General features: G+C 50.6%; 30 protein-coding genes and 1 pseudogene. 4 read left to right on the forward strand and 27 right to left on the reverse strand.

What is annotated here, in order from left to right:
* Positions 1-100: 100 nt before the first annotated feature.
* The 7 genes from FS806_RS17345 to FS806_RS17370 form a co-directional block, all read right to left on the reverse strand.
* The gene (locus FS806_RS17345; protein ID WP_144939155.1) at positions 101-568 is read right to left on the reverse strand and encodes a GNAT family N-acetyltransferase; all 468 of its coding nucleotides are present in this window, start codon (positions 566-568) and stop codon (positions 101-103) included.
* Between the two features lie 53 nt (positions 569-621).
* Positions 622-1,197, reverse strand: coding sequence for a histidine phosphatase family protein (locus FS806_RS17350; protein WP_144939157.1), 576 nt, complete (start codon positions 1,195-1,197; stop codon positions 622-624).
* Positions 1,198-1,481: 284 nt separating this feature from the next.
* Positions 1,482-3,095, reverse strand: coding sequence for a DUF4127 family protein (locus tag FS806_RS17355; protein WP_186328408.1), 1,614 nt, complete (start codon positions 3,093-3,095; stop codon positions 1,482-1,484).
* 86 nt (positions 3,096-3,181) lie between these two features.
* The gene (locus FS806_RS17360; protein ID WP_144939161.1) at positions 3,182-3,874 is read right to left on the reverse strand and encodes a hypothetical protein; all 693 of its coding nucleotides are present in this window, start codon (positions 3,872-3,874) and stop codon (positions 3,182-3,184) included.
* 144 nt (positions 3,875-4,018) lie between these two features.
* Positions 4,019-5,560: an ATP-binding protein gene (locus tag FS806_RS27015; protein ID WP_483874191.1), complete on the reverse strand. Its 1,542-nt coding sequence runs from the start codon at positions 5,558-5,560 to the stop codon at positions 4,019-4,021.
* 8 nt (positions 5,561-5,568) lie between these two features.
* Complete coding sequence (locus tag FS806_RS27020) at positions 5,569-6,591, reverse strand: 7TM diverse intracellular signaling domain-containing protein (RefSeq protein ID WP_313960599.1); 1,023 nt, start codon at positions 6,589-6,591, stop codon at positions 5,569-5,571.
* A gap of 194 nt (positions 6,592-6,785) precedes the next feature.
* Positions 6,786-7,610 (reverse strand): M55 family metallopeptidase, encoded by an 825-nt coding sequence (locus FS806_RS17370; protein ID WP_144939163.1) that lies wholly within the window; start codon positions 7,608-7,610, stop codon positions 6,786-6,788.
* 264 nt (positions 7,611-7,874) lie between these two features.
* On the opposite strand from FS806_RS17370, the gene FS806_RS17375 reads away from it, so the two are divergent.
* Positions 7,875-8,990: an ATP-binding protein gene (locus FS806_RS17375; RefSeq protein WP_260982144.1), complete on the forward strand. Its 1,116-nt coding sequence runs from the start codon at positions 7,875-7,877 to the stop codon at positions 8,988-8,990.
* 256 nt (positions 8,991-9,246) lie between these two features.
* Here FS806_RS17375 and FS806_RS17380 read toward each other — a convergent pair whose 3' ends face one another.
* The 10 genes and pseudogenes from FS806_RS17380 to FS806_RS17425 form a co-directional block, all read right to left on the reverse strand.
* Positions 9,247-10,743: a DHA2 family efflux MFS transporter permease subunit gene (locus FS806_RS17380; protein WP_144939165.1), complete on the reverse strand. Its 1,497-nt coding sequence runs from the start codon at positions 10,741-10,743 to the stop codon at positions 9,247-9,249.
* Between the two features lie 215 nt (positions 10,744-10,958).
* Positions 10,959-12,320: an extracellular solute-binding protein gene (locus tag FS806_RS17385; RefSeq protein WP_144939167.1), complete on the reverse strand. Its 1,362-nt coding sequence runs from the start codon at positions 12,318-12,320 to the stop codon at positions 10,959-10,961.
* A 249-nt stretch (positions 12,321-12,569) separates the two neighbouring features.
* Entirely contained in the window at positions 12,570-13,307 is a 738-nt protein-coding gene (gene pdaA, locus FS806_RS17390) for a delta-lactam-biosynthetic de-N-acetylase (RefSeq protein ID WP_260982145.1), read from the reverse strand.
* A gap of 664 nt (positions 13,308-13,971) precedes the next feature.
* Positions 13,972-17,145 (reverse strand): bifunctional cytochrome P450/NADPH--P450 reductase, encoded by a 3,174-nt coding sequence (locus FS806_RS17395; RefSeq protein ID WP_144939171.1) that lies wholly within the window; start codon positions 17,143-17,145, stop codon positions 13,972-13,974.
* A 132-nt stretch (positions 17,146-17,277) separates the two neighbouring features.
* Entirely contained in the window at positions 17,278-17,847 is a 570-nt protein-coding gene (locus FS806_RS17400) for a TetR/AcrR family transcriptional regulator (RefSeq protein WP_144939173.1), read from the reverse strand.
* A 153-nt stretch (positions 17,848-18,000) separates the two neighbouring features.
* A pseudogene (locus tag FS806_RS17405) lies at positions 18,001-18,177 on the reverse strand (flavin reductase family protein); the annotation flags it as partial.
* Positions 18,174-18,782, reverse strand: coding sequence for an alpha/beta hydrolase (locus FS806_RS17410; protein WP_144939175.1), 609 nt, complete (start codon positions 18,780-18,782; stop codon positions 18,174-18,176). The pseudogene FS806_RS17405 and the gene FS806_RS17410, both read right to left, overlap by 4 nt.
* Positions 18,779-19,729, reverse strand: a complete 951-nt coding sequence (locus FS806_RS17415; RefSeq protein WP_144939177.1) for a ring-cleaving dioxygenase — start codon at positions 19,727-19,729, stop codon at positions 18,779-18,781. The genes FS806_RS17410 and FS806_RS17415 overlap by 4 nt, the downstream gene beginning before the upstream one ends.
* Before the next feature lie 132 nt (positions 19,730-19,861).
* A complete protein-coding gene (locus FS806_RS17420) occupies positions 19,862-20,260 on the reverse strand; it encodes a DoxX family protein (protein ID WP_144939179.1) in 399 nt (132 codons plus the stop codon).
* Between the two features lie 122 nt (positions 20,261-20,382).
* A complete protein-coding gene (locus tag FS806_RS17425) occupies positions 20,383-20,832 on the reverse strand; it encodes a MarR family winged helix-turn-helix transcriptional regulator (protein ID WP_144939203.1) in 450 nt (149 codons plus the stop codon).
* 314 nt (positions 20,833-21,146) lie between these two features.
* Between FS806_RS17425 and FS806_RS17430 the strand changes: the two genes are divergently transcribed.
* Positions 21,147-22,028 (forward strand): polysaccharide deacetylase family protein, encoded by an 882-nt coding sequence (locus FS806_RS17430; protein WP_260982146.1) that lies wholly within the window; start codon positions 21,147-21,149, stop codon positions 22,026-22,028.
* A gap of 463 nt (positions 22,029-22,491) precedes the next feature.
* Here FS806_RS17430 and FS806_RS17435 read toward each other — a convergent pair whose 3' ends face one another.
* The 9 genes from FS806_RS17435 to FS806_RS17475 form a co-directional block, all read right to left on the reverse strand.
* Positions 22,492-24,075: a response regulator gene (locus tag FS806_RS17435; RefSeq protein ID WP_144939181.1), complete on the reverse strand. Its 1,584-nt coding sequence runs from the start codon at positions 24,073-24,075 to the stop codon at positions 22,492-22,494.
* Complete coding sequence (locus FS806_RS17440) at positions 24,053-25,900, reverse strand: cache domain-containing sensor histidine kinase (RefSeq protein WP_144939183.1); 1,848 nt, start codon at positions 25,898-25,900, stop codon at positions 24,053-24,055. Before FS806_RS17440 ends, FS806_RS17435 begins: the two co-directional genes overlap by 23 nt.
* Before the next feature lie 106 nt (positions 25,901-26,006).
* Positions 26,007-27,338 (reverse strand): ABC transporter substrate-binding protein, encoded by a 1,332-nt coding sequence (locus FS806_RS17445; RefSeq protein ID WP_144939185.1) that lies wholly within the window; start codon positions 27,336-27,338, stop codon positions 26,007-26,009.
* The gene (locus FS806_RS17450; protein ID WP_144939207.1) at positions 27,335-28,165 is read right to left on the reverse strand and encodes a carbohydrate ABC transporter permease; all 831 of its coding nucleotides are present in this window, start codon (positions 28,163-28,165) and stop codon (positions 27,335-27,337) included. Before FS806_RS17450 ends, FS806_RS17445 begins: the two co-directional genes overlap by 4 nt.
* On the reverse strand, positions 28,165-29,049 hold the full coding sequence (locus tag FS806_RS17455) for a carbohydrate ABC transporter permease (protein WP_144939186.1): 885 nt from the start codon (positions 29,047-29,049) through the stop codon (positions 28,165-28,167). Before FS806_RS17455 ends, FS806_RS17450 begins: the two co-directional genes overlap by 1 nt.
* Before the next feature lie 706 nt (positions 29,050-29,755).
* Positions 29,756-34,894 carry an FIMAH domain-containing protein gene (locus FS806_RS17460; protein ID WP_144939188.1) on the reverse strand — a complete coding sequence of 1,713 codons (5,139 nt, stop codon included), beginning with the start codon at positions 34,892-34,894 and terminating at the stop codon, positions 29,756-29,758.
* A gap of 303 nt (positions 34,895-35,197) precedes the next feature.
* Entirely contained in the window at positions 35,198-36,964 is a 1,767-nt protein-coding gene (locus tag FS806_RS17465; RefSeq protein ID WP_144939190.1) for a glycoside hydrolase family 2 protein, read from the reverse strand.
* Between the two features lie 283 nt (positions 36,965-37,247).
* Positions 37,248-37,805, reverse strand: coding sequence for an NADPH-dependent FMN reductase (locus FS806_RS17470; RefSeq protein ID WP_144939192.1), 558 nt, complete (start codon positions 37,803-37,805; stop codon positions 37,248-37,250).
* A 197-nt stretch (positions 37,806-38,002) separates the two neighbouring features.
* Entirely contained in the window at positions 38,003-38,572 is a 570-nt protein-coding gene (locus tag FS806_RS17475; RefSeq protein WP_260982147.1) for a superoxide dismutase family protein, read from the reverse strand.
* A gap of 354 nt (positions 38,573-38,926) precedes the next feature.
* Here FS806_RS17475 and FS806_RS17480 point away from each other — a divergent pair, with 354 nt between their 5' ends.
* Positions 38,927-39,412: an RNA polymerase sigma factor gene (locus tag FS806_RS17480; protein WP_144939194.1), complete on the forward strand. Its 486-nt coding sequence runs from the start codon at positions 38,927-38,929 to the stop codon at positions 39,410-39,412.
* Entirely contained in the window at positions 39,399-40,664 is a 1,266-nt protein-coding gene (locus FS806_RS17485; protein ID WP_144939196.1) for a zf-HC2 domain-containing protein, read from the forward strand. Before FS806_RS17480 ends, FS806_RS17485 begins: the two co-directional genes overlap by 14 nt.
* 482 nt (positions 40,665-41,146) lie before the next feature.
* Here FS806_RS17485 and hflX read toward each other — a convergent pair whose 3' ends face one another.
* Complete coding sequence (hflX, locus tag FS806_RS17490) at positions 41,147-42,415, reverse strand: GTPase HflX (RefSeq protein WP_260982148.1); 1,269 nt, start codon at positions 42,413-42,415, stop codon at positions 41,147-41,149.
* Between the last annotated feature and the right edge of the window lie 693 nt (positions 42,416-43,108).

Below are 43,108 nucleotides of genomic sequence, written 5' to 3' on the forward strand. Positions count from 1 at the left end.
CCTCCACTTTTTTACAGTCCGCGAGGCAGATCCACTATATTCAGTGTTTGATATTACGGGCTTTCGAAATTTAGGTTTAATAGTTTAGTGTAAAGGATGGTCACATGATCGGGGAAATGTCCTTTTCATAAAATATGATTTCCAGATCATTCCACAATTTTCGTCCTGTCACCTGATAACCGTTTCTTTCAAACAATTTTTGGGCCGGCTGCTGGCTGCTTGTCGTGTCCAATCTAAGCTTCCGATAGCCCTTTTCCTCGGCCGATTTTTCCAGTGCAGATAAAATCTGCTGCCCAAGCCCTTTTTTCTGAAATGGCTGATCGACCCGAATCCTCTTGATTTCTGCGACCGTTTCCGTCATTTTGCGAAAAGCCGCCATGCTTACCACTCGGTCATCTATCAGTCCCACAATAAAGTCCCCGTTGTTGTTTATGTAGATCTGCTCGATGTTTTCCAAATCTTGATCTATATCGGGCCCGTCCATCCTTGCATTGAATTGATCAAGTCCTGCCCAATGCAGCTTTTGGACAGCTTCCTGATCCTTGGGTTGATATGGTCTAATTTTCACCTAAATCCTCCTTGCCTCTTGCGATTAAAGCATCACGACTGGTTAATCCGATTTCATATCACTTCCCATACTCTCTCGACGCTTTCCAACCGGTTACCGGTGAAGGTCAGCTTATAGATGTCCGGCATCGAAATGCTTCTCCAAAAATCAAAGCCAAACTCTTTATTATAATAGTTCATTATGATTGTCATGATGTTTCCATGAGTACCGACCACAATATTTTGGCCGCGGTGATCATTAAGGAGCTCCTCGATGACCGGAATGGCTCGTTGTTGAGCTTCCCTCGTCGATTCTCCGCCTTCCAGGGCAAAATCCGGATCAGCGAATGATTTTTCAATCGCCTTCAACAAATCTTCCCACTCCGCCTCATATTCCAGCCCAATAATGGCTCTTTCTCTTAATTGGTCAAATTCGATAACGGGAAGCCCTTTTCTCTCGGCCAAATTTTGAACCGTCTGCACGGCTCTCCTATAATTGCTTGAAATAATATAATCAACTTCCACTTCTGCTAAAATGTCGGCTACTTTGCGTGCGGCGGCCAGACCTTCCTCAGACAACCCTCTCGTTTGCTCCTGTCCGAAAATATACGGGGCTTTCGCATGTCTTACCATATAGATTGTGGTTTTCATATAAACCCTCCCTGAAGGAAATTTCACGGATAAATGGCTTGCCAAAATGAAAAAAGCGCCTCAGAAGGACAAGGGATGACGCGGATACCCTACTAAAAATGCCCATCTAAGAGGTCGCTTTCTATGAAGTTTAAACGACGCCGCAAGCAAAATCAACGGAAAGATGGGATAATTTCGCTCTTTGCAGCAGCAGACTCTCCGCTATGCAAAAAAACCGCCAATAGGCGGTTAAGTGTTCAATAAATTCAAATGTATTAAACGAAATTCAATCGGGGAGTTGCTTCTCACTTTACTAGCTCTACGTCTACACGGACATCCAGCTCGAACGTTCGGTTCCAGGGCAATTGCACAAGGACGAGTTCAGCGTCCCGGATAGCTGCCGGGATTTCCCCCACTTCACGATCTCCGGCACAAATCAGCGGCTTCGTAGCCTCAAACAGCTCCTTTATCCGTTGAATGATCCTGGCGTTTACCTGATCGTACTCTGTTTCCAGATCCCAGGGACTGACTGTCAGATTCGCTTCGATCCATCGGTTTGTTTCCCCGCGTATTTGTGCCTGATAGCCCCATTCATCCATAAGCCGGGATACCAGGAACGAGTAATGCGCCTTCTCAGGCCTGCTCGCATTATCCCCCGTCTCATTCGCCGGTAGAGTCGGCGCTCCTCCTGGTCTCTGCAGCTCATACATCGTGCGGGCAATAGCGTGGGAAATACACGTACCAAGGCTGTTGCCCGCCGTATTCCAGCCGGCATAGCCGGACAGCCGGGTGAAGAGGCGCTCATCGAGCAAGTAACGGACCAGCTCAATGTCAGAAGCGTTGGGCAGAGCCACATCCGCAATCGCCACTCGCCGCCCTTGCTCTAAGTGGTATCGGGCATTCTCCGCCAGATCGGTGATCAGATGTCGCGGATTGAATAAAGCATTCACCGGCTCCGTCTCGCTCCCACCATTGTGAATATTATTCAATGGGGAGTTCACCGCTAATATCAAATCCGCCTCCAGCGGCGAATCTACGATTACCGCGCCCGCTGCCAGCAGATGCGCCTTGACCGTCTCTTCCAGAGGACGATCTTCGAATTCCGGAATGACCTGCTTGCCCGCCTCGGATGTAAATCTCGGAAACACTTTCGCCTTGCGTCTGTTTAACCTCTGCACCATACGGGCGAGCAAGGTTTGGGTTCCTTCGTCCGCGCCGGGATATATCATCGTCTTGGCCTGAACATGTCGGTCGTAGATGTAACGCTGCAGTTCCCACTGCTCCTTAATGTGAACGCCTACAGGGCTGGCATCCTCCTGTGTGATGCTTAAATAATCGATGATGCCTTCTGCCGTCCAATCAATCAGCAGCTTGTGGATGCACATATTTCGTTCTCGCGCCTGGAAGAAATCCAGCAAAATTTCATTCGGAATCTGAGCCTTGACATGCAATATCTCTTGCTCAAGACCCGGCTCCTTTAACCGCAAATGCCGGTCGGACAGCTCCGAATACCGCTGCACAAGGTGTTTATATTTTACGTATTCGGCATTCCTTCCTGTTATTGTAATACGCATGAGTACACTCGAGACAAATAGAGGCTTGCTTGGGTACTTTGCCTTAACGGCACGTAATGCCTCCAGCGTTTCCCGGGCCTGCTCCAAAGCCCGTTCGTTAGTGCGCGAAGCAATCAGGCCGCCGAAGGCGAGCTGGTCGGCAGCTACAACCAAACCATCGACCGAATCTGCCGCCTCGAGCAGCCAACCATGAATGCTCTCACAGTGTCCGGGGGTCATGAACTTTCCAAGCATTTCGATTGGTGGCATATGCAGATCCACGTCGGCGATCTCTGCAATTTTTCGCGGGAACCACTGACAGCACGGCCGGCTATCCAGCGGAACAAGCGCAATACGATGTCTCATAACTCCACGCTCCGATCCTGCGTTCATTACTTGGCTTGCGATGCCATTTATTCGGAACCTCCGTCTCTCTTATACCAACCGTCCAATTATTCAGTCAAGCGGTCCAATTCGCTCCGGAATCTTCTCGTCGCTTCATAGATCGAACTCGCATCGGTTCCGGTCACAATCGCTCCAATCATGATTCCCCTCACCCCGGTAAGTTGAAGGGCCTCCAGCTCCTCGACCTGAAGGTTCCGTTGACTTGGAACGATAACCGGCTTCCCTGAATTTTCCACAAGCCAGCGGTAATTCAGCAAATCGTCGATGGATAAAGGATCGCCATATTCCTGAGGTGGAATAATAGAGGCCTCCAGCATCTCGATCGGCAGGGACCGTAATGCGGTGACAGTGCTTTCTCTATAATCGGCGCCTACTGCCAGCATCTTGTCAATCCTCTTGTCGCTAAGCATCCAACCAGGCGCATGCCGGGAATACAAGGAAATAAAATCGACTCCGAAGGAAACCAGCCGGTCCACTTCTTCCTTCGTTACTTTCTGAGGCGAGTCCCCTGCCACAGCCCCGATCGATCCGGCGAACATCCCGCGCATGTTCGATAACAAATCCGTATATTCCGTTGTCGGACCAAACGACGTTCCGCTGGCACGATGCTCAATGTTGAAGTGAATCTTGATAGCATCCGCTCCACCTTCCGCTGCCGCTTGGAACAATTCCAAGGAATTTGCGGGGAGACTGACGATCAACGCTGTCTTTTGTTGCAGCAACTGAACAAGCTGATTCATTGAAACCTCCGATATATTATCGACTGAGAGCGCTCCCAGCCGGGATTGACCACATTGTATCAGCACACTGCGAATAACGTCAATCCTTTTTTGCTAAAAGGACACAATCCCCCACCGGACCACGGGAATTGCCATCCTACCAGCTTATTTCTTCTTATGAACAATAAAGAATACCTTAGTTCCAACGCCTGGGATGCTTTCGAATTGAAGTCCCTTGCCAAAGTATCGTTTTAGTCTTCGATCCGTATTAATCAAACCGACTCCCGACTTGCTGTCCGGTTTTCTGTCCAGTATTTGCTGCAATCGGGCTTCATCCATCCCGACACCATCGTCCTCCACCGATATTTCTGCATAAGTATCGAAGTGAGAAATCCGAATAACAATATTTCCTCCACGGGAACGCTTCATAATGCCATGTTTTATTGCGTTTTCGACCAGGGGCTGGATAGTTAGCAGCGGGATTTTCAAATCCTTGCATTCTCCGATCTCCCAAGCGACGCGCAGCCTGTCATCATATCTCACCTGTTCAATATAGAGATAGGATCGGACGATATTCAGCTCATCCTCTACCGGGGCAAGCTCATCCTTGTATTGAAACTGAAATTTATTTCGCAAAAAATTGCCCAGCTCATCAATCAGATCGCGCATTTTCCCCAGATCGATTTCACTTAGAGCCGTTACGGCATTCAATGTATTGAATAAGAAATGGGGCTGAATTTGCGCCTGAAGCCATGCTGCCTCCATTCGCAGCCGGTCCCGCACCGACTTTCTTACCTCGGTTAACGCATGTACCCTGGACCTTAATTCCAACGCATCCGCCGGCTTCGTCACGTAGTCGTTGGCACCGGACAGAAAGCCGTTTGCGATATCTTCTGGCCGGTTACGGGCCGTAAGGAGCAGAATGGGAAGCTCCGTGATCGGATAACGCTTGCGGATGCTGCGCGCCAGCTCATACCCGGACATATTGGGCATCATGACATCGGAAATGACTAAATCCCACTCCTTGGTATCCAGCATACTGAGCGCTTCCGAACCGCTCGATACCGCCGTAATATCGAATCCTTCCGATGAAAGAATATTATAGATCACCTTCAGGTTAACCGGATCGTCATCTACGACTAATATTCGGGATGGATCAGACTGATTTTCCTGCCTTGGTTGCTGCCCGGAGATCGAGCCGGCCTCGGAAGCAACGGCCAATACCGATCCAGCGTCAGCAATCGATTTAAGGACTCCCGTCTTCGATTCTTCTTGTGCTGCGGCGGAGTCGGAAATCTGCAAGCTGAAGACGAATTTCGAGCCTTGTCCGGGTACAGAACTAACCTTTAGCGTTCCTCCGTGCAACTCTACCAGCTGTTTGCTAATGCTAAGCCCGAGGCCAAAGCCTCCCTCAACCATCGTTTTTCCGGGGTCGCCCTGTTCATAAGGCTCAAAGATATATCGCAGCGTGTCCTCATCCATCCCGATACCCGTATCCGTAATCGCAATATGCGCCCTTCCGTCTTTTACTACTCCCCGAATCGCAATTTCACCTTCGTTAGTAAATTTGACCGCATTGTGAAGCAGATTGTATACGATTTGGATGACCCGGTTTTCATCCGCATACACATCCGGAAATTGTTCCGGAATACGATTGACCAGGCGCACCCGCTTCCCTTCTGTCATGAAATGAAGCATGTCCAACACTCCCGTTGCTATCGTTCGCATGGAAAAGCTTCGGAGCTGCAGCCGGGCATAAGAACGACCAGCAATGCGGCAATCGCGCACAGGACCGTATATCCAGGTACGATGATTCGCATAATGACAGGAAGCTGCGGCTTCACATATAACATCAAAGCAACGGTAAGACCGATTAGGGCCAGCGCGACAAATTTAAAGCTCCAATCGTAACTCATCGGGAACCAGTACTGCAATAATTTGTCTTCGCTTCCCGATAAAATTGTCAGTACCGCGCAAATAAGGTTCAGGGAAAAATATAGCGGTTGCTTGTCCTTGGAACTCAGAATGTACAATATAATCCCGAAAGCAGCCTGTACAAGAAATACGACGGCAAAGATTAGCTGCATGTTGATCGATAGCTGCGTCTCGCGTGCCATTGCCGCTTCCGTACCGAACTTGATCGAGCGGATGATCCCGCTGCCACGGGAATCCTTATAATTTGCCGCTTGTATAACAATGTCGATCACTTCACTGCCATTCGTGGAGAAGGAGGCGGAATAAGGAACATTCCTCGCCACATACTCCTTCTCCTCCGCGGAGGGCACCCCGGATTGGGCCAGCAGCCGCCCATTGACATACAAGGCCGACGAGCTTCTAACGCTTGGAATACGGATGGTATAGGTGTATTCATCTTCAGGATTTACGAGAATTTGCAGACGATACGAGCCATAGCCATAGGGAGTGCTCTCTTCCGGCTGCATGGAATCATTCCATTTTCCCGGTACCGAAAGTATATGGGGTTCGACTCCAGGGGGTACCCCCGGTTGATCCGCCAACATTGCATGAGGATAAAATTCCCACTCTCCGTCCAGCTTAATCGTCTGGCCTTCCTCGGCATCCCAGCCGCGCAAGTCGAGCCGGCCGTTCACGGCATGCGGCTGATCCGCATAATAAAACATCGCTATCCAGAATAAACGCGCACCAATAAGGATAGCCAGAAATAGGATTACGATGACAATGGTTTTCCATGCTTGGACTCTGTTTCGGCTAATAGGCAAATGACTCGATCTCCTAAGCTCAACCTTTAAACCGGAATGGGAATAACCCAATAACTGGATGCTCTCCGTGTTTAAAAATTTTCCTAATATTTAACTATAAAAAGCAATGCCTCCCTCCAAACTACAGCAGCCTTCATTGGCAAAAATAGCGACCGACACATGATATGACGTTTCATTCAAAACGTGCCGGACCTTTAACAAAATTGTGTTTTCATCGCCAGCTCCGTCATGACGATCATCGCCTTGTAGGCTTCCAAAATATCCTTGGCGCGATAAGAGACGATCGTTGTCCCTTCCTCGATGTGAGTTCCCGGGAGCAGATTTGCCCATTCCGCCTGGCCGTAGTTAGCAAATTCGATCCGGAGCAGCGGACTGTCGGGTGGGGTGAGCGGCTTCACCTTCTCCAGATTTTGCAGGGCCTGCGCCGTTTTCTCGCGAAGAAGCCGGCCGCTTTTGTGAGGGGTAAGACAGACCGCTGACGTGCGCGAAACCTGCTCCTTAACGATGGCCGTTGTGATTCCCGGAATAAGAGCCTCCGCTTCTTTGGCTATTTCATCATCCCCTGCAACCATGACGACAGGCACTCCATAATAACCGGCCAAATAGGCGTTAAATCCGAATTCTCCGATCACCATATCATTTATGTACATATGACGAACGCCGAAAATCATCGTATGGCTTAAAACCCCTTTCATGGACGCACGTGCATGATAGCCAAGGAACACCGCAGCATCGAAGCTGGCATCCAGCCCTTGCATCATCGAAAATGGTTTGACATTTCCGGAAATCAGTTTGGCCTCCGGGTGAAGCTTCTCGATCAGCAGGTTATTCATCTTGGAATGACTGTCGTTAACTATGACTTCCCGGCATCCGGCTTGAAATGCCGCATCGATTACGTGATTCGCTTCATCGGTCATCAGTTGCTGGCCTCGGGTATAATGCTGCATGCTGGAATTGACGAACGTCGGATCCACCAGCCCCGTAATGCCTTCCATATCTACGGTCATAAACAATTTCATTGCTATCCTCCTCCGATTTTTCAAAATTCTTCCCCATATTTGAAGGTTCCCCTTCCAAATGATTTCTAGGTTTTTCCGGAATCCCCTTCTTTCTCAAAAAAATAATCCGGGCCATCCCCTGGAGTGACTTTTACACCGTTCAACGCAAATATCCATTTACAACCATGTCAATTTAAGTTAAAATATACGTAAACACGTAATTACGTAATTTTAAATCAGCGAATCGATAGCGTGTTTAAATCAGCTCTCAAGGAGTGGGGATGCATGGATCGAAATTATGGCGCTGAGTTGGATGATTTGAAAGCAAGGATGGCAGAGATCGAGAGGCTGGTTCGGCGAATGGCCGGGCTGGAAGAACAGCCTGTTTTCGAGGGAGGGAATGACCGTGCGGAGAAGCCAGAGCTTCTGCAGGAAGACGGCATCGAATCCTGCTCAATTTACTTCTCGGGTTCTTACCGCAGCGGTGACCGAACGATACGGTGTGAACCGCAGCAAAGGCAGGCGGACGAACTGCTCGGGGTTAACAGGGCGAAGGCGGCCAAGGTGCTTTCCGCCCTTGGGCACAAGCAGCGGCTGGAGCTGCTCCTGGAGGTATGGAACGAGCCTCTAACCGGGGCGGAACTGGTGGAACGGCTGAACATGGGGACGACCGGGCAGCTTTACCACCATTTGAAGGCATTGACCGGGGCTGATTTACTGATGCAGGAAGAACGGGGCGGGCGCTATACGATTCCGGTCCACCGGCGCTTTCCTGTTCTGTTCCTGTTATCGGCCGTCGCGGATTTAATCGATACCAGCGATTATATCGCCATGACGGAAGCTCGCAATGAAGCCCACAGCTATTTAGGCGCTCCCGCGAAGGAAGGCTATGATCCCCACCAGCTTCTGTGGGCGGTTGTCAGCAATACGATTCAGGAGCATCAAGCCGGCTTCTGCAGCGAGATGGGAATCTACCTGCATGACGATGGCAGTGTCACCGTGGCGGATAACGGCCGGGGCATCTCGACCAAGCTGCTGCCGCAAACCGGCCAGCCTGCCGTGCAATCCGTCATGACGAATCTCGACCTGTTCAGCGATCCCAAGCTGTCGTTCTTCGCTCCCGGCGCGGAGAAAGGGATCAGCATCGCGGTGGTCAATGCTTTGTCCCGCTGGCTGAGTGTGGAAATCCGCCGAGACGGAGGAATTTATCGGCAGGATTACCGGCACGGCATTCCGCAATCCGGGCTAATGACCGTTGGCGAGACGAACGAGACCGGAACGAGCGTTACATTCAGCCCCGAGAGGGAGCTGTTTGCAGGCCGCTTTGACAGAGCGGAGATCGAAGCGCGAGTTCACGAACTGCATGAAGCCTACCCCGGGCTTCGAATCCGTGTGGAATAAGCAAGAAGGGCGACCGGCCCGATAGTCGCTCTCGGATGGGTGCAATGAATACTGGGCATAGCGATCCTCGACGAAACGGGGCTGTCCCAAAAGCTTTCGCATAAAACGGGAAACATCCCAAAAATGAAGCAAAAAGGACCTCAAATCCCACTATAAGTGGAAACGGGGTCCTTTTTTAGCAGCCAAATTTAAACCCTGGCGGGGCTGATAAATCATAGATCGACTGATGAGACAACCCCGTGCTATCGTTTGTCTCTTAATGGGCGTTGATTCGCTGCCCTTCCGCTTCCCCCTGCGGGGAAGATGAGCGTCTAAGGAATAAGACCGCCAGAAGAAGAGCGACTATGACAAGCCCCAATGCGAAGAGAAAGGCCTGTTTCATTCCTGCTGCCGTGGCCAATGCTTCCCATTGCTCCTTGGACACGGTGCGCTCTGCCCCCGCCTTGAAACGGTCCGAGCCGTTCGACATGACGGTGACAAGCAGCGCCATTCCCATAGCACCCCCTACTTGCTGAATCGTTCCGGAAATCGCGGTTCCATGGGGGTACAGCGATGGAGACAAAGCGTTCAGCCCATTGGTCATGAGCGGCATCATCAGCATCGATATCCCCAGCATCATCAAGGTATTCATCCCTGTAATGACGAGATAGGAAGTCGACAATGTCATGGAGACGAGCCCGACCAGAGCGACAACCATCAGAATCAGGCCGGTCAACGCCAATCCCCTCGCTCCGAACCGATCGAACATTCTGCCGGTAACCGGAGACATGATTCCCATGACTACCCCGCCCGGCAGCATGACCAAACCGGCTTCAAGCGGGGAGTAACCCATCGCGGTCTGAAGAAAGATCGGCACCAGCATCATCGTGGCGAACATCGCCATCATAACAATAAGCATGATAATTGCGGAAAGTGAGAACATGCCGGATTGAAAAGCCCGGAGATCGAGCATCGGCTGCCTCATCCTCAGCTGACGGCGGATAAACGCTATAAGCGCTATTCCGCCGATTGCCACGGGAAGGAGCACATCCGCATCAGACCAGCCCCCGTGTCCTTCCCCGGCGCGGCTGAACCCATATACGATGCCGCCGAATCCGACGGCAGACAGCAGCATCGAAACAAGATCCGCCTTCTGACGGCTGGAATCCAGCACATTCGTCAAGCGCATATATGCGAACAGGATCACGAATGCCGCAATGGGCAAGACTCCATAGAATAGTAACCTCCAGCTATAATGGGCGACAATCAGGCCGGATAGTGTCGGACCGATCGCAGGGGCGAAGGTGATGACGATCCCGATCGTCCCCATAGCGGCTCCCCGGCGATCCATAGGAACCATGGCCAGTACGACGTTAGTCAATAGCGGAAATAATAGTGCCGTTCCACTGGCTTGAACGAGCCTTCCGACCAGCAGCCATGCAAAACCCGGAGCCAAAGCGGCAACAAGCGTACCGGCGGCAAACAGGACCATAGCGGTCAAAAACAGCTTTCTTGTCGTAAATCTCTGAATTAAGAAGGCGGTGGCCGGGATCATGACGGCAATGACTAACAAATAACCGGTCGACAGCCACTGCGCCGTATTGGGCAATATCCCCAGGTCATTCATAATGGGGGTCAGGGCTACATTGAGCAAGGTTTCATTCAGAATCGCGACGAACACTCCCAGCACCATGACCCATATAATCAGACGGTTGCTTTTAGTTCCGAAGGCAGACTTTCGTTGGTCATTCATTTCGGACATAGCTGAATTCATTTCTCCTCTCCTAACCGGAGGATATCCCTCCGGCTTCTTAAGAACTTCCCTATTTTAGCATGCGGCCGTAGTTCAGATTTCTTATCGATTGCTATTTGACGCTCCCCTTTTCGGGCCCTTGAAAGGATTGCAAAAAAAAGAAAAAACTGACATTCGGCATGTCAGTTTTTTAAGCTCCTATTCTTTTATCCGATCAAGTTCGGCCGGGAACCGATTTATTTGCGCCCCTTCACCTCATCCACGATGACGGAGTACTCCTCCGCTATTTTCCTGATAAATTGTACCGCATCTTGATCCGATGTCAGAAATTCCGCGGACTTCGTCGCGATAAAATCGCTGAAGCTTTCATCGTACGGCGAATACGGCGCCAGTTCGGCCAAAGTTTGAGAGAATGGTGCCGTCACATTATATTCTTCCTTAACATGCATGGATGTAAATTCACGGATCGCTTCCTCGCTTTTGATAACCGGCGGGCTTCCTGCCTGCGATAACGCGATTTGCCCCTGCTCTGAAGCCAGGTAGGAGATTACAGACCATGCCGCATCCTTGTTCTTGCTGTGCTTGGTAATGTTAAACGGCAGGGCTCCCCAAGTCGGTGCGATGTTCGGCATATCGGCCCAGGTAGGAACGGCGGCCATGTCGAAATTAAAGCCTTCCACACGAGTTAACAGCTCCAGCCAGGGCGAGTTATTGACCCACATGGCAATATTCTGCTTACCGTCGCTAAAGCCGTCCGGATTATTCTTGGTATCAGGGTTCACTATACCGGGAATACTCCTGTAGCGGTCCAGCAGTTCAAAAAATTTCTTCGTTCTGGGATCATCCGCAAAAACAATTTCACCGGTTTGAGGGTCGGTGCCCGGTACGCCAAGCTGCATAAAAGGCGTGCTGTTCGGAGCGAGAACGAGCCCCCTGTATTGAACCCCTTCACGGTTGACCGTTAAACGCGATGCGATTTCCAGCACTTCGTCCCAGGTCATGTCATCCTCGGGATAAGGCTCTCCGAACAAATCGAAAATATCTTTATTGTAAAACAGCGCCCTTACGCTGTTTTCGACCGGCAGACCATACAGATGTCCTTGTCCGAGAGGATCCAGCGAGCGCAGATTGTCAACGATTCCTTCTTGAAAAATACTTAAGTCGAAATTGGTCTTTTCGATATATTCATCGATCGGCATCAGGAAATCCAGATTTTCAACCAGCTCTTTGCTTGGATTGCCGACGTTAATATCCGGCATTTCTCCTTTGGCTATTAATTCCTGTATAAACTCGGAGCCAACCGGGTTCCCGCTGATCAGCTCCAATTTAATGTTGGGGAATTGCGCCTCGATCTGCTCTTTATACCGGGAATTAAACGTTATTTCGTCTATCCATATTAACATCTTCAGCGTGACGGGATCTCCATGATAAGCCCAGGGCTCTTCAGCAGATTCTCCATTGGATTCTGCGCCCCCTTCTTCACTTGTCTGGTCGGGTTCCCCCGGCTCAGCCACATCTGTGGAACAGGCTGTCATCCATGAAGCAATAAGTATGAGTAGAGCAAATAAGAACAGTGACTTTTTTAAATGCATCTGCATTTATATTAAACCTCCCTTATGAGCTTATTAATTTATGCGCTTACAAATTAATCTGCGCTTGAAACAACCCTATCCCCCCCTTTATTAAAACTGATCGGTCATGATGCTTGAGACGTAGTTTTTCCTAAATATACTAAAAACGGCGTGAATATGGTGTGAAAAATAGCGGGATCATACGTTCCCAATTTTCAAAAAAGAAAACTGCGCAGACAAACCTGCGCAGCTATCCTTTCTATGCATACTCCCGGCCTAATAATTTTTGACGGTCAGCTGATGAAGACTCTTGAATTCATAGCCCTGCTGCCGGGCCTCATCTATGATCCGGCCCAATGCGGCTGCATTGTCGCTGGAGATGGAATGCAGCAGGATGACCGCTCCGGGGTGAAGCTGGGACATCACTTTCTCGTAAGCATAGCCTCCGCCCCGCTGGTCGTTAACATCCCAATCTTTGTACGCGACTGACCAGAACACATTGGTATATCCCAATTCTTTACTGACCCCAAGCATCCGGTCGCTAAAGATTCCCCGGGGCGGACGTAGAAAGCTCATTTCTTTCTGCTCTGTCAGCTCGGCTACTTTCTCCTTCACCTTATCCAATTCGGTCTGGATCTGCTCCTTGGAAATCCGGGTCATATCGGGATGGCTCCAGGAATGGTTGCCAACGACGTGGCCTTCGCTAACCATTCTCTTAACCAAATCCGGCTGATCCTTGACGAAATGACCGGTGACAAAAAAGGCGGCGGGAACCTGCTTCTCCTTTAATATGTCCAAAATCTTGGGCGTAAAGCCATTCTCATATCCATTATCGAAGGTGAGATAAAGCTCTTTCTGTGTCGTATCCCCCAAGAAGATGGCGCCGTGCTTCTGAACAATGTCCTTAAACCCTTCCTGATCGATGGAGGGCAGCTGCCCGTTCTTGCTTTTTTTGAAGCCAAAGTGATGGGCTCCTCCGGGTGACGCCGCCTCTGTCTGCAAGGGAAAGATCATCAGCGTTATTAGAAAGAAAAGTACCGCAATTCGTTTCATTCGTTAAATCACTCCAGTAAAGGTTATTTGAACGTTGGTTTCAGCCCTTATTTTTGTCCGCTTTACCAATATTCATGTACTGGATAGATGTTTAAATGAAAGAGGTGCGTGAGAACCCTATAAAGTACGTATGCCTTCGAAGTTTTCCGTACGAGGCTAGCGGTCAATTTTCCACTTACAATCACTCTTCTCTTTCATTGTTGTCCATTGGAGCAATTGGCGTTGGAGAAAGCCACACGTCGCATCCGGGTTGGTACCGACTTCGTCAAAGACTTGGTCGCTCCAAAAGTGCACTAAAATCCCGCCTTTTTCCATAAAGAAGGCAAAAGACGCTCAAATGTGCAGGTCTTTTGGACAATATAGGCCCATTTCGTTATATATCGCTCCAAAGACCTGCATTTTCGCTTTAGAATAAGGCACCTCGAGGCTTTTTTCCAAAAAGACCTGTAGTTTCGCTTTAGAACAAGGCACCGCGCGGCTTTTTCCCAAAAGACCTACATTATCACTTTAGAATAAGCCACCGCGCGGCTTTTTCCCAAAAAGACCTGCAGTATCGCTTTAGAATAAGCCACCGCGCGGCCTTTTTCCCAAAAGACCTGCAGTTTTACACTATCCTGCGGACTATTTAGATTCCAGCCCATACATCCTTGGCAAGACGACCTTCTTTCTCCAAGCCCTCCAGCCACTTACGGGCCTCCTCCTCACTGACTTGATGAACATCCCGGTAGGCTTCCTGTATAGCGAGCTCGACCTCCGGAGCCATTCGGCTCCCGTCTCCGCATATATAGAGCCTTCCACCTTGGTCAAGCAAACGGATGATTTCCCGCGAATTCTTCAACATCAGATGCTGGACATAAGTCTTTTCGGCTCCTTCTATTCGAGAAAATGCCGTATGCACGCGCACGATTCCTTCCTGCTCGAACCGTTCCATTTCCTCCCGGTAGATCTGGTCTTTTTCGTTGCGGCAGCCGAAATATAAATGAGCTTCACCCAGCTTGGCGCCTTCCTGCTTCAAAGCGCTGCGGGCTTGCAGGAAACCTCTGAATGGTGCAATCCCGGTTCCCGGACCGACCATAATGACAGGCGTTTCCGGATTTTCCGGCAGTTGAAAACCGGAATCCGGCGAGCTGACGAACAGAACGATGGGCTCCCCGGGCTGACGTGCGGCCAAATAATTCGAGGCCACCCCGCGATATTCGCCGCGCCCGCTCTTGGCCGGTCCGCGTACAACGCCGACGGTAATGCTTGCCTTGTCCGGCTGCATCTTGGGAGAGCTGGAGATGGAATAATACCGCGGTTTAAGCGAGGGCAGCAGCTCGACAAACCGCTCGAACGGCAGCTCGCAGGCCGGATACTGCTCCAACAAATCAAGCATCGTTAAACGTTTGTCCAACACTTCTTCTTTATAGGCTTCCTCCTGCAGGAGGGCCTCCAGCTCCTTCTTATGAGGCGGGCAGACGGTAAATGCCGCAAGCTCACGAAGCTGGGCACGCGTTGCCGCTTCCTGCAGCTCTACACTGTGGCTGAGCAAATCATACACTCGAATCGGACGGTCGAGCGGAAGATGAACGACGCTGCGTCCGCTCGCGCTAATAATAAGATGGTCGCTGGCATTCAGCCCGAACCGCCGAAGCACACGCTCTACCAGCTCAGGCGCGTTCTCAGGGATAACCCCGAGGTGATCCCCTTCCTGGTAAGAGACGCCTTCCGGCAGGGAAATCTCGATATGGCGCGTGCTCCGTTCGCTGCCTTCACTTTGCAGCTCGCGATTTTCCGTTATCGAAGCAAGGAGCGCATCGTAGCTGTCGGCGATCGGGGTTCCGACAAGACCGCTGACGAACCGCATGGTCAGCGTGCTTCGTTCCTGCTGCGGAACGTTGATGTTTTCCAGTCCGAGAGCACTGAGCACTTCCGGCCAGATCTTCCCGCTCCATTCCTCGACCTGCTTCTCGAAATCGCCGCTCGCATCCGCTTCCCCGCGGACAGCCAACCGTGTCGCTCCCTTGGCCGCGAGCTGCTCGTCAATAATCCGGGGAACCTGCTGGTACGTGCTGGCCCAGTTATGGTCTCCGCAGCCGAACACCGCATAGCGTACACCCTCCAGCTCGCCGGGCCCCACTCCTTCAATCCATTGCACAAATTCACGGGCATTGCTTGGCGGCTTCCCATTATAAGATGCCGAGACGATAAAGACCGCCCCCTCTTTGGGCAGCTTGCCTACGCGATCACTCAATGGAGCCACCTCGCTGCGGAAGCCCCAATAACGGGCCGTATCCGCGAGCTCTCGTGCAATGCCCTCCGCCGTGCCCATATTCGATCCGTAAAGCACAAGCAGCGGCGTGTTATGGGCTTCCACCGCAGGCTTTACCTCCTGCTCGCCCTTGTTCCCCGCCGGTGCCGTTGTCTCCGCCGTGGAGAAAGTATAGGAAACCTGCCCGCCCCGGGGGCGAACCCGCAACGTGAAGCCTTCCGGCTTTAACGTCAATGTTTCCTTCACTTTCAACTGATAGTTCGTATGGTCTATAATCTCGAAGTGCTTAAGCACCATTCCCAGTACCAATGTCGCTTCTTGCAGGGCAAACTGCTGCCCGATGCATGCCCGCTGGCCATTCCCGAACGGCTTATAGGCGTCGTAAGGAATTTGGCTCGGATCGGCGAACCGTTCCGGGCGAAACTCTTCGACATCCTCTCCCCATACGGAGGTGTCCCGATGAAGCTTAGGGATCAGCACGTTAACGCTGTCACCTTTTTTCATTGGATATTTCCCGGCCAGCATCGTATCTTCCTTGGCGTACAAGGCGAAAGCAGGAGCGGTTGGCCACAGCCGGAGCGATTCATTCAGAATCATCCGGATATATTTGAGTTCGCGAACCTGAGCATAGCTCGGCACCGGATCGTTTAGAACGCGATCGACTTCCTCATAAGCCTTCTGCAGCTTATCCGGGTTCTTCAGGAGGAAATAAAGAGCAAAGGACAATAGCCCGCTTGTCGTCTCATGCCCGGCAATGAGAAACGTTATGATTTGGTATCGGATGTTCTCATCGTCCAAAGGCTGCCCCGTTTCCGGATCCTTGCCGCTCAGCATATGTGCAAGCAGATCTTCCCCACCTTGATAGCCTTGGGTTTTGCGCTCGGAAATGATTTTATCGACCAGGGAGAACATCGCTTGAATATCATGCTTGTACTGCCGTTTGGTAATTACCATCAGCTTATCCTGAATATCCAGGCGCTGCAGCTGACTCATGGCTTCGCCCAGTGCCCTGGTCATACTTGTAATGAAAGGATGCGGCTGTTCCCGATAGAAGCTGTTGAAACGGTAATTGAACCCACACAGACCGATCGTATCCAGCGTCAATCGAGTCATATCCTCCGGCACATCAACACTCTCATCCGGATTCAGGCGCGCCCATTTCTGAATAAGCTGGAGCGCAATATCGACCATCATGCCGTGATAACCGCGCATGGCCGTTTGACTGAAGCTGGGCAGCAAAATATTGTGCGCCTTATGCCAATTAGGCTCATCCGTTTCACTTGTGAACAAGCCGTCCCCGGTGAAGGCGCGGACTTTCTGCAAAGGTGCCCATACTTTCTTGTCGAAGCGGGACTCATCGCAAGCATCGGCTACCAATTCATGGCTGGATATAAATAAATCCGACCGCCCGGGCAAATCCATTCTGAAGATAGGCCCATACTGATCCGCCAGCTTGACCAAGGATTGGACCGGACTACCCAGATCCAATAAAGGAAGATTGCCAAGCGGTCCGAACGTTTTGGGTTGTGGAATCATCGTTGTTGTCATATACATTCTCCTCCTGATAAAGGTTAGTATGGAACTGGTATCCTGGGGGTATACAGCCCTTTGCAAAAGTAATAACTTTTACGCCGAAACGGAATGAATATTCATTCCGTTTCAGGCAAAAAGCTTCGCTATTCAATGAACACGAATAGCGTTCCAACAGCATTCTTCAATTTGCGCCAACAAACCGGGCGTTTCTTCCAGTGCTCCGGTCTTCATCATATTAAAAAGCTGGACCATCGCTCCATATACCATAGCGATCAGTGCATTCGACGGCAGCGGGCAAATCATCCCCTGTTCTTTGCCTTCATCTATAACACCGCGAATTAAATCCAGAAATTGTTCAAACATCTCTCTGCTGCTCTCATTCAGGAACGGGGCATCCGAATGGGAAGCGATGAAAGTTAAAGCTTGACCACGAGCGCCTGCATATTCGCTAATACGGAAGAAAATATGCTTAAAGCGTTCGCGGATCGGCGCCGCAGCCGGAGGCACGTTTGTCATCAAGGTATTGGTAAGCTGCTGGATGCATTCTTGAAACAACGAGTTGACGAGGACTTCCTTGTTCGCAAAATAGCGATAGATGGTGCCGGCTCCCACCTGTGCCTGATCCGCAATCGTAGGCACCGTAGTCCCGTCGTAGCCCCGTTCGGCAAATAGCTCTAATGCAGCCTCCAAAATATCCATTCTTTTGTTTTTTGACATTTGACAGCCTCCCAACTCGCGGAATGAATATTCATTCCTTTCAAAAATAATTTATATGATCCCTGTAAAAATGTCAAGAAGGTCGAACGGCCATAAGGGCCGGATCTATTGATCCGGCCCCGAATAGAGCTATCTCTGTTATTGCGGCCGTTCGATGGAAAACAACGGCGGTTGGCTCGAGACGATGTTGAAGAAGCTGAACGGCGCCGCGTTAAGCACCCCATCCCGGGTCATCGTCGTTGCGAAAGCAATCGGTCTGGGGATAACACTGCCGATAAGCAGCTTGTAAATCTCCCTCTCATTCCGGCTCTCCGGGTCAATAGCAATCATAACGATTGTTCCTTGAACCAGGCGGCCGCCGCCTCCACCTCGGTCGCCGTAAGCTGATGGCCATAGCGCTCCCAATGAACACTTACTTTCGCACCGGCTTCGCCTAACAATTGCTGCAATTCTTCCGTTTCGGCTGCCGGGCAAATCGGATCGTTGAGGCCGGCGCCAATGAAAACGGGGATTCCCGATAAAACAGGAAGCTTAATCCCTCGCCGCGGAACCATCGGATGATGCAGGATGGCCGCTTGCAGCGCATCCTGATAATGAAACAGCAGACTTCCCGCTATATTAGCACCATTCGAATAACCGACGGCTACTAACCGGCCAGGGTCCACAGAATACTGAGCAGAAGCCTGCTGCAAAAACTGATAAACCTCGCCTGTCCGGAAAATCAGATCCTCCTCATCGAACACCCCTTCCGACAGCCGTCTAAAAAAACGAGGCATTCCGTTCTCCAAAACGTTACCGCGTAAGCTCAACACGGACGATTCCGGAGAAATCATCCTCGCCAGCGGGAGCAAATCGCGTTCGTTACCTCCCGTTCCATGAAACAGTACGAGCGTCGGCGCTTCAGGGTTTGAGCCTTGTTCAAAAAGATGTCTCATTCTTGCTTCCCCCCCACCGCTCTGACTTGTATAGGAGGTAAATTCGCTTCAATTTCAGACCGGTACGGCTCATACCATTCCGGCAGCATTAATTTTTCTCCCAGTGCCGAAGGTGCTTCATCGCGCGCAAAACCTGGGGGATCCGTTGCGATTTCAAAAAGTATTCCGCCTTGTTCACGGAAATAGATCGCATTAAAGTACTGCCGGTCGATAAGCGGAGTCGGTTGATAGCCTTGCTCTTCCGCCAGCACGCGCCAATCCACATGCTCCGCGAAATCTTTGGCACGCCATGCGATATGATGTACCGTCCCGGCTCCCCCCGCCCCCATCGCAATGTCGGAATGCGGAACATCGATGATGTTGCCGAGCTGTCCTGACGCCCGGTACCGGGTATTCCCCACATCCTCGCCTATTTTTTTCATGCCGAGGGTTTGTTCCAGTGTCTTTCTCGTTGCGGCCGCATCCGTGCTAAACAGAATGGCTCCGCCAAAGCCTTTGATGGCCTTCTCCGCCGGAATGCCTCCGAACGACCATTCGCTGTTCGGACCTTCCTCCCGTTCGACGAGCTCCAGCCGCAGGCCTTCATTGTCCGAGAATTGAACGTATTCTTCGCCGAAACGGGTTTGCTTCACCGTGGAGATTCCGAAGCTTTTCAAGCGGTTTTCCCAAAATTCCAGCGTTCCCGGCGGGACGACATAAGTGGTAACTCCTACTTGCCCCCCTCCAACCCGACCTCTGCGCGAGTTCGGCCATGGAAAGAAGGTCATGATCGTTCCGGGACTGCCCGCCTGGTCCCCGAAGTAAAGATGATATACCTCGGGGGCGTCGAAGTTGATTGTTTTTTTGACAAGCCGCAGACCCAATACCCCTGCGTAAAAATCGACATTCGCCTGCGGATCTCTGGCAAAAGCAGTTATGTGGTGTATTCCAGCCGTTTGTAACGACATAATTCTCTCTCCTTTTTGTTTGATTTTCTTGAAGTAGGGAGGGGAAGAACGGGTTCCCGCTGCTGCTGTTTGGAATATATTTTCCCCTTACCCCATTCTTAAACACCGAACCAAATTCCGGGACTTGCCGGCTTATTGAAGCAGAAAATCCAAGGAATAAGTGCCTGCGCCGATCATTGCTACGCCAATGAGCACTACCAGCAGCACAAGCGGATATTCGATACCGTCGGCGGTCGACCACAGCCCGTTGCGAGCGTGCACTTTAACAATAGCCCCCAGCATGGTCAACACCAGAAGCGCAGCCGCCAATGGAGTGAGAAAACCTAGGGCGAATAACGCTCCGCCGACCAGTTCCATCAATCCGGCCAATACCGCCATTAACACGCCGGGCTTGATTCCGACCGATTCCATCCAGCCGCCCGTCCCCTTAGGTCCATAACCACCGAACCAGCCAAAAAGCTTCTGCGCCCCGTGTCCGATATACAATAAACCAATAACCAAACGAATAATCAAAAGTCCTAATGCTGTCATATAAATGACCCCCTAAATTTAATTTGAAATTGATAATCTTGAATTAAAGATATTATGCAAAAAAATATGGCTCCAGTCGTTATAACTTCTTCACCGCCGTAAGCTTATAGACTATAGACCCGCTATCCGGCCTCGGCTCCTTTACCCAGCTTCTTCAGCAGTTCTGTAATCTCTCTTTTTTCATCCATGCTTAGAGCATCCGTCATGGACACAACCACCTCAACATGCTTATCGAAAATATCGGAAAACCATTCCTTGCCTCGCCGGGTCATTTCCGCATAAATCACTCTCCGATCCTTGTCGCAGGGAATTCGCTGCAAGAGTCCTTTGCTTTCAAGCTTGTCGATATTGTAGGTTATACTCCCGCTTGTAACTAAAATCTTCTCGCCAATTTGCTGCAGAGGAATTTTTCCCTTGATATACAATACTTCCAAAATCATAAATTCCGTAGGCGTCAGACCATACTTCTTCATGTCCTGAACCGCCCGCTCCATAATGGTTTTGTAAGCCTTAGACAATACAATGAACAGCTTCAAAGAATCCGAAGTATACGAATCGAAAGATTGCGGCATCATGCTCCCTCCTTTCATTTATCTCGGATTCGATTATCTTGAATTAAAGATAATTGATTTTAATATAATTGTCAAGGGTTCTCTTTCTGGTTTTTTTGGAGAAGCGATAATCGCTTAAAAAGATAGCTTTTCTTGGGACAAAGTTTGTCAACAGCCCTGTGGCTGATCTATATATACGAATGATTAGTGATAACTTAATTGGACGATTGCTATCCTCTTAAGTGCAGCATAGACGGCTTCATCATATCATTGCAGGGATGTGGAAAAGCCGGCGGGCATAGACTTATAAGAATGAGATCAAGGAGAGGTGACCCATGCGATACCCCTTTTATTATGTTCCCGCGTGTCCTTGCTGCGGCACGTCCGGTTCCCCAGTCCCGGCGCCCCATGGGCTATGGCGCGGTTATTCCCCCTCTGCTCCTGCTTTACCGTACTATCCTTATATTGTCGGTCATCCTATGGTTCCCCTACATGGAGGGTATCGAATTCCGGAGGAACATGCCGGAGGACCGGAGAGCGCGCAAGAACGGCCTCCTCAGCCGCAGTTAATAGACTGGTCCGCCCTTTATCCGAATGAAGTCATCCTGCACGGTCCGGCGGTGAAGAAGATCGCCCTCACCTATGACGATGGGCCGGATGAAAAATGGACGCCGCAGGTTCTCGATGTGCTGCGGGATTATAAGGTGAAAGCGGCCTTCTTCTGTGTCGGATGGCGGATTCAGAAATATCCGGATTCTCTGAAACGCATCGTAAGAGAAGGGCATGTCGTCGGGAATCATTCGTGGAATCATCCGGATCTGAGCAAGCTGCCGGTTAACGAGGTGAGGAATGAAATCCTCCGGACCGAGAGCGAAATCAACCGTTTGACCGGGAGGAAAACGGCGCTGCTCCGTCCTCCCTACGGTGCGTTAAGCGATCCGTTGATTAAAACGGCCATGGCCCTGAAATACAAAATAATTCTGTGGAATGTTGACAGTCTTGACTGGTCGGGATTAACGGCGGAGCAGGTCGCCACCAATATTCTTTCGCATGCGCGGCCCGGCGCTATTATCCTGCAGCATAGTGCCATCGGTACAGGAGGAAATCTTCAGAACACCGTCAATGCTCTCCCCTACACTATTGAAACGTTGAGAAAACAAGGGTATTCCTTCGCCTCTCTGCCGGAACTGCTCGGCATCCCTGCTTATAAGGAATAACCCATGGAAGGAGTACTCCCGATTCCCCGGCTTCCCGGACATCCGTTCCTTGGAGATAAGAGTCTCGCAAATACAACCGCATTTCTAAATTGCGCGATGTGATTCCCCTTCAATCAACCCTATCAGATCAATCAATCTTCGCTTCGGGCTTTGGACTGTTATCCCCTCTGCTCAGAATCCAGATACATGGGGTGATCTTTTACCGGTATGTCGTGTTCGTTATCTCATTTATTGGACGAGAGAATCCCGAACCAAAAACTTTGGCCTGTCGGATTTCGAGTCGCTCCTGATTAAAGGGGATACCAGTCAAAAGAGCAGAAATTCAGAACCGAACCACGGAATCACCGAGCCGAGCCGAACTGCACCGAACCGCACCGAACCGCTAAGCGCCACGTCAGACCGGGCTGGCAGATAGGGACAAACCGATTGGGAATCCCTTCCATACCCCTGGATACCGCCTGCATCAGCCGCCGTTTCCGCGGCGTTTTCTATATTCGCTTGGAGTGAGGCCGACATGTTTTTTGAACGCCTTGCTGAAATATTTCTCATCGGCGAAGCCGACGGCCTCTGCTACTTCATGCACCCTTAAGGTATGGCCGGACAGCAAGGTCTTGGCTTTGTCCATGCGCAATCGGGTCAAGTAATCCTTGAGATTATGGCCGGTTTCTCTCTTGAAATGCCTGGCAAGCAAATCGGGATGGAGCCTGAACTTGCGGGCCAGCTCCTGCAAAGTGACCGGCGTTCCGTAATGTTCGTCGATATATTCCCGCACCTGCTTGATTACTTTATACCCCGATTCACGTTCGGCAGACACGCGCCCGGCCAGCTCCAAAAGCCGGTTCAGCAAATCGGCTCTTAATCGGGGCAGAGAGAACCGCCCGTCTTCCGCCCAATAAACCAGCGGACGGGTGCTCTCCGCTTCCTGCTCTGACAACTGCTCCCGCAGCAAATCCAGCTCCTTCTCCCAAATCGCGATTTGCTTGCGCTGGAGCGTTCCTTCCCCTTGCTCCAGCGAGCTCATCAGGGAGTCGATATGCTGCCGGATTGCATATTCATTTCCGCCCAGAACAGCGGCCTTCAAGTCTCCGCCTTCCGTAAGCGGCCTGCCCTTCATTTCCTCCATATCCGCGCGGGTATATACGTATTCCGTACGGGGCTTCAGCAAATTGCGATGCATGTAAATATCTATAAGCGGGGAACCGATCTCTTGCAGAAAACCGGGAAAAGGCCCTTCCTCGCCAAGAATGATCTCGATCTCCACGCCCAGAATCCTGCGCACAGCGGCACCTATTTTACCTAACCATAGAGACTCGATGCCCGTATCCTTCATCAAGATTTGCACGAAGCCCTCCTCCCCGAGCATGGCAAAGGCAAGCCCCTTCTCCGGGAAACCGATCATTTCGTTGACGATATTCTCCACCGCAAACCTGAGCAAATCGACACGGTCGCGAAATTTCTCCCGCGCCCTCTCGGCAGCCGGCTCGAAAGCGATCAGCCCGACCCGGCCCCGAGTTTGCCCGGGAACAAAACCGAATTCGCTTTGCAGGCGGGTTAACAATACGAACCCGTTATCCGGTTGTTTGGCGTATTGGGCAAAAGCATGGGCCCAGTAGAGCGGAGTGACTTCGTTCACCCGAATCCGATTCTCGATGCTCTCCAGCCGTTCCCGTTCTTCCTCACGCCACTCCTCCGCCGCTTTCCGTACTCTCTCCGCAACCTCCTCCGGGTCCACCGGCTTGACCAAATAATCGAAGCCTCCGTATCGGATCGTTTGCTGCATATAATGGTACTCGCTATAAGCGCTGATGACGATCGTTTTGTGAGGATAAGGACAGGTGTCCAGCCATTCCAGCAGCGAAACCCCGTCCTTGCCGGGCATACGCATATCCGTAAGGATGATCTGCGGCCTTTCCCGTTCGATGACAGCTATGGCCTCCTCCCCGTCAGACGCTTCCAAAAGTGTGGCTACTCCTGCTGCGCTCCAATCCACCATCTTCTTCAAGACGGAACGGGCATGCCGTTCATCATCGATCAGCAGCACCTTCATCGTTCATCCCTCCTTCCAGCTCGGATGCATCCGTAATGGCCGGGAGTATCAGCCAAACGGTCAATCCCCCGCCCGGCGTCGGTTCAAGGCGAAGACGAGCCCTTGCCCCGAAATAGAGCTTCAGACGGTTATTCGTATTCGTCAGTCCCATTCCTTTCAGCTCATGTCCGAGATGGTTTTCGTTCAGTCCTTTCTGCAAACGGTTAAGGTCCGTCTCCGTCAGACCGGGACCGTTATCCCGCACCATCAATTGCAGCTCCCCGCTCTCGTGCAAAGCCGCTTCCAGCTGCAGGCTCCCGGCCTTTTTGGAAGCTTGGAAGCCGTGCTTGAAGTAATTTTCGACGATTGGCTGCAGAATCATCTTGGGCACGATGCAGCTTCTGGCCCTATCATCGATCTGTACCTCGACGGACAGCCGTTCTCCGAACCGCTCCTGCTGCAGGTGCAGATAAGCCAGCACATGCTCTATTTCCTTGGACAGCGGAACCAGATTTTCCTCTGTCTCCATACTGTAACGCATGATGGAGGATAGGGAACGTAGGAGCTTATACACCTCGGGCGCTCCTTTGTCCACCGCCAGCGAGCCTATCGACTGCAGGGCATTATGCAGAAAATGAGGGTTGATCTGCGATTGCAGCACCTTCAACTGATTCGTTCGGTTCTGCAGCTCCAGCCGCTGCTCGCGCATAAGCAAATGCTTGATCGTATGGATCATGGATTGGAAGCGCAAACTTAACAGGCCGATTTCATCCCGGCTCTGCACCCCGAAGTCCACATCCATATCCCCCTTCTCTACACGGCGGATGGTGCGAAGTAGGACGCGAATCGGCGAGGTGATGCGGAAGGTGACGAGCGTCGTCGCGGCAATGACCAGAACGAGCATAATGCAGCCGATGGCAATATTCATCCGGATCATCTTCTGCGCACTCTCGAACATGACCTCGTTCGGTATTCTTTTGACCAAATACAATCCGCCTACGGACTCGGACAGCTTCTCAAAGAAAATCACTCCGTTGAAATCGTCATCGCGCCAATGGAGATAACCGCTATCTGTCGAAGCGTTTTCAACCGCCCTCAGCCATTCTCCCATCCCGGCCGACTCGCCGGATTCATCGGCTTCACCGGATGAGAAGAACACCACCCCGCCCGGCGCCACCAGAAACAACTGCTCCTTGTCCTCATCGTACAGATGCTCGCTTAACTGATGGACCGTCTCTGTACTGAAATCGATCGATAAATAGCCTAGCGGCGTCTTATCCGGGTAATTCGCCAGCAATCGGTGAAGGCTGAACACCATGGATGGATTGTCGACAATCTGTCCGCCGATTCCGTAATGGGTCATGACATGCGGGGGCTCCAGCCAGGAATGACCCCGGGTTGCGGACGCAGGCTCGAACACCGGGTGCTCGCGGATGTCCAGATGCTTGGCGTTAAACACATATTTTTTGGAGACCGAGTACGCCTGCTGCCTTTTGTCCAAATACAAGAAAACCTGCTCAATATCATCATTGAAGTGATACATTGAGGACAGTATTTTTTTGATCGTTTGGATGCTTTCATAATCATTCATCCGGTTTCCCGTCGTCAGCACGTTCATGAAATCCGGATGCTTGTAGACGGAGAGCGTCAGTCGGTCTACTATTTCCAAATAATTCTCGATATTGTTCTTGCCCTGGTACAGAAGGCGCATATTTTCCTGTATGGTTTGCTCCCGCGTCGATTTTACCGTATGGAGATAGGTCAGCAGAATGGAGATACCCGAAGGAATCACCACTACCAGAAGCAAGAGAGCTATTAACTTGTTGCGAATACTCGAACGAAGCATGTCTGATCATCCTTTTCGTAAAACGAGGGAAAACATGCGCCATGTATCCATAGATGGAATGGGCATGTTTTCTCTTGATACAGCCTGATGAAGACCCAGGGGCTCCTTATTTTTTCAACTCATCCCAGGAGGACTGGATTTGCTTCAGCATTTCCTCGTAGCTGTTTTGCTTGCCTACATAACCTTGCATGGCCGAACTGAACTGATTGTCTACCCCTTCAGGCCATTTGGGGAACACCCACGGCAATGTCTTACCGGCTTTGGAGTAATTCATAACATCCTGCGACAAGCCTTTGAGATTGTCGGCTTCGATATGATTATAAGCAGGGATGAACAGAAACTTCTCGGTCATATAGCTCTGTGCCGTTTCATCGGTCACGAGCCAGTTCAAGAATTGCTTGGCTTCATCAATATTTTTGGAATCCTTGTTGATGACCCAGTTGAACGGAACTCCGACATGAAGCTTATCCATCGCTTCCGCATCATCGTTAATCGGAATGGGCAGCAGTCCCATATTCATGTCCGGATTGATTTCGAATACTTGCGGCTCCATCCAGTTGCCCTGCTGCATCATCGCGGCCTTGCCGGTGGCAAACAACGATACTTGCGTGTTGTAATCATTGGTCAACGGATTCGGATCGCCGTATTCAATGATCGTGTCGAACAAGTCCTTAAACTGCTGGAAGACCGGATTGTCTGCAAAATGGGCGGACCCGTCATTCAAGCCTTGCAGGAAAGCATCCTGATCCGGCTGATGTGCAAAGGCGACATTCATCAGATGAATTCCGATGACCCACCATTCCCCGAATCCCGTGGCAAACGGAATGTATCCTGCTTCCTTGAGCGTTCTTGCGGCCTCACGCAGCTCGGACAGCGTCTTCGGAGGCTCGATGTTCAACTGCTTGAATATATCTTTGTTATAAACCAATCCATAGCCTTCGATATTGTAAGGCATAGCCAGCAACTTCCCGTCCAGCATCGCACCGGCCTTGGCCGTCTCGAACGCTTTCTCTGCCCATGGCTCCCCGGACAGGTCTACGACCTGATTCTTCCAGGTTTCCAATTGGGACAAGCCTTCCACAACGAAGATGTCTGGACCCTCTCCCCCGGCGAAGCGGGTTTTGAGCAGGGCGCGCCAGTCCGTGCTGCCGCCGATAACCTCCTGCCTTACATTAACATCCGGATGCTGCTCATTATAGACATTAAGCAGCTCTTGAAATTCCTTGTCGATATTGACTTTAAAGTGGAACACGGCAAGCTCCTTCTTCTTGCCGGAGCCCTTCTGTCCTTCCTCTTGCTTGGTGCCGTCCCCCGCGCTATTGTTCGCGCCTCCTGCACATCCGGCGAACAAGGTCCCCATTAGAACCAGAACGACAGCGATTGCCAAATATTTTTTCACCTGCGATCCCCTCTCCTCATCATTATAATCTATGATCATCCCTTGACTGAACCCGCAGCGATCCCTTTAATGATATATTTTTGCAAACTGAGAAACAAAAGGATGATGGGCGCTGCCGACATGGTCAAGGTTGCCATAGCCAAATCCCACTTCTTGGAATATTGGGCAAAAAAGGAATAGAGCGCTATCGGAATGGTGCGCAATTCCCGATCCTGCAGCATCAGCAAAGGCAGCAGGAAGTCATTCCATATCCAAAGGCTGTTCAAGATCAAAGCGGTCACGATCATCGGTTTAAGCAGCGGGAGGACGATGGACCAGAATAACCGCTGATCGCCGCAGCCGTCCACGATCGCCGCCTCTTCGACTTCTAACGGCACGCTTTTGACAAAGCCATGGAACAGGAAGATCGTAAACGAAACTCCGAAGCCGAAATAGATGACGATCAGGCCGGGAATGCTGTTGATCAACCCGATATTTTTGGTCAGTTGGACCAGTGGAATCATAATCGACTGGAACGGGATAACCATCGCCGATATAAACATAATGAACAGGACCGTGCTGACTTTTCCGGGAAAGCGCACCAGCCTCCAGGCCGCCATCGCCCCGATAATCACCATTCCCGTGACACTTAGTGAAGTGACGAGGACGGAATTGAGCAGCACCTTCGGAAAATCTATCGCCTCCCACGATGCCGAGAAGTTTTTGAGTGTAAAAGCTTGCGGCCAAGCTGCCGTATCCACCATAATTTCCCCTAATGTTTTGAAGGAGTTCAGCAGCACAAAATAGAAGGGAACAAGATAAATGATGGCGATCACAATCAACAGTGCTTCGGCAACGAACGTTCGCGGCCGATACCGGGTTTCCATCAATATTCGACCTCCCTCTTCTTAGTAAAGTAAACTTGAGCGGTCGTCACCAGCGCGATGATCAGGAAGAACAGGAAGGCTTTGGCCGTGCCTAGACCATAACGGTTATATTGGAAAGCTTCCTGATAAATGTTAATGGCTACCGATTCCGTAGATCCATACGGCCCGCCGTTAGTCAGAGCCAGATTCAAATCAAACACTTTGAACGCCCAAGACAAGGTCAGGAACAAACAAACCGTAAAAGCCGGAACAACGAGCGGGAGAATCATTCTGAACAAAATCTGCATGCGATTGGCACCGTCTATTCGCGCCGCCTCCAGCAGGGAATCGTCGATATTTTGCAGAGCCGCCACATAGATAACCATCAGGTATCCCCCGATCTGCCAAACGAACACAATGACCAGACCCCAGAACGCCGTTGATGCATCCCCCAGCCAAGGGAGCTTGAAAAATCCGATTCCGGTGGCCTCCCCAATTGAAGGAAAACCTTTCACGAATATAAACTGCCAGACAAAACCGAGAATCAATCCGCCAATGACATTGGGTAAAAAGAAGGCGGTCCGCAGCATATTTCTCGTTTTGATCGGCCCCGTTAACAACAACGCAAGAATGAAACCGATCACATTAGATAGCAGGACAGCCGCAACCGTAAAACGGATCGTAAACCAGAATGAAGCAAAAAATTGCTTATCGCTCGTAAATATCTTTTTGAAATTTTCGAAGCCGACCCACTGCACTTCTCCACTGACTCCGTTCCAGGAAGTAAACGAATAGATCATCCCCATCACAAACGGAATGGCGACGATGAGAGCAAAGAATATAAAAGCCGGTCCGACAAACACCAGATGGTTGACGAGCGTTTTCCCTTTTCTGCCGTACCGCATGTTTTCACCTTCCTTTCGACGAAGCATCGATTCCTAGTGTACAAAGAACAGAAAAGCAAATACACGTACAAATCGGGATAAAAAGGTGGAAAAATCCGACTGCTGATGAGCAAGGGAAAGCCGCAAGTCGCACCCGGGTCGGAAAAAACACGCCGCAAAGACGAGCAAAAATGCATTAAAATCTTGCCTTTTTCCAAAAAGAAGGCGAAAGACGCTCAAATGTGCAGGTCTTTTTCTCTAAATGGGGCCATTCCGCACAAAACCGCTCCAAGGACCTGCATTATCGTTTTAGAATAAGGCACTGCGCGGCTTTTTCCGAAAAAGACCTGTAGTTTTGCTTGTCTTTTCCCCAATCCGGCGGACGTAACGAGGCTGTCCCAACAGAATTCACAGAAGACGAGAATCTCCGGTGCTGAGCGGTGCAGAAAAATCGAAAACCGGATTATTTAGCACAGCCCCCCGATTAAAAAGGCACTAGCAGCTAAAAACGTCCGGTTTTAAATTAGAACCGAATAAGCTTGTACGCTTAATCTGCAAAAAAATACCCCGCCAAGGTTCATGACCTGACGGGGTATTGTTTACTTTTTATCACTTTGCCGTTTGCGGCTGGATCTGATGATCCGCCAGGCAGCTCCGCGATGCTCACCGGGAGAGGCGCGGGCGATTCCGCCCAGACCCGCTGCTCTCAGCGTTAAGCCGCCCCGCGCTATTCCAGGCCCTCGATCAACGTTTGCACGTCCGCACCAAGCTTAGCCATTGCGGCTTCGGATATTTTGTCCCGATGAGCCGGGTTATTCATATGCTTGAGGAAATCCTCCAGGCTCTTGCTCGCCTGCGGCAGATGCTGCTTGCCTAAGTGATGCGCCGCCTGCTTCAGGCTGTTGCGGAGTTGAACGGTAAGCGGCTTAAGGATATCGCCGGAAGAAATATATTCCTCCAGTTGCCAGGCTACCGCTTCCAAAGTTACCGGTTCCGGTACAGCACCTTGCTCATGGGACAGCGGAATAACGAACGCAGCGCCGGGAGCGATATCGTATATATAGCCTTTGCTGAAGTCATTGACATTTGCAAAGGAGCGAATCAATGTAATATCGCCGAGCTTGAGGCTGTACTGATTGCCGCCCAGCCCTTCGATGCCCCTGATCTGATAAGCGGCGTTGCGAACCTGGTCATTCTCGACAAACAGCCACTTGCCGATCAGGTCCTCCGGCTGCATCCCCGCTAAATCCATCGTTACCAGGAGCTCATTGCTGACCGAAAGCTCGCGGGTGAAGTCGGTGACGGTACCGGTCAGCCTGGCCCGGACGGGCTCCGCCTCGGAATCCAGCGGACGGATGGCTGTGCCGTCATGCACATACGCATACTCCTGCTTGCCGTCCATGACCGAGTACAGGCCAAAGAATCCCTGAAACCGGAATTGATCGTCGATAATGTATTCCTGCGAGGAATCCAATGAATAGACGATGTAGTCGGTCCGCCCATTCTCCAGAACGACTTTGACCGCCTGCACCTTACTGCCATCCGCTTCATTCTCTCCTTGTCGCACCTCTGCCTTCTCTATCGATTGAACAAACCGGCTGCCCTTGTAGGGCTCGATGACGGAAGTGAACAAGCTGTCCAGATTAGTGCCGCTGCGGTGGCCTATGAAATAGCGGATTTCCTTCGGATTCCCCGGCTTGTTGTCCGGCGGCAACCCGTCGGCCAGCGCCGCATCATCCAGCGGAGTCAGCATGGTCAGCCGCAGGTGAACGTCCGTATTCGCTCCGGCCCCGCCGCCGTATATATTCCACGTGTCTTTCACATTCCAATCCACACTGAACGGCGCGGTCGGATTCTGAGCCCGGTCCACATCCTTCAGCCAGTGGAAGCCGCTGCCCATATACCCCGGTCCGTCCACATCGTCTACCCGGTGGCCGAGCGGCACATCCGGTCCGGCGTAAGTGCCGACATATTGACCGCTCTCATCCACCTGAGGTATGAGATCGAGTCCTTCCGTCGTCACCTCCCCTTCCATGCTGTGGAAGCTGAAATGATGATCGCTGCCGCCTTGAACTTTAAAGAAATCGACGATATACGAATTGTCGGCATCCACCCGAATCATGGCGGAGGTCCGCCGGAATTGCGATGTCTGCGGATATACCTTGGGTGCCTCCACGTCGATCAACTGCACTCTGCCGCCGTTCAGATCCACATGCTTCGGCAGGGATACGACCTGTGTAGCCATCTTTCTCTTATTAACGACCACCGTATTGTGGCTGATCGTATTGTTCATCCACTGCGCCCGATGCATATCCACCGCATCGGCGAATTTCGGATAACCGAGATCGGGCGCCAGGTCGAGGCCGAATGCGTGAATGCCCAGATTAAGAGTATCCCGGTGCCCGTGTCCGGACGAAACCCCGTAATACATCCACATTCCGCGCTGCGTGTCCACCGGTTCCGGCTGGTCGTCGTCCTGCGGTTCCTGCAGCCTGAGCTCGGTCACTCCCATTTTGTAATTGCTGGCGCCGTCCGTTATTCCGCTGTAGCGGAACGAAATTTGGTGCTTCCCTTCTTCCAGAGTCAACGTGCCCAACAGCTCCAATTCCTTCGAGGAGCCGAAGAAATCGACTTCCTTGACGAATTGATCATCGATGTATACGTTATATCTGGCGTAGGAAGGAGCGCGCCACGGACGCAGCAGCACATCGTATTCGCCGGCCGCCGTCACCGGGAAAGCGAAGGTGATCGAATGTCCGGGCTCATTGGCTTCCAACTGAACCGTCGAGTTCGAATCGAAGAATCGATAGCCTATTGTGCTTTCGATTACTTCCATATCCATGAAGAACAGGCTCTCTCCGTACTGAGGCACGGTCTTGAAGCCGTCACGCAGGCCTGCGAAGCCGAAGCCGGACAGGTTGGTGCTTTCCAAATCAAGCGGTCCGATCTCGGCAATCACCGCTTCGATATCCTTGCCGATCTGCTCCGGATTTTCGGTGAACACATCGCCATGAATGCCGGAAGCTCTGTAGTTATTCAAGAAATAGGCCAGTTGGGCAAAGATGGGCTCCCTATACACTTCGTAGGCCCGGATCATCTGTGCCAGATCCAGAACATGCACGGGATTTCCCGCGGCCGCCGTATCCCCGATCGAAGGAGTATACCTCTCCAGCATCGTCAAGGGGTACATGGCCGAGAACATTTTCCGGAATTTCACATTCTGGTACAAGTCCGCTTCCGGATATTTGTCATATCCCTCCAGAATGTTGGCGACCTCCAAAAAGGAGGATATCCACAGACGATTATAACCGGGGGACCCTTCGTTGCCGTGACCGTTCCGGTCTACCGTATTGACGAGTCCGGCCAGAATATTGCCTCCTGTTACCCGGTAAGGGTTCGATAACAGACCGCCGCTCTGGAAATTGAAGTCCAGCCATTCCTTCGTCTCCGGTAACGTATCATACACCACCGCCGCTAAAGCCAAAGCGCTTTGATGGAAGCCGTTGTTGCCAAAAATATTGGCGTTTTTAACGTTCGGATACACTTCCTTCAAAATTCCGTCCTCGATATTTTTGCGGATTCCCGTGGCCGAATCCTTGAACGAAAGCTTATACTGCTCGCCCTTCTGCTGTAAAAATACGAGAACCTCGTCCATCACCTCGGGATCGTCCATCGCCGGGAAGAAAGCGTCATAGGCCTTGATAAATTCCTTCACCAGTCCCGTTTCCCATATGGAACCGACCGCCTTGCCGCCGGCCCTTCCTCCGTCGGAATGCCAATAGATCGACCGGTCGAACACCCGCAAATCAAGACTGGGGTAGACGTCCGCGATCCGGTCGAGCAGCACGATCCCCGCTTGGGCATACTGCTTTTCCCCGGTGAAGATATATGCATCCCGCAGCGCTTTGATCGCATCCACTACAACTCCGTTGCTATACCACAAATGCCAATGCGTATAGTACGATATAAAGGTGTAGTAATTGCCGTTCTCATCCACCCAGCCGTAGCCGTCGTCGACACCCCAGGTTTCCCCCTTCTCCGGATAAAGCTCATTGACCAAATATTGAGGGTCGGCCAGCTCCCGGCGGAAGATCCCTTGTTCATCCAGTCCGCTCTCATAATAGGACTTGAAATCGTTCGTCGGATACCGGTAGTTCTTACCGTTCTCGTCTACCGCGCTCGGATCGATCAGCTTCCAGGGTTCGTTGAACGGATCCGCCTTATACGGATAATTCCCCCATTTATCGATTTCCTTGCCCGACACCGGGCTGCCTAGCGGCTGATTGACCGCATAACTTCGCGGCAATGTTTGAGGGGGAACGGATTTCCATAGAAAGTCCCATCCGGCCTCCACATATTTGGCCGCCGCGCTCACCGCTCCCGACCGGTGGCCCTTGGCCCATTCGTATTGCTGCACATTGTTCCTCGCATTGGCCACTTTCTCTTCGGTATAGAAGGTGCTTCTCGTTTTGGAGCTTGTCAATTCTCCTACCTCCACGGTTACCCCGTCAGATTGAGTAACTCCGGCAAAAGTGACATCGACAGTGATCGCTGCCGCCCCTACACCGACTGCCTTGAAAAATCCGCCCTCCGTCTTCTTCAGCAAAACCTGATCATTGCTGCTTGTGAATACAATCTCGGCTTGGGACAGATCAGCCTTCTCCCCGTTATCCAATACCCCTTCCACCGAAGCCTTCACATACTGGGATTGCACCACGTCATCCTTATCCAGCTTGAGCTGCACCCCGGCAAGCCGGCTGTCCGTCACCTCGATCGGCAATTCGGCGCTTACGGTTCTGCCCGCCAATGTAACCTGCACCTGAATGACCGCCGTTCCTTTCTTTAATCCGGTGACCTGACCGGTCTCATCGACCCGAATCGTCTGCGGGTCCGAGCTGTAAAAGACCATCTCCGCTCCTGACAAATCCGCGTCGGCGCCATTGCTTAACATGCCGCTGACATGGAGCTGCCTCGTCCCCATTAAGGGAAGCGGCCCCCCGTCCATTCCTAACTCCACGCTTTCCAATAGCGAATTCACCACTTGAATATTCAATGATTGGACAGCCTTAAGCCCGTCAGCCTCCGCCTGAACGTGAATGACGGATGAGCCTTCAGCCAATCCGGTAATTAAACCGCTTTCATCAATACTGGCAATGTGATCATTCTCGCTCGCATAAGAGAACGTTGTCTGATTAACCGGCGTGCCGTCCGATTTATATACCGATGCCTGCACGCTCGTCGTTTCATTCATTAATAATATCTGCTTTGCCGCAGACACACTTAATTGCAGAGAAGGAAGCCCTTCCTGTTCAATCAGTGAAAATTTATATGGATACAAGGAATAATTAGAGCCTTTATCCGCCATCGGATTGCGTCCCGCCACCTGGAAGGTGATGGTGTGCGTCCCTTCGGTCAGATAAACGGTTTTCAAAGGAACGGTCGGTCCGAACATGCTTCCCGGATCATAGAAATCATACCGGCCTATCCTCTCTTCGTCGATGAAGAGGTCGCCAATTCCGGCGGCTTTATAGAGATAGCCTTGAAATTCCAGCAAGTAATAGCCTGTCCGCGGTACATCAAAGTCGAAGGAGCGAGACTGGCCGACGGCATCCGCCGCGATCGAGGTGCCGTACAGATCTACTTTGCGGGTGATCGGCTTCTCGTTAATATCCCCGAGCACCCTGAGATTGGAGTCTCCCGAGTAGGCATCGATAAACATGTACGTGTATTCAGCCGGCGGTTCCGCCGCCTCGGCATGGACGAGCAAGGAACCGGCGAATGGGACGGGAAACATCGTGACCGTGAGCATAATGGCCATAATAACAGACAGCTTTGCACGTAATTGTTTGTAGAAATACGAACTCATACATCATCGCCTCCTGTTTATAGATTTTGGACCGACAATCTATCATTGCCCTCCTTCCCCATAATCTTTTCCTCAGAATTTGAAAGCGTTACCAATTTCATCCTAGTCGTTTTTTCGGTTAAAAGAAATGGTAATTTCATGACAAGCATTTGTAATATTTTAACTATTTCATTATCTGCGGACTGGGTTTAAATCCGGTTGGTCCGGGTCGTGCAAAAAAACCTCTGCTCCCGCCATCCATACGGTTCAGAGGTTCTTTATTAGAGCAATCTATTATTAAGCTTCTGCCGTTCGAGTCGGTTTCTACCGGGACTGTCCTCCCGCCGCATCCTTCCTCTCGATGGTCGCCGGTCGTGAATGAATGGCCCGGAAGACTTCGGACGGAAATTTCGGCCTCCGGTCATACGTATACAGGCCGTTAACCTCCTGCTCGACATCATACAATTGAGTGTAGCAGAACCCGAGCATCAGCGGATGGTCCATCAGAACGCTGGTCAGTCCCTCATACCGAGCCAGGAATTCTTCCTCGCTGGTGGGCCGGTTGCCGTACCCCCAGCCATCGTCATTGCCTTTGTTGGGGTTCCACCAGATTCCCCCGTATTCGCTTACGAAGTAGGGCTCCCCGCGGTACTTCTGCCGTTCCGGAAAAGCATTAAAGACCGGGCCGCCCGTCTTCATCGGCTCGTAATGGGCGCGAAAAACTTCCGGGTCCTGCTCATAGTCATGCACATCGAAAATGTCCGTCTCCACATGATAATTCCCGCTTGTATCTATAACCGGGCGTGTCGGATCCAACGCCTTCGTCATTCGGTAGATGCTGCGCAAGGTGGAATCGTCCTGCTTACCCCATTCCGTATCCCAGGTTTCGTTGAACGGGCACCAGCCGATTACAGACGGATGATTGAAGTCCCGTTCCACCGCTTCCAACCATTCGGAAAGCATGGTCGAGAGCCCCTTACCTCCGGAAATGTTAAGGCCCCAATTGCCATACTCGCCCCAGACCAAATATCCGAGCCGGTCGGCCCAGTACAGATACCGCGGCTCGAACAGCTTCTCATGCAATCTGGCGCCGTTAAAGCCCAGTTCAAGCGAAAGCTCGATGTCCCGCCGCAAATCTTCATCCGTTGGGGCGGTGTAAACCCCTTGCGGATAGAAGCCCTGGTCGAGCACCAGCCGCTGGAAGACAGCCCGGCCGTTAATGCGCATGGCATGACTGTCAAGTCGAAGCGTGCGCAGTCCGAAATAGGAGGATACGCTATCCAACTCTTTGCCGGATTCGTCCGATAGCGTCAGCTTCAAGTCATACAGCCTTCCGCAGCCCGGCTCCCATAGCTGGATAGTCGACAGCGGCAGTGTAACGCGGACCGACGGGGAGCTCACTCCGATATCTGCCGCTCCGGCGAAACTTCCTTCATATAGAGCCTCCGCCTTAAGCCGGACCCCGTTCCTCCAACCGTCGACCTGTGCTTCAAAATGAAGACAGCCATTCTCCGGATCGGGATAATAACGCAAGGAGCGAATGCTGATATCGGGAACACATTCCAGCCACACCGTTTGCCAAATGCCCGTTGTCCGCGTGTAATCGCAGCCGTGGGATCGGTAGAGGCAGGATTGCTTGCCGCGGGGCTGCCTGCCTGACCGCGGATCATCCTCCGCACATACCGTCACTACATTAACGCCCGCACGCAATTGTCGGGTAATGTCGAAGGCGAAGGGAGTATATCCGCCGCTATGCTTTCCGACAGATTCCCCGTTAATCCAAACCTCGGCTTCGTAGTCGACCGCGCCGAAATGAATGAGCACCCGCCCCTCCGCCCAGGCGGCAGGGACTTCAAAGGCCCTCTGGTACCAGACGCCAGCCATAAAATCCTTATACTCCACACCGGACAATGAGCTCTCCGGGCAGAACGGCACAAGAATAAGGCCGCTCAAAGCATGCTCCGGGTTGGTCAAGCCGCGTTCCCGGCCACTTCGTCCATGATCGATTTCGAACCCCCACTCTCCATTCAAGTTCAGCCACTGCTCCCGTTTCAATTGCGGCCGCGGATATTCCGGTCTGGGAATAGCCATTCTGCATCTCTCCCTGTTTTATTTTTTCACTTTCTCATTTTTCACCTTTCCGTTTCTAGCCTTTTAGTTCCGAATGTTATCGTTTTCTAGTATTTTTCTTATTTTACCACACTCTCGCATATCCGTCTGTCACAATCATATTTATGCTCCATTTAAAGTCCGTATTTGGCTGATTTATCCGTTTCACGATTTCGTTCAAATAAAAAAAACGCTCCGGCCAAGCAAGCAAAAGCGCTTCGTTGATTAAGTATCTCATTATCCCATTATCTCATTACAGTCTATTTTATTGTTTCATTAATTGGGATTGGCGGTTGAACCACTGAATAAAATTGTCCACTACCGTATCCAGAAACTTAACGGTTGGTTCGTGGGTCAGATTTCCGGCCGCATCGATTTTCTCATGAACGGCACCGACATATACTTCGTTGCCTGGAAGAAGCGGAGAGGATACTCCCGGCGAGAATAAAATATCGCGCAAATGCCCTTGAGCACGAGCCGTGCCCAGCGCCCCCATGGAGGCGCCCATGATCCAGGATGGTTTGCCGATCAGAACTTTGTCCCCGCGGGATAACCAGTCAATCGCATTCTTCAGTACACCGGAAATGGAGTAGTTATACTCGGGAGTGACCCATAGGACCGCATCGGCTTCCGCGACCTTGCCGCGAAATTGTTTGACTTCCGACGGAGGGTCATTTTCTATGTCTTCACTGAACATAGGAAGATCCTTGATGTTCAGAACCTCTATGTCCATTTTCGCTTGGTATCTTTTCTGCACATATTCCGCCAGCTTTCGGTTGTAGGACTCCTTACGAATGCTGCCGACAATCGCGACTATTTTCATGTGCAATGCCTCCTGTAGTATGGTTCGTTAGTTCAGATGATTTCCTAGCCTATGTGTGCCGGATTTTCTTTAGAAGCCAACTGTTGATATATCCATTATATGAAAATGGTGTGCACTTTCAAACAGCCCGGATTAGGAGAGCCGATATCCGTTCCGTTTCCATTACCCTTTCACGATCCTTTAGCTCCAGTACCGTTTTATTCCGGGATATTGCCTCCAACCAAGCGATCTCCGGCGTTACCTGCCGGGTCTGTCTTATAATCATCTTCATCGGCGTGAATGATGATGGATTTGCCCCGCAAGGAATAGGCGCCGCTCTTTTCCAACGTCGCAGCTTTGAGCAGTAAGTCGGCCTCGACGGTGCCATCCGATTTCACCTCAAGATTGGGCATGTCACCGAGATGATGGCCATCGGGATTGGAATGCCCGTGCTTCTTCCCGTCCGGATTGAAATGTCCGCCAGCCGTCTTGAAATCGAATGGAACGAAAGCTTTCTCGTGAATATGGAAGCCATGCTTGCCCGGAGCCAGCCCGGATACCTTAAGCTGCAAGCGCACCCCGTCCGGCTCCTGTGTCAAGATGGCCGAACCGACTTCTTTGCCGCGGGTATCGTACAGTTTAACAAGCGGTTCATCTGCCGAAACCGGCTGGGCTGTCTCAACCGCATTGATTTTCCATACATAAGCTAAGGACACCACGCCGAACAAAATCGTCCCAAGCATTAAAACAGCGATTAAATGTTTTTGGTTGAATGGTTTTCGCTTCAAAATAGTACCTCCTTCGAGATCATGTCTAGTTCATTCCATACTTCCCGATTATTACCAGAATGTCGGAATTTTATTAGACAATGTCATCTGAAGGCGGCGATATTAGCATCAAAATAACCCGGTTGTCCCCCAAGCTCCTTACCTCGACAAACTTCCTCCACTGGCCGAATTCTTGATCGCGCAGAAAAATAATCTATATTTTTCTCTGCAGGTGTAACAAAACGATAGTAAACTGGCACTAATAATTATAAGCTTGTTCAACAGTCGTTTATAGGGAATCAGGGAGAGAACGATGGTTTTTTGCAAACAAGCAGATAGGGCATTAAAGAAGCTCAGCGACGAAGAGGTGTGTGCATGTATGATCACATAAAACAGATATATCTCGTTTATTATCACGAGCTGTATCGGTTTGTGGCAAAGCATTGCCGGAATCCGGACCATATTGATGACATTGTTCAGAATACGTTCGTGGAAGCTATGAAAAGCCTCGAAACGTATAAGAGCCGCTCCTCCATCAAAACCTGGCTGTTCGGCATAGCAAAGCATCAACTGTATAGGCATTTCAGAAAAAATAAGATGCAAGTCGATCTGGATGCCCTGGAAGGCGCGGCATGGGCCACGCATAATGACTTCAGCGACAAGCTGCTGGCAGAGCAAATCCTGGCAACGATTAATGATTTAGAGCCTCCTCACAACGAAATCATGCGATTAAGGCTGATCGTCGGACTATCCTTCAAGGAAATCGCTCTTAGGATAGGAAGAACGGAAAATTATTGCCGGGTCAACTATTACCGCACCAAAGAAAAGCTCAGGAAGGAGTACGCTTATGAAAACCTGTAATTTGGTCAAAGACTTAATTCCTTTGTATGTAGAAGAGCTGGCTAACGAAGATAGTGCGGAACTGGTAAAAAATCATATTACGGAATGTGCGGAATGCAGAAGCTATTATGAAATGATCAAGCAGGATTATGAGGAACAGAAAGCAATCCAGCCGGATGACAAACAGTTGGATAGATTAATGGGGCAGCTTGCGGGGTATCAGCAGAAGATCAAGCTGGCCGGAGTGATGATGGCCATGCTTATGTCCAGTATTATTCATGGCGCCGGGGTTCAGTTTTTGTCTACGATCCCTTTCCTGATCCTCGTCCCTTTTGTTTGCAGACTGTATTATGGCAAATCGTGGCCGATTCTGTTATCTTCCATCGGATTTGGAATCATAGGTGGATTATTAAGCGAGAACCACTCCTCCAGTTATATTCCTTTCTTCACAGTGATGACTTTCCTTACATCCATCACCGGCGTCCTTGCTGCCGTATTGATCAAAAGCAGAATTGGGAAAATATGGAGACCCGTTTTTTGGATCATATCTGCCGCATTGTTGTTCGCAAGCTGTATGGCCTTCTTTTCTCTAAGCGGCAACCCTGTCGGCTATGTCCAAGCGATGGTCAAAAGCAAGGATTACGTAAATAAGACCTATGAAGAAGGGGTGTTGAGCTTCAAGGGAGTTGTGTTTAACTTCAAAGACAAACGGCACTATGGACAATTTGAGTATGTATTGAATGGAGTCCGGCAGACTGCGACAATCGGCTTTGATCCTGATGGGCAGGTCGATGACTACTATAAATACGTGCTGGAGTCGCAATTCTTGTACGAAAGAAGCGCAGACATGAAGACCGAAATAACCGCCGCGATCGACTTCTCTCCCGTGGCAATCGATGCAAAGCCGGCATCGGAGCTTAACATAACAGAAGATGAAATCAACGACCGATACTATCATCTTTCATATGATCCCGAGAGGCGGAACAAAGCGACAGCCCTTAGAAGAAGCGAAAGCGCGAAGTTGAGCTATGAAATTTCCTTCGGCCCCTTCAGCGAAGAGTACGATAAATTGTCCAAGGAACAATTTATCGATAAAGCGGCGGCCATCCTGAACACTTTGCAGGCACGCCAGGTTCCATTTCACAGCATCCAGGTTAAAGCGCTGGATCCAAGCGGCAGTCATCTGCAAAGCATCAGCTTCAGCAGCTCTTCATCAATTCAACAATTAAAGGACAGTTATACAACGCAAGGGTACGACATTTATAAAAAATAAATCAGCACGAAATCTACACCATCCCGTGAACCTTCATAACACGCGACGGATGGACAGTTAGGATGTTCAAGGGAGGATGCAGCTTTACAGCATCCTCCCTGTTCTTCTTCTCCCATCTTCTCTATCTTTCTTTTCCCATCTTCTCAATTTTCTCTTGTCCCTAACCCTCAACCTTTCTTTTCTCATCTTCTCTATCTTCCCTTGTACCTGACCCTCTATCTTTCTTTTCCCATCTTCTCAATTTTCTCTTGTCCCTAACCCTTTATCTTTCTTTTCCCGTCTTCTCAATCTTCTCTTGTCTCTAACCTCTATCTTTCTTTTCTCATCTTCTCAATCTTCTCTTGTCCCTAACCCTCTATCTTTCTTTTCCCATCTTCTCAATTTTCTCTTGTCCCTAACCCTTTATCTTCCTCTTACCGTACTCCTCATAAACTCCTATTCGCCCCATCTTGCCTTGGTTTCTGTCAACTCCGAATCTGGTATTATTCTTCAGAGATGACATAATGCCGATACTTATCCCAATCAGCCTTCTTGCATTCCAGAGTCAATTTGGTTCCTTCCTGCTCGTATTCGGTGGCAAGTACATGCGCCTTTTCATTGAAATAAGAAACAAGCTGGCCCTGATCATATGGAATCAGCATGACACAGGAGACGTAATCTTTAAAAATATGACTACCGATCAATCCGACCAGTTCTTCTATGCCTATTCTCTGTTTAGCGGATAAATACACCGCCTCCGCCTGCACGTCGGGAACCTTTTTTTGCGTTAAATCGGCTTTATTGTAGGCATAAATTGTCGGGACGTCCTTTACGCCTATTTGCTTTAAGGTTTCATTAGTTATATTTATTAACTGCTCGTAGTAAGGGTTGGAGTAATCCACCACGTGAATGAGCAAGTCGGCTTCGGCGGCCTCTTCCAGCGTAGAACGAAAGGCTTTGACCAGATGATGCGGCAGCTTGCTCACAAATCCGACCGTATCCGTCAGCAAGAAAGATTTATTATCCTGAAGGGTAATGTTGCGAATTGAAGTATCCAGAGTGGCAAACAGCATATCCTTCTCAAAAACCTGTTTATTCTCGGCAGAAGGGCTAAACAACTCCACCATGGCATTCATAATCGTCGACTTCCCGGCATTGGTATAGCCTACCAACGAAACAACCGGAATTTCATTTTTGCGGCGCTGCTTCCGTTGGGTTTGTCGATGAGCGACAAGCGATTCCAATTCTTTGTTAAGAGCGGATATTCTCTCCTCAATCCTTCTGCGGTCCAGCTCCAGCTTAGTTTCTCCGGCCCCCCTGTTTCTCGTTCCTACTCCCCCGCTCTGCCTTCCCAACGAATTTCTTAATCCGATGAGGCGGGGAAGCATATACGATAATTGGGCAACCTCTACCTGCAGCTGTGCTTCTTTCGTCTTCGCACGTTCTGCAAAAATGTCCAATATAAGCAAAGTCCGGTCAATCACCTTGCAATCAAGATCTGCTTCCAAATTACGAATTTGCGATGGGGAGAGTTCATCGTTAAAAATCACCATGTTGGCGTCCTTCTCCGCAATCAGAGAAAGCACATCTTGAATTTTCCCGGTCCCAATGTAATGGGAAGGGTTCACACGAGTTAAATTTTGGGTCAGTTCCCCCACTACCTCCACGTGGCATGCGGCCGCCAGATTGGCCAATTCCTGCATGGAATACTCAAAATCGGTATGTTGATTAAGGTTAACGCCGACCAAAACGGCTTTCTGTATAAGTTCCATATAAGTTTCCTCCGAAATCATCATGAGCCATCAGCTTCATTATTATAAAACTACTCCTTTATTTTATCAAAGAACATTCATCCCATTCGGGAATGAATAGTTATATTTGTTTTTGGGCAGCCTCATACCCGTTTTTTTGTTAGGCTTCCTTGAAACCACCGTCACGAAATATCCCTCCTATTCCTCTGTTTGTTCCTCTGCTTGCCTCCCTCCTCTCACCTAAAATCTCTTTCTAGAACCTTTGACTGTCATTATCTCTCTGCAGTCCCTCTGACTGTTATCCCATTCGCTCAGTCTTTATCTGCAACTTCGTCATCTCTATCCCCTCTTTTGGTTATTATCCCGTTTACTCAGGACCTGTTAGGCCATCATTATCTCTCTCCAGTCCCTCTGATTGTTATCCCGTTTACTCAGTTTCTGTTTAGCCGTCATTATCTCTCTCTAGTCCCTCTGACTGTTACCCCGTTTACTCAGTTTCTGTTTGGCCGTCATTATCTCTCTCTCTAGTCCCTCTGACTGTTATCCCGTTTACTCAGTTTCTGTTTGGCCATCATTATCTCTCTCCAGTCCCTCTGACTGTTATCCCGTTTACTCAGTTTCTGTTTGGCCGTCATTATCTCTCTCTAGTCCCTCTGACTGTTATCCCGTTTACTCAGTTTCTGTTTGGCCATCATTATCTCTCTCCAGTCCCTC

Origin of the sequence: Paenibacillus sp. 32O-W, from assembly GCF_007679495.1 — a bacterium.
Classification (GTDB): Bacteria; Bacillota; Bacilli; order Paenibacillales; family NBRC-103111; genus Paenibacillus_L; species Paenibacillus_L residui.

Bases quoted from the DNA above. Each gene is read 5' to 3' on its own strand.
- FS806_RS17465 (WP_144939190.1), bottom strand. From the start codon at position 36,964: ATGGCTATTCCCAGACCGGAATATCCGCGGCCGCAATTGAAACGGGAG.
- FS806_RS17420 (WP_144939179.1), bottom strand. From the start codon at position 20,260: ATGACAGCATTAGGACTTTTGATTATTCGTTTGGTTATTGGTTTATTG.
- FS806_RS17355 (WP_186328408.1), bottom strand. From the start codon at position 3,095: ATGAGACATCGTATTGCGCTTGTTCCGCTGGATAGCCGGCCGTGCTGT.
- FS806_RS17440 (WP_144939183.1), bottom strand. From the start codon at position 25,900: ATGCTTCGTTCGAGTATTCGCAACAAGTTAATAGCTCTCTTGCTTCTG.
- FS806_RS17430 (WP_260982146.1), top strand. From the start codon at position 21,147: ATGCGATACCCCTTTTATTATGTTCCCGCGTGTCCTTGCTGCGGCACG.
- FS806_RS17480 (WP_144939194.1), top strand. From the start codon at position 38,927: ATGTATGATCACATAAAACAGATATATCTCGTTTATTATCACGAGCTG.
- FS806_RS17470 (WP_144939192.1), bottom strand. From the start codon at position 37,805: ATGAAAATAGTCGCGATTGTCGGCAGCATTCGTAAGGAGTCCTACAAC.
- FS806_RS17385 (WP_144939167.1), bottom strand. From the start codon at position 12,320: ATGCAGATGCATTTAAAAAAGTCACTGTTCTTATTTGCTCTACTCATA.
- FS806_RS17370 (WP_144939163.1), bottom strand. From the start codon at position 7,610: ATGAAATTGTTTATGACCGTAGATATGGAAGGCATTACGGGGCTGGTG.
- FS806_RS17380 (WP_144939165.1), bottom strand. From the start codon at position 10,743: ATGAATTCAGCTATGTCCGAAATGAATGACCAACGAAAGTCTGCCTTC.
- FS806_RS17395 (WP_144939171.1), bottom strand. From the start codon at position 17,145: ATGACAACAACGATGATTCCACAACCCAAAACGTTCGGACCGCTTGGC.
- FS806_RS17400 (WP_144939173.1), bottom strand. From the start codon at position 17,847: ATGTCAAAAAACAAAAGAATGGATATTTTGGAGGCTGCATTAGAGCTA.
- FS806_RS17455 (WP_144939186.1), bottom strand. From the start codon at position 29,049: ATGCGGTACGGCAGAAAAGGGAAAACGCTCGTCAACCATCTGGTGTTT.
- FS806_RS17350 (WP_144939157.1), bottom strand. From the start codon at position 1,197: ATGAAAACCACAATCTATATGGTAAGACATGCGAAAGCCCCGTATATT.
- FS806_RS17415 (WP_144939177.1), bottom strand. From the start codon at position 19,729: ATGTCGTTACAAACGGCTGGAATACACCACATAACTGCTTTTGCCAGA.
- FS806_RS17375 (WP_260982144.1), top strand. From the start codon at position 7,875: ATGGATCGAAATTATGGCGCTGAGTTGGATGATTTGAAAGCAAGGATG.
- FS806_RS17410 (WP_144939175.1), bottom strand. From the start codon at position 18,782: ATGAGACATCTTTTTGAACAAGGCTCAAACCCTGAAGCGCCGACGCTC.
- FS806_RS17435 (WP_144939181.1), bottom strand. From the start codon at position 24,075: ATGAAGGTGCTGCTGATCGATGATGAACGGCATGCCCGTTCCGTCTTG.
- FS806_RS17450 (WP_144939207.1), bottom strand. From the start codon at position 28,165: ATGGAAACCCGGTATCGGCCGCGAACGTTCGTTGCCGAAGCACTGTTG.
- hflX (WP_260982148.1), bottom strand. From the start codon at position 42,415: ATGGAACTTATACAGAAAGCCGTTTTGGTCGGCGTTAACCTTAATCAA.
- FS806_RS17445 (WP_144939185.1), bottom strand. From the start codon at position 27,338: ATGATCATAGATTATAATGATGAGGAGAGGGGATCGCAGGTGAAAAAA.
- FS806_RS17425 (WP_144939203.1), bottom strand. From the start codon at position 20,832: ATGCCGCAATCTTTCGATTCGTATACTTCGGATTCTTTGAAGCTGTTC.
- pdaA (WP_260982145.1), bottom strand. From the start codon at position 13,307: ATGATCTTTCCCTTGCAGACAGAGGCGGCGTCACCCGGAGGAGCCCAT.
- FS806_RS17360 (WP_144939161.1), bottom strand. From the start codon at position 3,874: ATGAATCAGCTTGTTCAGTTGCTGCAACAAAAGACAGCGTTGATCGTC.
- FS806_RS17460 (WP_144939188.1), bottom strand. From the start codon at position 34,894: ATGAGTTCGTATTTCTACAAACAATTACGTGCAAAGCTGTCTGTTATT.
- FS806_RS17485 (WP_144939196.1), top strand. From the start codon at position 39,399: ATGAAAACCTGTAATTTGGTCAAAGACTTAATTCCTTTGTATGTAGAA.